Below are 57,671 nucleotides of genomic sequence, written 5' to 3'. Positions count from 1 at the left end.
GAACGGCGCCGCGTCGTTGAGCGCGGTGCGGATCTCGGCCTCCTCGCATTCCGAGCGCAGGAAGGCGTGGACCAGCAGGCGCAGCCGTTCCAGCGGCGGCTTCTGCGCGTCCTGCAGGATGTTGATCAGCATCGCGGTCGTTTCCCGCCACTCGTCCGCCTGCAGCCTGAACAGGATGGACGCCTTGTTCGGAAAGTACTGGTAGACCGATCCCACACTCACACCGGCACGCTCCGCCACCCGGGTGGTGGTGAAGCGGTGCACGCCCTCCTTCGCCAAAACCTGAATAGCCGCTTCCAGAATCGCCGAAACCAGGTCGGCCGAGCGCGCCTGTTTTGGCTTGCGGCGCGAGGAGATAGCGGCTTTTGCTGGGGCGGTCATGGGGATGGTTCCGAATGCGAATATGAAATGTGAAGGATTCTTCATATTATATCCATTCTTCATTCGAAAGGAATCACCATGACAACCCTGACCAATAACCCTGTAGCCTCCCTGCTCGACCGCCTGTTTGACGAAGCCGACGCTGTGCAGTTCGACGCGATTCCAGCCGTCGCCGAATTGTCCAAGGACGAGCGCGAACGCCTGTTGCGCAGCAAGACCGAATATCTCAACCTCTACCATCGGCTGAAGGATGTGCCGTTGCCGGTGTCGCGCCAGACCGGCGAGCTGCTGTACATGCTGGTGCGCAGTTCGCGCGCCCGCAATATCGTCGAGTTCGGCACGTCGTTCGGCATCTCGACCTTGTACCTGGCGGCCGCATTGCGCGACAACGGCGGCGGCCACCTGATCACCAGCGAGTTCGAGCCGACCAAGGTGGCGCGGGCACGCGGCCATCTGGAGCAAGGCGGCCTGCTCGATCTGGTGGACATCCGCACCGGCGACGCGCTGGAAACGCTCGCCCGCGACCTGCCGGAACAGGTCGACCTGCTGCTGCTCGACGGCGCCAAGGCGCTCTACCCTGATATCCTCGGCCTGGTGCGCAGCCGGCTGCGGCCGGGCGCGCTCGTCATCGCGGATAACGCCGACATGAATCCGGACTACGTGGCGATGGTGCGCTCGCCAGCGTCCGGGTTCATGTCCCTGCCGTTCGCTGAGGATGTCGAACTGTCCGTTTATACCGGCGTGACGGCCTCCTCGTCAGAATAAATCCATCTGCCCGGCATCGGCCGCCGCCTTGGCGCGCGCGCCCAATGGCGGCACCACCAGTGGACGTGTGAACTGCGATGCGTCCATGTTGTGAAAGCGGCTGCCGCGCCCGGTCAGGCCGAGGCGTTCGGTGGCGATCTTGAAGCGCTGGCGTATCAGCTCGGCCCACACGCCCTCGCCTTTCATGCGGGCGCCGAAGGTGCTGTCGTAGTCTTTGCCGCCGCGCATTTCACGCACGCGGTTCATCACGCGCTGGGCCCGCTCCGGGAAGTGCGCCTGCAGCCACTGGTGGAACAGCGGCGCCACTTCCCACGGCAGGCGCAACACCGTGTAGTGGGCGCTGACGGCGCCGGCCTCCTTCACCGCTTCCAAGATGCGTTCCAGATCGGGCTCGGTGACGAAGGGGATGATGGGCGCGACGCTGACCGCGACCGGAATGCCGGCGTCGGTCAGCGTGCGTATCGTGCGCAGGCGGCGGGCCGGCGCGGCGGCGCGCGGCTCCAGCGTGCGCGCGATGGCCGGGTCCAGCGTGGTCAACGTGATGGCGACGCCGGCCTGCTGCCTTGCCGCCATCGCCGACAGGATGTCGATGTCGCGTTCGATCAGCGAGGACTTGGTGATCAGGCCGACGGGGTGCTGGCATTCCTGCAGCACCTCCAGCACGCGGCGGGTGAGCTTGCGCTCGCGCTCGCAGGGCTGGTAGGCATCCGTGTTGACGCCGAGCGCGATCGACGACGGCTCGTAGCCGGCCTTGGCCAGCTCGCGCCGCAGCACTTCCGGCGCGTTGACCTTGGCGAAGATCTTGCTCTCGAAATCCATGCCGGGCGATAGGCCGAGATAGCTGTGCGTCGGCCGCGCGAAACAATAAATGCAGCCGTGCTCGCAACCCCGGTAGGGATTGAGCGAGACGCTGAAGGGCAAGTCCGGCGAGGCGTTGCGGCTGAGGATGGACTTGCAGAGCTCGTCCGTGACTTGGGTCTTCCACGGCGCGGCTTCCTCTTCTTCGCGCTCCCAGCCATCGTCATACGCCTCGCGCGCGTGCACCTCGAACCGGCCCTGCAGGTTCGACACCGCGCCACGGCCTTTTTGCGCCTTCAACGACGGCGGCGGCAGCATCACGTGCTCTTGATTGTTTTCATCGTGGTTTTGATCGTGAGTCATCGCGGCACCAAACTACTGTATACATATACAGTATTCTATGCGCTTGAAATGCCGATATCAAGCTAAATATCAAAGGTGCATGCTTGCCTCCTTGGGAACCAAGTGATCAAGCTGGTATCATGCAGGGCTTCCGGGGGACGGAATTTCCCCGCGCCACGCGCGCCCCCACCCACACCTCGCCAGGATGCCGCCGATGCGGCGACCAGGCTCACCCGATACGAGCAAACAACATGAACAATTCGAGTCAACCATTGCCGTCGTTTTTTAGCCGGATTTCCATCGCCATCGGCGCGTTTTTCCGCGCGCTGTCCGACGCCGAATACGCCGCCCGCCTGATGCGCATCGACGACGCGCCGCAGCCGGCCGCCGCGCCAGTCGCCGCACCTGCACCTGCCCCCGCGCCCGCGCCCGCGCCAACGCCACTGCGCGTCGCCACGCCGGATGCTGCCTTGCAGCTTCTGAGTCTGTTCCAGCGCGAGGCGCGCCTGATCGACTTCACCCAGGAAAACCTGAGCGCCTATTCCGACGCCGACATCGGCGCCGCCGCGCGCGTGGTGCATGAGGGATGCAGCAAGGTGCTGCGCGAGCACTTCACCATCGAAGCGGTGCGCAGCGAGGCCGAAGGCAGCCGCGTGGTGCTGGAAGAAGGCTTCGACGCCAGCGCCGTGCGCCTGACCGGCAACGTGGTCGGCAGCGCGCCGTTCCGCGGCGCCTTGAGCCATCGCGGCTGGCGCGCCGCCAACGTGCGTCTGCCGAAACTGGCCGAGGCACACGACGCCTCCATCCTGGCGCCGGCGGAGGTGGAATTATGAGCGATCCACGCTACGCCATCGGCATCGACCTTGGCACCACGCACAGCGCGCTGTCCTATGTGGACCTGAGCGCCAGCGATGGCGAGAAGACCCAGCACGGCGTGCTGGCCGTTCCGCAGCTGACCGCACCGGGCACGGTGGAAGAGCTGCCGCTGCTGCCCTCCTTCCTTTACCTGCCGCACGCCGACGAACTGGCGCCGGGCGAATTGAGCCTGCCGTGGCCGCAGTCGCCGGAAGAGCAAAGCGCCGTGGTCGGCGAGATGGCGCGCAGCCGTGGCGCCACCACGCCTATCCGCCTGGTCTCCAGCGCCAAGAGCTGGTTGAGCCATCCCGGCGTCGACCGCCGCTCCGCGCTGCTGCCGAACGACGCGCCGGAAGAAGTGGCGCGCGTCTCGCCGCTGGAAGCATCGACCCGCTATCTGACGCATCTGCGCAAGGCATGGGAGCAGGCCTACCCTGATGCGCCGTTCGGCGAGCAGGCGGTGACGGTGACGATCCCCGCATCGTTCGACCCGGGCGCGCGCGAACTGACGGCCGACGCGGCACGCGCCGCCGGCTACACCAACCTCACTTTGCTGGAAGAGCCGCAAGCGGCCCTGTACAGCTGGATCCAGGGCAGCGAAGGCCGCTGGCGCAAGGAAGTCAAACCGGGCGACATCATCCTGGTGGTGGACGTGGGCGGCGGCACCAGCGACTTTTCGCTGATCGCGGTGCTGGAACGCGACGGCGTGCTGGAACCGCACCGCATCGCGGTGGGCGACCACATTCTGCTCGGCGGCGACAATATGGACCTGGCGCTGGCGCACCTGGTGGCGCGCAAGCTGGCCGCCAACGGCACTCAGCTCGATGCCTGGCAAATGCGCGCGCTGACCTACGGCTGCCGCAGCGCCAAGGAAAAACTGCTGGCCGACGCCAGCGTCGATACCTGGCCTATCGTGGTGCCGAGCCGCGGCTCGAAGCTGATCGGCGGTTCGATCCGCACCGAACTGACGCGCGACGAAGTGACCACCTTCATCCTCGACGGCTTCTTCCCGCAGGTGGAAGCGTCGGCACGTCCGGCGGTACGCACGCGCGCAGGCCTGACGCAGCTTGGCCTGCCGTATGCACAGGACGCGGGCATCACGCGCCATCTGGCCGCCTTCCTGGCGCGCCAGCTGGGCGCGACCAGCGAACTGGAAGGCTACGCCGGCAAGCAAAGCGCCGACGCCACCTTCCTGCATCCGACGGCGGTGCTGTTCAACGGCGGCGTGTTCAAGTCGGACCTGCTGTCGCAGCGCATCATGGCCGCGATCAACGACTGGCTGTACCTGGAAGGCGCCGAGCCTGCGCGCATGCTGGGCGGCGCGGACCTGGACCTGGCGGTGGCGCGCGGCGCGGCCTACTACAGCTACGTGCGGCGCGGCAGCGGTGTGCGCATTCGCGGCGGCACGGCGCGCGCCTACTACGTGGCGATCGAGTCGTCGATGCCGGCCATCCCCGGCATGGAGCCGCCTATCCAGGCGCTGTGCGTGGCGCCGTTCGGCATGGAGGAAGGCAGCGAGATCGAATTGCCGAATCAGGAATTCGGCCTGGTGGTCGGCGAGCCGGTGCAGTTCCGCTTCTTCGGTTCGTCGGTGCGCCGCCAGGACCAGATCGGCGATCTACTGGACTTCTGGAGCGCCGATGAACTGATCGAGTTGAACGAGATTCAGGCGACGCTGTCGCCGGAAGGCCGCCAGACCAGCGATGTGGTGCAGGTGCGGCTGCATGCGATGGCAACCGAATCGGGCACGCTGGAACTGCAAGCGGTGGCCAATGACGGCCAGCGCTGGAAGGTGGAGTTCGACGTGCGCGCGGGTGCCCAAGCCTGAGCATGAGTCAATACGTCGTCAGCATCGATCTCGGCACCACCAACACGGTGCTGGCTTATTCCGAGCCGGGCAGCGCGCAAATTCGCCTGTTCGAGATCGAGCAGTTGGTGGCACCGGGTGAAGTCGGCGCGGCTGCGTTGCTGCCATCGCTGCGCTATCACCCGGCGCCGGGTGAGCTGGCGGACGGCGATCTGCAACTGCCTTGGTCTTCGGCCGATGTGGCGGGCCTGTCGCAAGTGGTGGTGGGCCGCCTGGCCCGCAAGCTGGGCGCGCAGGTGCCGGGGCGCTTGGTCTCCAGCGCCAAGAGCTGGCTGTCGCATCCCCAAGTGGACCGCATGGCGCCGATACTGCCGTGGGGCGCGGAGGCCGATGTGGCCAAGGTGTCGCCGGTGGCCGCCAGCGCCTCCTATCTGGCGCATGTGCGGGCGGCGTGGAATGCGCGCTTCCCTGCTCATCCTTTGGAACTTCAACAGCTGGTGCTGACAATACCCGCTTCGTTTGACGAAGGCGCGCGCGCGTTGACGCTGGAGGCGGCGCGCATGGCCGGCCTGCCTGGCCTGCGCTTGCTGGAGGAACCGCAGGCGGCGTTTTACGATTGGCTGTTCCGTCAGCGCGCGACGTTGGCCGCAGATCTGGCGGACACGCGTCTGGTGCTGGTGTGCGACGTCGGCGGCGGTACGACCGACTTCAGTCTGATCAAGGTCGAGATGATCGATGGCCAGCCGCAGATCAGCCGCATCGGCGTGGGCAACCATCTGATACTAGGCGGCGACAACATGGATCTGGCGCTGGCGCATCTGGTCGAGACGCGCATGGCATCGAATGCCGGCGGTGCGGCGACGCGTTTGTCCGCCAGCAGCCTGTCGCAACTGGCGGAGCGCTGCCGGGCGGCGAAGGAACTGCTGCTGGCGGCCGATGCGCCGGAACGCACCACCGTCACCCTGCTCGGCTCCGGCTCGCGCCTGATCGGCGGTTCGCGCTCGGCCGACCTGACGCGCGAGGAAGTGGCGGCGTTGGTGGTGGACGGCTTCTTCCCTTTGAACCAAGCGCAGGAACCCGCGCGACGCGGCCGTGGCGCCATCGTCGAATTCGGCCTGCCCTACGCCAGCGACGCGGCGATCACGCGACACCTTGCCAGCTTCCTGCGCCAGCACGCGGCGGCCGCGCGCGAAGCGCTGGGCATCGCGGCGGACGATAGCATCGCCATCCCGATCCCGGACACGCTGCTGCTCAACGGCGGCGTGTTCCGCGCCGACGCGCTGGCCCGCCGTCTGGAAGCTACGCTGTCCAACTGGCGCGGACAGCCGCTGCAAGTTCTGCACAACGACAATCCCGATGTGGCGGTAGCGCGTGGAGGCGTCGCCTACGCGCTGGGCCAAGCCGGGCAAGCGCCGGTGATCGGCGGCGGCTCGCCGCGCAGCTACTTCCTGCTGTTCGACGACGAAGCGCGCCACGACAAGCCGCGCCGCGCGATTTGCATTCTGCCGCGCGGCAGCGTGGAGAACCGCGAGATTCTGCTGGCCGACCGCACCTTCGCACTGCGCCTTGGCCGGCCGGTGCGCTTCCACCTGGCCTCGTCGATCTCCAAAGGCGCGCCACCGCAAGCCGGTGAGCTGGTCGAGCTGCAAGCCGACGACTACATCCAGCTGCCGCCGATCGCCACCGTACTGCGCGACAGCAGCAGCGCCGATGCCCGCAAGGAGATCCCGGTGCAGCTGGCCGCCACGCTGAGCGAAGTCGGGACGCTGGACGTGCACTGCGCCGCCATCGAAGGCGCGCAGCGCTGGTTGCTGGAGTTCCAGCTGCGCGGCGAAGCCGTTGACGACGACAGCGATACGGCTGCCCCGCAAGAGGCGCCGATGCAGGCCGGCTTCGACGCCGCCATCGACAAGATAGATCGCATTTTCGGCAGCCGTGCGCAGCAGGTCGACATCAAGGAAGTCAAGCAGCTGCGCGTGCAGCTCGAACACCTGCTGGGCAGCCGCGAGAGCTGGGCGACGCCGCTGCTGCGGCGCCTGTTCGACGCGCTGATGCAGCGCGCCAAAGGCCGCCGCCGTTCGTCCGAACACGAGCGCGCGTGGTTGAACCTGAGCGGCTATTGCCTGCGTCCCGGCTTCGGCTACACGCTCGACGAGTGGCGCATCGAGCAGCTGTGGGCCATGTTCGACACCGGCATCCAGCACCACAAGGACAGCCAGGTCTGCGCCGAATGGTGGACGCTGTGGCGCCGCGTGGCCGGCGGCCTGAGTGTGGAAGCGCAGTTGCGCGTGCTGGACGATTTCGCCTTCAACGTGCAGGCCGACGCGCAGGAACGCGGACGCCGCCCGCACACGCTGGTCAACGGCAGCGAGGAAGACATGCTGCGCCTGGGCGCATCGCTGGAGCGCATTCCCGGCAACTACAAGGCCGAAATCGGCGCGTGGATGTTGGGCCAGCTGGAAGCGGCGACCAAGGCCGCAGTTAAAGCCGCGGCCAACAAGACCCTTGGCGCAGCCACCGATGCAGGCAAGGCTGAAGCGGCACAGGCGCGCTTCCTGTGGGGCTTGAGCCGGGTCGGCGCGCGCCAGCCTTTCCATGGCAGCGCGCACGATGTGGTGGAAATGGCCGTCGTCGAGCAATGGCTGACGGTTATCCTGTCGCTGGATTGGAAGAAGGTGGAACCGGCCGGTTTCGCCGCCGCCCATCTGGCGCGCATGACGGGCGACCGTACCCGCGATATCGGCGAAACGCTGCGGACGGAAATCCTGCGGCGCCTTGCTGCCATTGGCGCGCCGGCCAACTGGAGTGCGATGGTGCGCGAGGTGGTGCAGCTCGATCAGGCCGACGAGAAACGCATGCTGGGCGAATCCTTGCCGCCGGGCTTAAAGCTGATCGCCTGAGCCTGACGGCGGCCGCGCAACGTAGCCCGCCTGCTGGGCGACGAAACCATCGAAGGCATCGATCAACGGATTGAATTTGTTTATATCGTTTTCAAGCTGGGCCAGCGCGTAGACCGTGGCCTCCAGCGTGGACAGCTGGTCCGGCAGATGCGCCTTGCGGATCAGGTAGTGCGACGGCGGCGTGTCGCGCAACGGCAGGCGCGGCAAGCCTTGCAGCGCGGGATTCAGGTACAGCATCTTGCGGCTTTTGCGCCAGGTCCCGTCCAGCACCACCAGGCGCAGAAGCTGCGGCTCGCGCAGCCAGGCCGCATCGAACGGCTGCGCTGCGGTCAGACCCAGCGATTGATCGGCCGCCGTGTCGGGATACAGCAGCACGCTGCGGCGCTCCGGCGACAACAACGCCTGCATGTGCTCCGGCGCGAATGTCTCCCCCACTTGCAGGCGGCTGTTGGCCAGGCTCAGATGCAGCAGGCGCGCGCTGCCCTTGGCGTTGTTCACTTCCATCGGATGTTGAAGGATCAGCACCTCCACCTGATTCGGCAGCGCCGCGACCCAGCGGCAGATGCAGGTCTGCTGCGGACGCAGGCAGACGGCGCACAGCGCGCGTTTGGAAGGTGGAGTGGATGGTGCGGCGGCGCCGCCGGTGCTGGTCGTCATAGACCGCCATTGTACCGAAGGCGCCGGCGTTGCTTAGAACTCTTCCCAGTCGGATTCGCTGGAAGCGACCGTTGCGCGCTTGGGTGCCGCCGCCAGCGCCTTCTTGGGCGCAGCCGCCACCGGACGCGGTGGTGGCGCCGCCACGCGCGGACGCGCAGGCGGCAAGGCACGCGCCTGCGCCGCCATCTGCGACCCATCGAGCTTGAACACGCTGACCACATCGGCCAGCCTGGCCGATTGCTCCTGCATCGATTCGGCCGCCGCTGCGGCCTGCTCCACCAGCGCCGCGTTCTGCTGCGTTACCTGATCCATTTGCGTGATCGCGTCGTTCACCTGCGCGATGCCGAGGCTCTGCTCTTCGCTGGCGTGGCTGATCTGGCTCATGATCTGCGTGACGCGGCTGATGCTGACGACGATTTCGCTCATGGTCTGGCCGGCCTTGTCGACCAGGTCCGAACCCTGCGCCACCTTCTGCACCGAGTCGTCGATCAAGCCTTTGATGTCCTTGGCGGCGGCGGCCGAGCGTTGCGCCAGAGTGCGCACCTCGGAAGCCACGACCGCGAAGCCGCGTCCCTGCTCGCCGGCACGCGCCGCCTCCACCGCCGCGTTCAAGGCCAGGATGTTGGTCTGGAAGGCGATGCTGTCGATGACCGAAATGATGTCGACGATCTTGCGCGACGAGTCGTTGATCGAGCCCATGGTGCTGACCACCTCACCCACCACGGCGCCGCCACGGCTGGCGATCTCGGACGCGGTGACGGCCAGCTTGTTGGCCTCGCGCGCGTTCTCGGCGTTGAAGCGCACGGTCGATGTCAGCTCCTCCATCGAGGATGCGGTTTCCTGCAAGGAGCTGGCTTGCTGCTCGGTGCGCGACGACAGGTCGTGGTTGCCGGAGGCGATCTCGGTTGAAGCGTTGGCCATCAGGTCGGTGCCGCTGCGTACCTGGCCCACGATGTTGACCAGGTTCGTGTTCATGGTTTTGAGAGCGCTCATCAACTGGCCGGTTTCATCGTTGCTGCTGATCTGGATATCGCTGGTCAGGTCGCCCGACGATACGGTCTCCGCCACCTTCACCGCTTCGTTGATCGGATGGGTGATGGTGCGCGTGATCCACCATGCGGCGCATACGCCCATGATGATCGCGGCCAGTCCCAGCGCCACCAGCACGGTGCGGCCGGTAGTGTACTGGCGCTGGATCTCGACTGCCGCCTGGTCCAGCAGGTCCGCCTGTTTATCGGAGAATTTTTTCAGCGCGTCCAGGTAGAGGATGCGGCTTTGCGCCATGTCGCCTTCGTAGAGGCTCTTGCCCTTTTCCAGATCGCCGGCGTTCTTGGCCGTGAAGACGGCTTTGCGGATGTCGGTGTAGGTCTTGCGCGTATCCAGCACCTTCTTGAACAAGGGTCTGAGCTCCTCGTCCTCGATGCTGGCGCCGATCTGGTCCTGGATCTTGGTGGCGCGGCCGGAGGATTCGGCCATCATGCCTTCGAGTTTTTTCTGGTCGGCGGGATCGGCCACCATCCACGCCCCGGTGGTGCGGGCGGCGTTGACCTCGATGATCTTGCCCCATTCGGCGATGAGCCGCTCGTCGCGGATTTTTTCGTTGATCATGCGGTCGGTCATGGCACTGGCGCTGCTGAGCCGGAGGATGCCGATGATGGTCATCGCCGTCAGCATCAACAGGATGAGCGAAAAGCCGAAACCGAGGCGGGTGCCGATTTTCAGGTTGTTCATAGCTGTCCTCCAAATGGGGATGGATAGGCCTTTCAACCCATGCTAGCACCATTTGAAGGAAAACTATAGCCACAAAGGAAATATTTCCAGCAGGCGCTTAGTCGCCGGAGGCCTGCGCCCCCAGCAGCTCCTCGACGCTGGAGATGGCGGCGGGGTCCTTGATCACCGCGCGCAGCCAGACGTGCAGCGGCATGTCGCCCCAACTGGCGGCCTTGTCGGCCAGGTAGGCGACGGGGCTGTGCGGTTCGGTGCGGCGGAAGAAATCGGCGACGCCCCGCAGCTGCGCCAGCGCCTGGCGGCGGTCCTGGGGCGCACCGGTGGCGACCACCACCTGGTCGCTCGCGGCGGTGCTGGTGGCCGCCAACGCCGTCACGCTGCCCGCCGGCGCGACGCTGCGGATTACGGTCTGCAAACAGTCCTTGGCGGCGCTGAAGCCTGGGCCGTCCGCGCCCAGGCGCTGGTCCACAATGCGTTCCAGGTCGGTCAGCATGGCGAAGCAGTATTCCGCATCCGGCAGCAGCACCGCGCCTTCCGTCAATGGCATCTCCTTGACCAGCACCGGCGTGCGGGCCAGGAGCCAGAACAGGTTGCCGATGCGCTGGTCGTAGTCGCCGTCGTCGGCAACTGGGTACATGCCGTCCCAATAGTGTTCGCACAATCCGCTCAGCACCGCGTAGCCGTCGCCCAGGCCGCGCAGGCCGCGTGTCTTGGCGAGCGCCTCGGCCAGCCACACGGCCAGGCGCATGTCCTTGCTGCGGCTGGCGATCATGGCGGCGCTGCGGCTGGCGACCAGCGGCCAGTCGGCCTCCTTCAGGGCCGCGATCCATTCGCCCTGGTCGAGCGTGGGGTCGTCGTGCACGCGCGCCAGCGCGATCTGGTCCACCTCCGCGCTGAAGGCGACGTCCTCGCCGCAGGGTTGGGCCGCGCTGATGGGCTGCAGCAGTTGAGCGATGCTGAACATGGTTCGCCTCCGCGCTATTTGATGGTGTATTTGAACTGGCCCTGTTTGCTGGCGCCGACCTTGATCTTGCCGACGGCGGCACCTTCCGACATCCGCTGCAGCACCGCCTCGGCGATCTCCGGCAGCAGGCTGCCGTTGAGGATATGGTCGACGTTGCGCGCGCCGGAATCGACCTCGGTGCAGCGCGCCAGCACCGCTTCGATCAGCGCCTGGTCGTAGCTGAATTCCGCGCGGTGATGATCGCGGATGCGCTGGCCGATGCGGTCCAGCTTGAGCGCAATGATCTGCGCCAGCACCGCGTCCGGTATCGGGTAGTACGGCACCACTTTCAGGCGGCCCAGGAAGGCCGGCTTGAAATGCTTGACCAGGTGGGGGCGCAGCAGCGCTTCCAGCGCGGTATCGGTCGGTGGTGTCTCCTGGTTCAGGCAGGCCTGCATGATGGCGGCCGAGCCGGCGTTGGAGGTGGCGATGATGATGGTGTTGCGGAAGTCGATCTCGCGGCCTTCGGCGTCGTCCATCACGCCCTTGTCGAAAACCTGGAAAAACAGTTCGGTCACGTCGGGATGGGCTTTTTCGATTTCATCCAGCAGTACCACGCTGTAGGGATTGCGGCGCACCGCTTCGGTCAGCACGCCGCCCTGCCCGTAACCGACGTAACCCGGCGGCGAACCTTTCAGGCCGGAGACGCTGTGCGCTTCCTGGTATTCGCTCATGTTGATGGTGAGGAGTTTGCGCTCGCCGCCGTACAGCAGGTCCGCCAGCGCCAGCGCCGTTTCGGTCTTGCCGACGCCGGACGGGCCGACGAACAGGAACACGCCCTTGGGTTTGTTGGGATCGTCCAGGTTGGCGCGCGCGGTGCGCACGCGCTGGGCCACGGCGGCGATGGCGTGGCTCTGGCCAAGGATGCGCGTCTGCAGCGCATCCTGGAGTTTGAGGACGGTGCGGATCTCGTCCTTGACCATTTTCCCCAGGGGGATGCCGGTCCAACCGGAGACGATGGCGGCGACGGTGGCGGCATCCACGTCGACCGGCACCATCGGCGTTTCGCCTTGCAGCGCTGCCAGTTCCGTCAGCAGCGCCTGGGTTTCCGCCACGCCGTTCGCGGCTGCGCGCCCGCGCGCGATGGCGGCGACGATCGCCTGCTCGCGTTGCCAGCGTTCGTTGTGCTGTGTGTGCTCCGTCTTGAACGCAGCATGCGCATCGTCCAACTGGCGCAGGCGCCGGGCGTGTACATGGCCGTCATCCTCACGCTTCAAGGCGGCGATTTCTACGCACAGCCGCTCCATGCTCCTGGCGGCGTTCTCCAACAGGGCCGGCGTGCCGCTCTGCGCCAGCGCGACACGGGCGCAGGCTGTATCCAACACGCTGACCGCCTTATCCGGCAGCTGGCGACCGCTGATGTAGCGGTGCGACAGCCGCACCGCCTCGGTCACGGCCTCATCGCGGATGCGGATGCCGAAGTGCCGCTCCATCAACGGCGTCATGGCGCGCAGCATGGCGCTGGCGATTTCCTCGCTCGGTTCATCGACTTTGACCACCTGGAAGCGCCGCGCCAGCGCGGCATCCTTCTCGAAATACTTTTTGTATTCGCTCCAGGTGGTGGCGGCGATGGTGCGCAGCTCGCCCCGCGCCAGCGCTGGCTTGAGCAGGTTGGCCGCGTCGTTCTGGCCCGCCTGACCACCCGCGCCTATCATCGTGTGGGCTTCGTCGATGAACAGGATGATCGCGTGCGGGCTTTGTTTGACTTCGTCGATGACGTTCTTCAGCCGGTTCTCGAACTCGCCCTTGACGCTGGCGCCGGCCTGCAACAGCCCCATGTCCAGCGTGCGGATCTCCACGCCTTTGAGCACGTCCGGCACGTCGTCGGCCGCGATGCGCAGCGCCAGGCCTTCCACCACGGCGGTCTTGCCGACGCCGGCCTCTCCGGTCAGGATGGGATTGTTCTGGCGGCGGCGCATCAGGATATCGATCGCCTGCCGTATTTCGGCCTCGCGGCCGATGACGGGATCGAGCTTGCCTTCGCGCGCCAATCGCGTCAGGCTGGTGGTGTATTGGTCGAGCGCCGGCGTGCGGGGACTGCCTTGCGGCGCCATGTCGACAAGCGGGGTGGCGGTGGCTGCGTCGGTTGCGGCCGTTTCTTCCTGCGAGCCATGAGTGTATTTCTCCAGCTTGTGCTTGACCTCATCGATAGGAATTTGCCCGAACAGCGGAGAGGCGCGCAGGGCCAGCTGCGACAGGTCCGGCTCCGTCAGCAGCGCGACCAACAGGTGCGCGCTGCGGATGAGGTCCGGCTGGGGCGTGGCCAGCGATGCGATCAGCCATGCATGCTCCAACAGCAGCGGCAGCTGGCGCGAGAACACCGGTGTGCGGGTGCTGCCGGTCTTGAACTGACTGACTTCGTGGTGCAAATCCGTCTCCAGCGCCTCGGTGCTGACGCCGCACTGGCGAGCGATCAGCGCCACATCGCAGCGTTCCTGCTCCAGCAAAGCGAGGAACAGGTGTTCGACCTCCACTTCATACTGCCCCAGCGCCACACAGATGCTGGCGGCGCGCGTGGCGGCCAGACGGGTGGTGTCATTGAGCTTGCCGATCAGGGTTTTCAGATTGAGATTCATGCTTACGCTCCGCGGATGCTGCGGTTGATTGAATAGTGCAGCGAGGATGGCTGCAGGACGGCGTCGAAGCTGACTGCTTCGCGCATGGGCAATCCCGCCAGCGTTGCGCTGATGGCAAAACTGACGCGGTTAATCGAACCGATCTGGCGCTCCAGGCTTGCCTGCACGTTGCGCAGCCTGGGCTCATGGCGTTCGATGGCGGCCTTGAGGCAGGCGCAGATGCGGGTCCGGTCCTCGCTGCTGCTCAGGCACATGCCGGCAAAGTCGATCAATCCGTAGTTGACGATGGAGCCGGTGCATTCGGGGTAGGCATGCAGCAGTTCCTCGGGTAGCGCGCAGCGCGTGTTAAGCAAATCCTCGAGGTCGCGCGCCACGACATCCTTCAGTTGCTCCAGCGACAGGCCCGTGCCGTTGCAGGCGTGGCCGCCCTGCGGGTCCAGCAAACGGTCGAACAGGCCGGGAGTAAAGCCATTCATCGCGTGCTTTCAAAAAAAGGCCAGGCCGGGCCGGCCTGGCCACAAAAGCGCACCGCGACGAATTACCGCATAGTTCGCAGCGGGCGCGGGGGGAACAAGGTTCAAACGATGCGGTTGCTGGCCAGGTCCCAGCCACCGGAGGTGTTACCGCCGGCGCCACCGCTGATTTTCTGTTGGGTGTATTTCCACTTGACCTTCGAGAATTTCAGGGCAACGTCTTCGGTCAGGATGTCGCCTTCCTCGACAGCCGGCGAGACGGCGCCGATCAGCACATTTTCAATCTCGATCTCGAAGTACTTCACGCGTTCGCCCTGGGCGTCGGCGCGCATGAACTCGAACTTGGCCTTGGGGATGGTGCGTCCCGCCGAACAGGTTTGCAGCAGGATGGGCGAGGACAAATCGGCCAGCTTGGAGAGCACGATGTCGCGATGCTCGCAGCGCTCCGCCGTATGCCCGCCGCCGGTGGAGGCAGTGGCCGATTTCGGCTGCTCCACACCGAAGCTGACCGATTTGCACTCGATCCAGTCCTTGTGCCGGTCGTCGTTGGACTCGCCCTTGATACCATCAATGTAAAGATAGACGTCGATTGCCATTGCATGCTCCTGTCTCAGGTTATAGTGGACATCAGTTGTTGGTCGACTGCGGCAGCTCCGCGACCAGACGGAGGGAAACGGACAATTCATCCAGCTGGAAATGCGGCCGCAGGAAGGACACCGCGCGGTACACGCCCGGCCGCCCCGCAACCTCGTGCACCTGCACCGACGCTTCGCGCAGCGGGAACTGGGCCTTCTGTTCCTGGCTGGCGTTATCGTCCAGCAGGACGTATTTCATCAGCCAGCGGTTGAGGAAATCTTCGACATTGGAGGCCGCCGCGAAGCTGCCGATTTTGTCGCGCATCATGGCCTTCATGTAGTGCGCGATGCGCGAGACGGCGAAGATGTATTGCAGCTGCGACGACAGGACCGCATTGGCGTTGGCCGCTTCCGAGTTGTACTTCCTGGCCTTCTGCGTCGACTGCGCGCCGAAGAAGGCGGCGTAGGCCGTGTTCTTGCAGTGGACCAGCGAGATGAAACCCAGGTCGCTCAGCTCCTTCTCGCGGCGGTCCGTGATGGCGACTTCGGTCGGACATTTGAGCGCGATCTCACCCTCGTCGGTCTTGAAGGTATGGGTGGGCAGGTCGTCCACCAGGCCGCCGCCTTCGACGCCGCGAATCGCCGCGCACCAGCCGAAATCGTCGAAGGCCTTGGTCAGCTTGGCGCCGAAGGCATAGGCGGCGTTACACCACAGGTATTTCTGATGATCGGTGCCATCCACCTCCTCGACGAAGTTGAAGCCTTCGACCGTGGTGCCGTCGACCGGATTGAATGGCAACCGGCCCAGGAAGCGCGGCAGCGCCAGGCCGACGTAGCGCGAGTCCTCCGATTCGCGGAAGGCCTTCCACTTGGCGTATTCCACGGTGTCGAACACCTTGGACAAGTCGCGCGGCTTGGCCAGGTCGCCGTAACTCTCCAGACCAAACAACTCAGGCGCGGCCGAAGCGATGAACGGCGCATGCGAGGCGGCGGCGACGTGCGACATCTGCTCGATGAAATACATGTCTTCCGGCTGGCGCGAGATTTCGAAGTCTCCCAGCAGCGCCGCGTAGGGCGCGCCGCCGAAGGTGCCGAATTCTTCCTCGTAGACCTTCTTGAACATCGAGCTCTGGTCGAACTCCAGCGCCGATTGGAAGTCCTTCACCAGCTCGCGCTTGGTGGCGTTGAGCATACGGATCTTCAGCCCCTGACCGGTGGCCGAGTTCTTGACCAGATAATGCAGCCCGGTCCAGCTTTGCTCCAGCTTCTGAAAAGCCGGCGCGTGCATGATGGCACTCAGCTGGCTGGAGATCAGCCGATCCAGCTCCGCCAGGCGCGCATCCAGCGTGGCCGACAGATTGTTCGATACGACCACCGTTCCATCCAATACCTGGCTGACCAGTTCCGAGATGATGTCCTTGGCACGCTCATGTTCCACATTGGACTTGGCGACCTTGCTTTGCTCGACGATCTGGTCCAGCAGGCTGGCGCCTTCCACCACAGGCGCGGCTTCCTGCATCTGGTTCGCTTGTACGGACATATCAGCCTCCCTTTGTGGACTTTAAGCTGGCCAGCTTGTCGGTATTCTTCAGCACCTCGCTGAGGATGTCCTCCAGCTTGTCGTTGCCGGCCAGCTTGTTGCGCAGGTCGGCGAGCTTGCTGCGCGCTTCCAGCAGCTTGCTGAGCGGCTCGACCTGCCGCACCACCGCCTCCGGACGAAAATCCGACATCGCCTTGAACCGCAACTCCACATTGAAGCTGGTGTCACCGCCGCTGAGTTGATTCGGCACCTGGAAGCGCGCCACGGGTTCAACGCCGCTCAGCACCTCGTCGAAATTGCCACTATCGATGCTGACGAATTTGCGGTCCTTCAGGCGCTTCTTTTCAATTTCCGAATTGCCACCGAAGTCGCCAACCACGCCGACAACAAACGGCAGCTCCTTGTTTTCCATCGCGTCGCCGATCTCCACGTCATACGTCATCTGAACCCGTGGCGGCCGCACCTTGGTCAGGCGCTTTTGTACACTGTCTCCGTTAGCCATACACACTCCATCGAAAAGGAAAACGCGGGCGGCGGACTTACTTCAATCCGCCGAAAGGGTCGCTGCTGTTGGATTGGTTGCTCGCCTTAGGATGCGGCGCCGCCGGCGCGAGGAGAGCCTTCCTGCTGATGGCTGCCGCGGGAGCCGTCTTGTGCGCGGCGTTGTTTGAGGTGGGCACCAGCACATCCTCTCCCAGGCTGCTGCGCAGCAGCTTGGCCAGGTCCTGCGCTTCGGACCGCAGCGAGCCACTGAGATTGTTTTGCTGGCTCAGGTCCGCCAGCGCCTTGGTCGACAAACGCAGGCCGCTAACGGCGACGATGCTGTTACCGAGTTTGTCGTTGGGATCTCGCTGCAATGCCTCCAACGCATTCGTGATCGCTTCGCCATAGCTGGCGCGGTCGAACTTGATCTGCGCCATATGCAGCCAGGGCGTCTTGTCGGCCGGGTAGCTGGTTGCGGCGCTTTTCAGGATAGTCTGCGCCTTGTCGCTCTGGCCGGATGCCAGCGCGGTATCGGCTTCGGCTAGCGCATGTTCCAGCGTCGACGCTTGCAGCTTGTCGCTGCGGACCGGGTCGCCGTCAGTCGCACAAGCCGACAGCAGCAACAAGCTCGCCATGCAGGGCAACCAGGTTCTTGGAGTGATCATCAAATTCTCCTTTTGCGTATGCGGTCATGAGGGAACCCATTATTCATGAATGCCCGCGCCCGCCATTGCGCTGACTCAACTACTGTTTCGTTGCCGCTTTACTTGCGCCGAATCAATTTTCGATCTGCAACCTTTCGTTCTAATGACTGCATCGTCTGGAGAAAATATGAACGCGCAGAAGACTATCGTTATCGCGGGGCTGCTGGCGTTACAGGGATGCGCTGAACTCCCGGATGCGCAAAAGCCGCCTCGCAATGTGGCGATCCGTTTGCACGCAAGTCAGAACCTCAATGCCGGCGCAGGTTCCCAGCCATTGGCGCTGGCGGCGCGGATCTATAAGCTGCGGCAGTCGGCAGCGTTTCAGCAGATACCATTCGACGGCTTCCTCAGCGCACGCGGAGAACGTGAATTGCTCGGCAACGATCTGCTGGAGGTCAAGGAAGTGATGCTGATCCCAGGGCAGCGCTACGAGATCATCGAGCAGGTCACGCGCGAGGCTTACTACATCGGCGTGGTTGCGCTGTTCCGCTCACCTGCGGAGCAGCGCTGGCGGCTGGCGTTCGCCGCCGGCGATGCGGAAAAATCCGGCATCACTGTCGGCCTGCACGCTTGCGCGATGAGCGTCGGCGCAGGCGCTGGCGCGGCAGCTTCCAGCGAGGCCGGCAAGCCGCTGGCCTCGGTCCGTTGTCAATAAAATCGGAGGCAGTATGAGTATTCCGTCCAAAGTTCTTTGGGGCGAGGGTTTGTTCCTGCGTCCGCAGCATTTCCAGCAGCAGGACCAGTACCACGAAGCGCGATTGCAGCAGACTGCCCAGGCGCTGCATCCTTATCTGTGGGGTGTACGCAAAATCGAGTGGGACCTGGACGCGCTGAAGACCGACCGCTTGCGCTTGCAGTCGCTGTCGGCGATTTTCCGCGACGGCGAAATCGTCGACGCACCAGCCAGCGATCCTCTTCCTGCGGCCATCGATCTGTCCATGCTGCCAGCGACCTTGCAGGACCTGACCTTCTACGTCGCCTTGCCCACACTGTCACCCGGCGGTGGCAACGCCGCGACCGGGGAACAGCCGAACAACGCCCGCTACCGCCAAACCACGCGCGACACGGCGGACCTGTACACGCAGGCCGTCGGCACGGAGGTCAGCTATCTGAAGAAATCCGCGCGACTGGTGTCGGACCAGGAGCCGCTGGGCGCCTTCGACTGCATCCCGGTGATTCGCTTGCGGCGCATGGTCACCGGCGGTTTCGAGCCGGATCCTCAATTCATCCCGCCGGCGGTATCGATCGCCAGCGCAGCGGGCCTGAAGGCGCTGCTGGACCGGCTCATGGACGCCTTGCAGGCCAAGGTGCAATCGCTGCAAGGCCATATGCGTGAACCTAGCCGCAATGTGATCGAGTTCCGCTCGGGCGACGTCTCGTCATTCTGGCTGCTGCACACGGTCAGCACGTCCGCTGCGGCGCTGATGCACTACGTCCGCAATCCCGAGCTGCATCCCGAGCGCCTGTTCGAAGCGCTGCTTGCGCTGGCTGGCGCCATGATGACCTACTCCAAGCAGTATTCGTTGATGCACCTGCCGGGCTACCGGCATGAGGACCTGGCGCAGTGTTTCTCCGGCCTCGATCACATCATCCGCGACCTGCTGGATACGGTCATCTCGACCAAGTACTTCTCGATTGCCCTGTCGGAGGACAAACCCAGCTACCACCTGGGCAAGCTCGATTCCGGCAAGATCGATCAGCGCACCACGCTGTACCTCGCGGTCAGCGCGTCGCTGTCGGCGCTTGAACTGGTGGAGATCGCGCCGCTGCGCGTCAAGGTCGGCGCACCGGACGATGTCGAGAAATGCGTGCTGTCCGCCATGCCCGGCGTGAAGATCACCCACGCGCCGCAAGTACCGGCGGCGATCCCCATCCAGCCAGACACCTACTACTTCGCCTTGGAGGGCAAAGGCATGCTATACGAGCAGATGTTGAAAGCACAGTCGATTTCGATCTACGTCCCGGCAGGCATACGCGACCTGCGCCTCGGCCTGATCGCGGTGACAGCATGACGCCCCCCGTCGAGCGCCGCGCCATTCCGACGCTGATGGGTGGCCAGCGCCGCCAGCAGCAGCCCGGCTACGGCCACGTACAGACGCTGGTGGACCTGCTGCAGGAAGGCTTCTACCTGCTGTTCATGCTGAAGAACGGCAGCGTGCCGCCGGAAGAGACCCACTTCCTCGACACCATCACCGCCTACCTGGCGGAATTCGACCGCGAGGCACGCAAGCTGCGCGCACAAGGCGATGACATCGACGCCGCCAAATATGCCTTCTGCGCGGCGCTGGACGAGATCATCTTGTCGTCGTCCTTTCCGATACGCTACGCCTGGGAACGACGCCCGCTGCAGCTGGTGATCTTCGGCGATCAACTGGCCGGCGAACACTTCTTCGATCGCCTCGAAGCCTTGCGCAGCGGCGGCGGCGCACGCCTGCCGGCGCTGCAGGTGTTCCATATGTGCCTGCTGATCGGCTTTCGCGGCAAGTACGCGCTGGATTCCGGCGACAAGCTGGCCTACATGACCGCGCGGGTCGGCGACGAAATCGCCCATATCCAGGGCAAGAGCAAAGGCTTCGCGCCGCAAGCCGAGCGGCCGGACCAGATCGTCCACAAGCTGCGCAGCAATACGCCGCTTTGGGCCATGTCCGCAGTGTTCGCGCTGATAGGCTTGAGTGCCTACATCGGGCTGTCGTCGTCGCTGTCGCATTCGACAGAGAACACGCTGGCCGGCTACAGCGACCTGGTGAAGCTGGCGCCGCGCCCGGCCTTCGTGACTATCACCCTGCCCTGAACCTTACTGGGCAACGCGGAATTCGATGCGGCGATTGCGTGCGCGTCCTTCCGCGTTGCTGTTCTCGGCCACCGGCCGGTCCGGCCCCTGCCCCGACACCATGACCATCTCCGCCGGAATCCCCTTGCCGGCGAGGTAGGTGCGCACGGCTTCCGCACGCGCCTGGCTCAGCGCCAGGTTACTCTCCCGCAGTCCGACGTTGTCGGTGTGGCCAATCACCTCCACCTTCTTGCCCTTGACCTTCTGCAGCGCGGCCGCCATCTCGTCCAGGATGCCCTTACCGGACGCGGTCAAGGTCGCCTTGCCACTCTCGAATTCGATGATGCGCCTGGCCAGCGTTTCGTCCAGCAGGTTCTGCTCCGCCGCGCTGACGCGCAAGCCGTTGTTGACGGTGTAGCTGGGATTGAGGCTGGTGGCGATATCGCTGGCGATCTGCTGGCGCTGCGCCTCGTTGGCCACCTCGCCGCGCACCGTGACGTTGGTGCCGTCGATTTTCAGCTCGCCTTTGCTGATCAGTTTCAGATTGGCCTGGATCAGCTTTTGCACATAGGCGTTCCAGTTGGGCGGCAGCGATACCGGCGAGATCGCGATCTGATCGACGACGCGGTCGGCGCCGTACAAATCGCGCAGGCGCTGAAGCATGGCGACTTTGCTGGCCTCGTCGGGCACTGCGCCGCTGACCAGTATCTGTCCTGGCTTGGGCGTCGCCAGCGGCGGCATCTGCGCGGCACAATAGAGCGAGGTAAATAGCAAGGCCGGCATTACCGCCGGCCAGAGGGTCCGCTGGCGCATCGCATAGCTCCTTATCAGGCAAAGGTTTCGTGAAACAGCGCATGGGCCGAGCGCAGCGACAACTGGCCCTGCTCCAGGTATGCCGACAGCTTCTGCACATTGGCGTCGCCGGCGATCAGTTCATCGACCCAGCCCGCGTAGTCGAAGGTGATCTGCTGCCCGGCCGCGCAAAGCGGATCGATCACCGCTTGCAGGGTCTCCGGCGCGGCGCCGCCGAAGCCGACCACCAGCACCGATTGCTCACGCTGTTCGCCAAAGAACAGGCTCAGTTCGAAATCGGCCTGCTGCAAAAAAGGGATGATCAAATCGAGCCAGAACGCCGCCACCAGATAGCGCTGGCGCGGCGCCGGCGGCAACGGCAGCACCAGGCTCTTATCGAGGCGCGCGGCGCCGCTGCGGCGCACCGGCTGCAGCAGCAGGCCGATCGCCAGTATCATCTGCCGCACCGCCGGCCGGCCCAGCATCGCCTCCAGTCCGGCGACGTTGTGACGATCAAGGAAATCCATGAACAGCTGCTGGTGGTCCGCAGCGCCGGGATCGATATCGACGGTGGTGGCGGCCATCTCCTGCAAGCAGCCTTCCGGCTCCGCCGCGTCGAACACCTGGCTTGCCAGCGGCTCCAGGATATTCCACAACGGCGCCAGCACCAGCGGACTGCGCGCGACAAAGCCGCGCGGATCATCGATCTCGATGGCGCTCATGCCGAGGAAGGGATAACGCCGCTGCGACAGGTCACTGCTGGCCCGCAGATGGCCGGCGATGGCACGCTTGCTGCGCGTGCCGACAAAGGCGAAATCCAACGGCAGCAAGGCGTCGTAATTGAGCTTCCAGCGCGGATCGACGCTGAGCAGGTTCATGACATCGGCCAACCAGCCATCCAGCAGATGGGCCAGCGCCGGGTTGTCGGCGGCCTTGATAAAGTCGGCGCGCGTGGGCAGCTTGCCGAAGTAGCCGATGCGCGCGGTTTGCGACGGCCGCTTCATGGCGCCGCTCCGACGAGCGTTTCCGGCAGCTTCATCCCGCGGAAGCCCTGGTCCTGCGGCGCCGCCCCGCTGCTGTCAGGACTGCTGATGATCTTCAGTCCCATCGCCACCGTGATCGCGCCGCTGGTCCAGCGCAGTTCAAACACGCCGCCGTCGCGCTTTTGCTTGGCCGCCGCGTCGATCATGCGTTTCAGGCCGAACTGGCCAGGTTCATTAAACACCTCCACGCTGCGGCCATCGAAAGCCACCGCCGTGATGCGCGCACCGGGCGCTCCCTGCGGACTCGGATGAACCATATTGGTCCACTGCGCCGGCGTGTTGCGATAGCGTAGCTGCTGGCCGTCGATATCGACCGTGTACTCCAGCGTGCCGGGCGCCGGCATAGGCTGGATCTGGAAGACGGTCTGCGCGGCGGCCGGCGACGAGGCGACGCCGCCGGCGCCTATCGGCGCGATCCAGCCGGGGAAACGCGCCACGGTCTGCGGCGATAGCGTGATGCCCATGTCGGCCCAGGTGCGCGCCGCCAGCACGTCGCCGCGCCGCAGCACCAGCGGCCCCATTGCGCCGGTGGCGAACTTGGCGATCAAGCCGTCCGGCCCGAAGAACTGGGCGATTTCGGCATTGCCGGCTTCGATATGGGCGTTCGGCGAGAACGGATACTTGTTGGCCAGCGACTGCTGGAACGGCTCGTAGACCTGCGCCAGCCAGGTCTTGTTGATCTCCGCTTCGGCCGGGCCGACCAGCACGGCGAAGGTCTGCATCAATGGCCGCACCAGGATGGGACGGATGGATTGCTTCTGCGCGTCGCTCATCCCGGTCAGCATTTGCTCGTCGACGTAGCGTAACGCGTCGGCGAGTTCGGAGCCGCTGCCTTCCAGCGTCTGTTGCATGAACTGGCGCGCGCCCGGGCCGGGGTCGCCCTGGTTCTTCAATTGATTCAGGCGGCTGCGCAGTTTGGACAGTGCCTCCATGTAGGACCGCATCAGCGATGCGTCCCTATCCCTGGCCGCCACCAGCTTGCCGACGCCGGCGAACTCGCGGCCGATGGGCCCCATCGGCCTGTCGGTACGCGCGGGCTCCATCTGCAGGTTGACGCTGACTTGCGAAGGCCCGCGCCGCAGCACGCTGGTCTTGACCCAGTTGACAAAGCCGGTCTGCGCCTCCTTCAACTCGGCGCTCACGATGGCCGGGTTGTCCCACGATGTCTGCTGGTGGATGGTGATCAGCAGCTTGGCAATGGGCGAGGACTGCGGGTCGCCCAGGCGGTTCATCGCAGTGACCGCGGCGTCGAAGCCATTCAGGTTGGCGACGGTGACGCCCTGGACGAACTTCTGCCACTCGCGCGCGTAGTCGGCCTTGTACAAATCGGTCAGTCCCTTCTGGATTTGTTCGGGACTGCCTTCCAGCGTCAGGTCGTCGCGGGCGGCGGTTTTCAGGACCCAGTCCGCGCTTTGCAGTTCGTGCGTGGCGGCTTCACGGAAGGCGTCCTGCACGAACTTCTCCCATGCCTCGCGGGTGTAGGCGCCGGCGATGGCGTAGCTGCCGGTGACCAGCGCCTGATCTGGCTCGTCCACGATGCGCGCCACCGTCATCGCCGGGAAGCGCGTGTTGGCGCGGGCGCGGATGTCGGCGTAGACGCGCTCCCGGGCCGGCATGCCGCGCACCACGCGGCGCAGGTTCTCGCGCGCCTGATCGACCAGCGCCAGCTTCTGCTCGATGCGCGGCCAGGAGGGATCGGCGATCTGCGCGAGGTAGAAGGTCATCAGCCGTTCAGCGCTGTGTATCATCTGCTCGCGCGGCATGGCGCCGCGGTTGTTTTCCAGCCAGCCGCGCCAGTGACGGGTCAGCTGGTCGTTCAGGTGTCCAGGTTCGGCGCGCGCGGTATCGGCCAGCATCAGATAGCTCTTCAAGGCGTTGTAGGCGTCTTCGACGTTGACGGCGGAGGCTTCCTGATACTGGCGGCCCGGCGCGGCGGCAGGCGCCGATGGCGCGGCAGCCGGTGCGCCGGGCGCCTGCAACTGGTCGGCATGAGCGTTCATCTCCGACAGCAGCGTCTCCAGGTTGGCGACCACCGGCTTGAGCATCACCTCCCGCACGCCGGCGAAGTATTCCTCGCGCAGCTTGCGCTGCAACAGCTCGCCCTGATACAGCCCCATACGCAGCGACCATGGCCGGTCCTCGCGGTATTTGTCCAGCTGCTCGATGCGGTCCTGCAGGACCTCCAGCGCCTCCAGCCGCGATTGCAGGTCCAGCCGCTTCGCCTGCAGCTTGATCACCTTGTCCAGGTCCGCCTGGACGTTGTTGACCAGTTGCCGGTTGCCGAGATACGACCAGCTCCAGCCGCCCAGCGATACGCCCAGCAAAACCGCCGCCGCAAAGAACGCCGCATAGGTTAGCTTGACCTTATGCTTGCTGGCGTATTGCGACACCAGATCCTTGTCCGCGAAGATCACGTTGCGGAATAAATTCAGCAGAAAGAATCCGGACTGCCCGCTGCCGGCGGCGGGCGGTGCGTCCGGCAGGGACAGGTCGAAGCGCTTGGCCAGCCGCTGCGACTGTTCGCTGACCGCCGCGCCCTCCTGCAAGGCGCTGGTGAAGTAATAGCCGCGGAACACGGGCTTGAACTGGAACGGGTTCTCTTCGAACAGCGTGACGAGGAAGCTGCGCAGCGGCGCGCGTATCGTCGAGAACTCCAGCGGAAAGGTGAACACGCCCGGCTCCATGCGGTCGTGCCGCTGCTGGCTCATATTGGCCAGGCTCAGTTCCTTCAGGCCGGCGCACAATTCATCGAAACTGTGGTCGAAGAAGGTCATCATCTGCTGGCTGCCGGCGTTGCGCTTGTAGGGCATGGTCGCGCCCCACACGCGTTCGCGCTCGGTGCGCTCGGCGCGCGCGAAGAACTCGCCGAAGCCCGCGATCAGATCGGCCTTGGTGAACACCACGTACACCGGTGCGAACACCTCCAGCCGCTCGATCAGGTCCTGTACGCGCTTGCGCAGGCTGCGCGCCAGCTTGATGCCGGCCTCCGGATCGTCGCCGCGCAGTTCGGCGATGCTGACCGCGATCAGGATGCCGTTGATGGGCGCGCGGCGGCGGTACTTCTTCAGCAAGTCCAGGAAGCCGAACCATTCGGCGCGGTGCTCCTCCTGCACCGAGTAGCGGCCCGCCGTGTCGAGCAGGATGCCGTCGGTGGTGAAGAACCAGTCGCAGTTGCGCGTACCGCCCACGCCCTGCACGATCTTGCCGTCGGCGAAAGGGAACTGCAGGCCGGAGTTGGTGATGGCCGTACTCTTGCCGGCCGCGGGATTACCGATGATCATGTACCACGGCAGCTCGTACAAGGCGCGCGTGCCGGACACGATGCCCATCTTCGAACCGCGGATGGTGTCGATCGCCTTCAGCATGCCATCGCGGATGGCCTTGACCTCGGCGCCGGACTGGTCGCGCGCCTGCGCCTCGGTGGCTGCCTGGGCGCCGATGGCCGCGCCCAGCTGCTCGGATTCGCGGCGGGCGCGCCGGCGTCGCCACAGCCAGGCCAGGCCGGCCAGCAGCAGCATCAGCACCGTGGCCGCCAGCGCCCAGATCAGGGCCAGCTCCAGCACTTGCGCGCCGAGGTAGAACAGGGCCGCCATCGCAGTCAGTCCGATGATGGTCAAGAGGCGGGTATCGGTGAGAACGTGCCAAATTCTTCGCATTATGGTCTAGGCTGGCTTGAACGATAGCGCCTGAGCAGCAAGCGGACCGAGCAATGTTGCCACCAACCAAGCAGGGATTTCTTGATGCGGCGCAACTATCGCCGCGTGCCGTGCTATTTCCGCACGGTACCGGCCACCCGTAATTCAGCGTGGCCGAAGTCCATCATGGCCCAGCGTCCGCCCCAGCGCAGGCCGACCGATTCGGCCACCTCGCCGTACAGGCGGTAGCCGCGCATGGCCCATGGATCTTTTTCGGAGATCAGCAATTTGCCGTCGCGCAGGAAGGCGCAGTCGGCCGCCAGACCAAACTGGTGATAGCTCTGGAAGGCCTTGGCGTTCGTCACACCGGGACCGGCGGCAGCCAGCGCGTTCTGCCGCTCCGGGCTGCGATAGCCCTCCAGGATGGCCATGTCGTAGCCGTGCGTGTCTTTCATGATCCTGAACACCAGCAGCAGGCGCTGCGCGAAATCCGGGTCGAGCAGCTGCCAGTTGCGATTGGCGCCATCGAGCAGCGGCCGCACCAGCGTCACCTCGGCCGTCGTGAAGACCGGCGGCGGCAGCGGCGCCGGTACCGCCAGCTGCTCGCCCTTCAGCAGTTCGGCGACCTGATCGTTGATGGCGTGGCTGTCGCTGTCGTAGCCGTCCAGCATGCTGCGTCCGCTGAGCACCAGCGCCAGCATCGGCGGCACGGTCAGCAGCACCAGGGCCGACAGAATTAATAGATAACGATGCTGCAAGAACCGCAGCACGCGCAGCACGCCGCCGCCGGCCCCGCGTCCGGCCTGCGCCGCCTGCCGCGCGCCCTGCCGGTAGCCGCCGCGCAGCCGCTGTTCGATGCGCCTGCCCATGGTCGACATCGACTGCGCCACCACGTCCCGACCGGCGGGAAACAACGCCAGCCAGGCGCCCACGCAGGCCAGAATGAAAAACAGCAAGACCGAAAAGAGAAACATGGTGCGCTCCATCAAAGCAAGATTGCCCTACAGAACGGACACTGAGGGACTGGAACGCCTCATCCTAGGCGCTCCGGCAAGCGGCGTGAAAGACCAGATCAAATTGGGAGGAAATACCGTGGATACGTCGAAGCAAAAACCCGAGCTGATGAGTTCCAACCGTGTCGCGGCGGACGATGGCAAGCGCATACTGGCGCATCTGGAACACGGTCCCAAGCCTGCGGTCAAGCCGCCGCGTGCCAGCGGCTGGACCATCGATGGCTGGACCATCGGCCTGGGACTGATGCTGGCCTCCATGTGCACGGTCGCGTGGCTGGTGCACGACCATACCCTTACCCCTGACTCATTCGCGCACGGCCGCAGCAGGAGCACGAGTACACGCATCGCCCCGCAACCGTCCGGGGCGGTCGAACGCCAAGCTGCTGCCGCCCCGCCGCCTGAACAGCCGGCGGCTATCGTGAACGAACCGATAGTCAGGCTCTCGCCCGCGCCGGAGACTCGCCCGTCATCAGCTCCGTCATCCGCGGCCGCGCCCGCTCCGGCCAGGCCCGCGCTGGCGAAATCCGAAGCGCCGCACACACCCGGCACAATGCACCGGCAGGCAGCAGCAAGCACCGCAGCCGCGGTCAGCACCGCGCGCTTACCGGTGGCTCGTTCCGCCGCTGTCGCGCCACCGGCGGCGGCCGGCGATACCGATGTCGCCCTGCTCACCGCGCTGGTCGCGCACGCAGGCAAGCCGGCAGCCGTCCTGCCCGAACGCAACCGCGATGTGGTCGAGCGCCAGGACGGCGACAGCACGGCACAACTGCTGGCCCGCTGCAAACAGCTGGGGCTGATCGAAGGCATGCTGTGCCGCTCGCGCATCTGCTCCGGTCGCTGGGACGCCGACCCGGCCTGCAACGCCCCCTCGCACTGATTATTGGATGGACAGCTGCTTGCCGCCGGTGCCGACCTTTTTCGGCAGCGTCAGGTGCAGCACGCCGTTTTCGTAGCGTGCCTCGGCCTGGTCATCATCCACCTCCTGCGGCAGCGTGAAGTTGCGCTGCACCTGTCCGTAGTAGCGCTCGGTGCGCAGGGTGCCGGTTTTGCCGGCGCTGGCCGGCTGTTCTTCCTTGACTTCCGCGCTCAGCGACACCTGATTGCCGTTCACGGCGACCTTGATGTCCTCCTTCTGCACGCCGGGAATTTCGGCCTTGACCAGATACTCCTTTTCGGTCTCGCTCACATCCATCCGCATGCGCGGCGCCACATCGGCGCCGCGCCACGCCGACGGTGCAAAGTCACGGAACATCTCGTCCATGTCGCGGAAAGGATCGAAACGGGCCAGGTCGCGGAACGGATCGATACGCATCAAACTGTTAGCCATGGCAGCCTCCTTCAAGTGTGTGGACTACCATGATAAGAAGCGCCCCGCCCCCTCCTTTGACGCACGTCAAGGCGCGGGCTTGCCCGCGCGCGCAGCAAGCGAGGTGATCATCGCCTCGCTGTAGATTTCGCCCTTGCTGTCGGCGGCCGCGATCATGTCGCGCCACAGGGGCACGATGTCGACCTTCAGCTTGCTGTAGCGCTCGAAGCCGCAGGCGTAAATGCCGCGATAGCTGTCGAAGCGGTGCTCCAGCTTCTCGCATTCGCTCAGCGTGGCATCGGTGAAGGCCTGGCCCTGTTCGGCGCTCCAGATACCGCTGCGCAGCAAGCCATCCAGCGCCATCGCCTCGGCACCGCCCTCGTGCACCCACGGCGGCGACCGCTCGCTGATGCCGCCACGGCGCACATTGTTCTGCCACAGATGCGCCATTTCATGCGCCACCACCTTGGCGATAAGCTCCCGTTTCCTGGGGCTGTCGGCGGTCAGCAAGGCCGTGCCGCCAAGACGGTAGGCGATCTGCGCACCGACCACGCCGCCCTTGATCGACAAGCCCGACGACGCGGTATCGCTGACGGCCACCAGCAGCAGCAAGGGCTGCCGCAACTTCTGCCGATAGGCCGTCGTGTAGTAGGTGGACATTTTGGCGGTAGTGTCGAGCAGGGTTTCCTTGGCCCAGGCGGAGAGCATCGGGTCGAGCAGCACCTGCGCCTCGCCGGCGGGTACCGGCGACTGCGGGCCGAAGTAGGCATAGGGTGTCGCGCTGTTGGACGGCGCGGCCGGCGTGGCGGGCACCAGCACGGTTTCGTTGCCGAGTCCCTCCAGCGTGAAGTTGGCAGCGATATTACGCACCTGCTTGCCAAGCCGGGCTTTACCCTGGAGGAAGCCCAGATAGATCAGGCGCCCGCCGTCGGAGAAGCGGTCCATGGCGACGTATTGCTTCTCGACGAGTTGATCGAAGGTGGAGATTTCCACGCTGAGCTGCCGCAGCGGTTTGCCATCGGCGGCGACCAGCGCGTCCAGCTCGCCGCCGGTGGTCAGCGTCACGCCAGGCGTCAACACCTTCCATGCGGATTTGCGGAACTCGCCGACCGGCGCGAACTGCATCGCCGTCACCGGCTGCGAGAACTGATAATCGGCGCGCCAGGTATCGGGCGCCACATGCGTCAGCCGCACCTGCACCGGCAGCGGTTGCGCGCACCATCCGGCCGCCATGGGCAAGGCCAGCACAACCACACCAAACAATTTCTTCAACATTTCGCGCCATCCCGTCAAAGTGGTAAGGCGCAAATATAGCATGGAAGACATGACTATTTAACAATCGCGGAACCCGCTCGTATACGCACTGGGCTCGGCCATCAGATAAGAGAAGCATTACTGCCGTGATCGATCCACCAGAAAGTTGACGTGGGTTAACGACTTAATACGCCAACCGCCGAAGGTGAAGGCTTGGCTCTTCACATGATCTCCGGAGGACCAAATGTATCGCGGAGGGTCCCACCTGGACTCAACTTGAGTTATTATTTTGGAAATATATTATGAGCGATATTTGGAGAGGCTTGATGAAAAACAAAGTTATCAGCCAAGTCAGCACTGCGGTTCAGGAAACGACCGAACTGCTCAAGCAGAGCGGGCCACTGCCCCAAGGATTGGGACTGGCCAGCGGCGTGCTGGCGCTAACGCTGGCGATATTGTCTTTGCTAGGCGTGGCTGCGTTCCACTACCCGCAATATTTGACCACGCCCGAACTGAGGCATGCCTACTCGCCCGACGTGATACGCCATATCCTATTTGCCGCGCTGGTGCTGTCCGGTTCAATCAGCCTGCTTAACGTGCTGTTCAGGCGCAAACGCCGCCTTAACGCAGTCGCAGGTGTGCTCGTATTGATCTGCGTAGCCGCTGGCGGTTCGCACATACCTGTCACGGATTTTCCCGACCATACGCCATACATTGGTCTGGATTGGTTCATCCTCGACCTACTTGGCTCCACCACTATTTTCGCCGTGCTGGAAAAACTCTTTCCACTCTATAAAGGCCAACTACTGTTCCGTAAAGAATGGCAGACCGACATGGTGCACTTCGCGGTCAACCATTTCATTGTCGGCCTGGCGCTGCTGACGGTGAACTTCGCCATCCACCGCCTGTTCGGCTGGATGTTGAACGACGGCGTGCACGATGCGGTACAGGCTATTCCATTCCTGCCGCAACTCCTGCTGTGCATACTGGCGGCCGACTTGATGCAATACTGGCTCCATCGCAGCTATCACGAAGTGCCGTTCCTATGGCGGTTTCATGCGGTACATCATTCGGCTAAAACCATGGATTGGCTGGCCGGTTCGCGCCAGCACATGCTAGAGCTGATCTGTACCCGTGTTGGCGTGCTGGGAGCGTTGTACGTACTCGGCTTTGATAAAGATGTGATGGATGCCTATATCATCATCGTCGGCTTCCAGGCGGTGTTTAATCACGCGAATGTACACCTGCGGTGGGGACCATTGAGATATCTAATCGTCACGCCGGATTTCCATCACTGGCATCACTCCTCCGACGACGTCGCGATTGACCGAAACTACGCGGCGCACTACGCCTTCCTGGATCACCTGTTCGGCACTGCTATCAAGGGTCAACAGGGCTTTCCCGAAAAATATGGCGTGCAGGGCGACTATATGCCGGATGGTTTCTTGAAGCAGTTAAGGTTTCCGTTCCGCTCGCAAAAATAGCGGTTGCTGGCCTCTTGACTCAAAAAGCAAAAAGCAAAAAGCCCAGCCGGTTAAGGCTGGGCTTTTTTTGTGTTCTGGCTCCCCGACCTGGACTCGAACCAGGGACCTGCGGATTAACAGTCCGTCGCTCTACCAACTGAGCTATCAGGGAAAAGAGGCCGCATTATATACGGCCAATTCCTAGCTGTCTAGGCTAGCGGGCAAATTTCCAAAAAATCAGAAGCTGCCCTTGAACTGCACACCGAACTGACGCGGTTCGTTGACGAAGCCGGTCAGGTTGTTGAAGTCGATCGCGCCGACGATGCGCTCGGTGTTGGTGATGTTGCGAGCGAAGCCTGCCACTTCATACTTGCCGCCCTGCCAGTTGTAACCCACGCGCAGGCCGCCTTCGACCATGGCCTTGCCGGTGAATTCCTTGGCTTCGTACAGGAAGAAGTTGATCTTGCTGCGGTAGGCCCAGTCGGTCAGCACGAACAGGTTGCCGTCGGCCAGCGCCCAGTTGTAGCGCGCGGTCGCGTTCAGGATGACCTTGGGCGCCTGCGGCAGCGGGTTGCCGTCGATGATGACGCGGCCGGCCGCGTTCAGCGGATCGGTCACGGTGCACGAACCGCACTTGGCGACCGACAGCGATGGATCTTCGATCTTGGTGAAGTTGTACGAACCGCCGGCGGTGACCTTGAAGTCAGGCGTCACGAAGGCTTCGAAGTCCGCTTCCAGGCCGCGGCCGGCGGTCTTGGCTGCGTTGATCAGCTTGGTCACATTGGAGGTGCCGCCCACCACGGTCAGCTGCTGGTTCTTCACGTCGTAGTTGTAGATGCTGACCGACGCGCGGGCGCGGCGGTTGAACAGGTCGGCCTTGATACCGGCTTCGTACGACACGATGGTTTCCGCATCGGCCACTGTGATCGGCACCGATGCCGACGCGGCAGCGATACTCGGCGCGCGGAAGCCGGTCGCCACGCGGGCGTAGGCGTTGACGTCCTGGTTGATCTTGTAGGTCGCGCTCATGTCCCAGTTGGCTTTGTTCTTGCTCTCGGCGACCGAATCTGGACCGGTCTGCGTCACGTTGACGCGCGAGGTGGTGGCAAAGTCTTTCTGGTCGTGGGTGTAGCGCAGGCCGCCGCGCAGCACCAGCTGGTCCGACACGTCATAGGTCAACGAGCCGAACACTGCCGAAGCGGTGTTGTTCTGGTGGCTGGCCAGGTGCGAGGTCTGAGCCTGGGTGTTGCTGTCGAAGTTGTCGCTGTAACCGCTGGCGCTTTCCTTGAAGTAGTAGACGCCGCTCTGCCAGTTCAGCGGACCCGGGTTCTTCGACTCGACACGGAATTCCTGGGTGTACTGGTGCAGGCCGCTCAGGCCCCCACCGGTCTGCACCTGGAACGGAATGAAGCCAGGACCGGCCGGGCTGCCGCCGTCGATGTCGCCGCGGCTGTAGTAGTTGTCCACGGCTTCGTAGCCGGTGATCGAGAACAGCTTGACCGCGCCCAGGTCCCAGCTCAGGCGCGCGTTGGCGCCATTGGTGCTCAGGCTCTGCATGTTCTGGCCGTTGGTGGCGATCTTGGTGAAGTCGTAACCGTCGGCGAAGTCGTTGCTGCCCTTCTTGATCAGGTTGGCGCGGAACAGACGGGCGCTGCCGTCGGTGGTGCGCGAGTGCACATTGAACAAGGCGCTGAAGGTGGTGCCAGGGGTGTACAGGAACTGCACGCGCTCGGCGTGTTCGTTGTAACCTTCCAGCACATCGTTCTGCTTGGTGAAGGTGTTGTCGACGAAGTTGTCGCGGTGCTGGCGCAGGGTCGACACGCGCATTGCCCATTCGCTCGACAGCGGCACGTTGACGGCGCCTTCGGCGTTGATGGTGTTGTGGGTCGCCCACGACAGGTTGTAATAGCCTTCCACCTTCTTGGTGTTCGGTTTTTCGGATTCAAACTTGACCACGCCGGCCGGGGTGTTGCGGCCGAACAGCGTGCCCTGCGGGCCGCGCAGCACTTCCACACCAGCCACGTCGAAGATCGGGAAACCTTTCAGGATGCCGTTTTCCTGCACCACGTCGTCGTACACCAGCGAGACCGGCTGCGAGGCGAAGGTGCTGAAGTCGGTGTTGCCGTAGCCGCGGATGTAGAAGCGCGGGAAGGTGCGGCCGTTCGACGATTCCACGTTCAGCGACGGCACTTTGCCGGCCAGCAGGCGGATGTCCTGGCCACCGGACAGCAGCACGTCCAGCTTCTCGTCCTTCAGCAGGGTGACCGAGACCGGCACGTCCTTGATGTTTTCGGCACGGCGCTGGGCGGTGACGGTGACGGTTTCCAGTTGCGGTTCAGCGGCGGTTTGCGCCAGGGCGCTACCGATAGGCATCACGGCGCTCAGCGCCAGCAGGCGCTTGTGCATCTTCGACAGTTTGATCATTCAATTTCCCGATTTAAGGTAAGGCAAAGAGTTAAAAACAGTGTCTCCTGTTCTCTCTTTCTTTTTGATACCACCCGGTCATCTATCGTGACCGTGGCGGCGCAAGCGGAGGTGAGGCCGTTTTTCGATGACTAGAATGCACCGTCTTGCAGAAAGGCGGTATTTTCTTTCATTGATAGCAGGTATTGCAAGAGCAATATAAGCAAATGGGAATTTACTGTTAGAAATTTGGTGCCTCAGGAGGGCGGACTGAATAATAAAAGGCTATCCAGCCCGCCGTGCAGGCAGGAATGACGCATCGATCAAGCTTGTTATTCAGCCATGCCGGATTGCCAAACGTTGTTGTTGCACAACAGGCCTGGCCGCCGGGCGCGGCGTGGCGGCGCCGCCGGCAGCACGCTCGTTGCCCAGCACAAAGCGGCTCATCGAGCCGACCAGGGCCTGGGTCTGCTCTTCCAGGCTGGCGGAGGCCGCCGCCGTCTGTTCGACCAGGGCGGCGTTTTGCTGGGTCATGTCGTCCATCTGCGTGACGGCGTGGTTGACCTGCTCGATGCCGGCGCCCTGCTCGGCCGAGGCGGTGGCGATGTCCGACATGATGACGGTGATGCGCTGCACGCTGGTGACGATCTCCCCCATCGCATCGCCGGCCTGGTCGGCCAGCCGGTTGCCGACCTCGACCTTCTCGACGCTGCGGCCGATCAGCTCCTTGATTTCCTTGGCGGCGGCGGCCGAGCGCTGCGCCAGGTTGCGCACCTCGGACGCCACCACGGCGAAGCCGCGGCCCTGCTCGCCCGCGCGCGCCGCCTCCACGGCCGCGTTCAGCGCCAGGATGTTGGTCTGGAAAGCGATACCGTCGATGACGCTGATGATGTCGACAATCTTGTGCGAACTCTCGTTGATCTCGCCCATGGTCTGCACCACCTGCGACACCACCTCGCCGCCGCGGCTGGCGACGTCGGCGGCGCTGATCACCAGCTGGTTGGCCTGGCGCGCGTTGTCGGCGTTCTGCCTGACAGTGGAGGTCAGCTGCTCCATCGACGATGCGGTCTCTTCCAGGTTGGTGGCTTGCGACTCCAGCCGTGACGACACATCGGCGTTGCCGCTGGCGATGTCGCGCGTGGCGGCGCTGATATGGTCGATGCTGCCCCGCACATCGCCGACGATCTCGCGCAGGCTGTCGTTCATGTCCTTGAGCGCGCGCAGCATCTGCCCCACCTCGTTGGGCGCGCCGACGTCGAAGTCGCTCACCAGGTTGCCGCGCGCAACGCTTTGCGCGACCGCGATGGCATTGCTCAGTGGCCGCGTCACCGAACGCGAAATCAGCAGCGCCACATAGCCGGCCAGCGCCAGCAACCCGAACATGGCGCCCAGCATCAGCCAGCGGGTGATGTAGAAGGCGTGGATCTTTTCGTCCAGCAGGGTGTCCAACTGCTTGCTGGCGGCCGCGTTGAGGGCGAACTGCAGGTCGATGGCCTGGGTCGACAGCGCCACATAATTCTCCGCCGAATAGGTCAGCGTCTCCGGCTGCACGATCTCATGCAGGGCCAGGTCGGTGATCTTGCCGGCGGCCTGGGCGGCAGCGCGCATGGCCGGCGCCAGCGCGGTCTCGAATTCCGGGTTGTAGCGGGCGGCCTTGTCGAACGCGGTCAGCGTCTGGTCCAGGCGGTCCGTCACGCGGGCAACGATGGACGATAACAGCAGGCGGTCGGCCTGGCTGGCCTCCTTCCTCGCCAGCAGGCCGGCGCCCTTGGCGCGGGTCTTGCCCAGCTCCTCGGACAGGTAGGGCAGCTGATAGAACATGGCCTGGATCAGCTGGTAGGAGTCGCGGTCGGGATCAAGGCTGAGGCCGTAGTAATCGCCGATCAGGTCGTTCACCTTGAGCAGCTTGGGCACCAGCGCGGTATGGGCGAGGTAGCTTTGCGGCGCCGTCAGGCTTTTGGAGGCCACCTGGGAACGCAGCGTCTGCCAATCGCCGCGCGCCTGCGCCCAGGCGGCGTCCAGCACCGGGTCGTGCAGACGTTTGACCACCGCATCGGTGGCGTCATAGGCGCTGTCGGCTTCCTGCTGCTTGGCCGCGCGCTTCTCGTCCGAGGTCGCGCCCCCCAGCACCAGCGCCGCCAGGCCGCGATGCTGCTGGGTCAGCTGCACCATGCGCAGCCCCCCCACCACGGCCGGCATGCCGGCGCGCTCGTCCAGATAGGCGTCCAGGGCCTTGCCCGCTTCGCGCATGTACAGCCAGGTGGGAATGCTCGCCAGGATCACGGCGATCAGGCTCAGGATCAGGAATTTGTGCCCCAACCGCAGGCCGCCAAGAAGGTTGTTCTTGTCCATGTCGCGCCTCCATGAGTGTAAGTCGCCGGGCCGTATCCAGCTGAACCTTATGACCCGTTGCTTTCGATCATAGTCTTATACCGAGCGGCCGTGGTGGCTTTAATAGCACAAGTCGCGAATCCGCTACATGCCAAGCGACTTCAGCAATTCGTCGTTGGCTTCGTCCTCTGCCGAGGCGGAGGGCGCCGTGGATCCGCCCCCCTGATTGCCGCGCTCCAGGTCCAGCAACGCGTCCGGGTCGGCCACCTCGCTGGAGTCGAAATCGTGCAAACGGATGAACTCGGTGCGGTCGATCGCCAACTCCAGATAAAAGATATTACTCTTTTCCGTGTAAAACGTGACGCGCCGCATCTCCGGCCGATCCAACGGCGTGTCCACGCTCAGCATAACCTGTTTGGTCAGCACCAGCATTTTCGGTTGGTTCTGCGTGATGTTGGTCTGCAGTTCGCGCCGCACCTTGCCGGTGAAGTCGCCGACGATCTGGTTCATCAGCTCGCCCATGATGTTGGACACCTCGTCCGAGGTGTGCGAACTGGCCAGTTCGGACTTCGGCATGCCCATGTGCAGCATGTAGCGCTCGTAGATTTCCATGGCCGTGTCGGCTGCGAAGTTCAGCACCACCAGGCCGGTGAAGCCGCCGTCGAACAGCACGAAGCAGCCGATATCGGGCTTCAGGCCGGTCTTGGTGATCCGCTGCACCATGCCGGAATAATTGACCTTGCTCTGGGTGGCGACGTTCAGGACGCGGGTCACCGAGTTGCACAAACTCATCAACAAGTCTTCAGTGCCGTACACAACTTCCTTGTTTTCCTCGCTCATGATCGACCTCTAGTTATTTTTAAAAGATGAAAGCACAGTTTCCTGGTCCAGCGAGAGACGGAACAAGACCACTTCGCTCAGCAAGCGGACGACCTCATCTTTCCATTCCTGGTCCCTGCCGGCCGCCGGCAGCGCAGCCAGCGTGCGGCGCAACAGCGCCACTTCGCGCGCCAGCTCACGCACCCGCTGCACCTGATCGACCGCCTCGGCTGAGATGACCATCGCTTTCCCTTCCGGCCAGAAATAAGATTCAGAATACCGAGGTGCAAGATTTCCGTCCACCGGAATCGCGTATTTCCGTGAGATTCGCGTGCCAAAATGCAAAAGCCTGGGTAAACGAAAAAAGCCCGTGATTGCTCACGGGCTTTTCTGTATTCTGGCTCCCCGACCTGGACTCGAACCAGGGACCTGCGGATTAACAGTCCGTCGCTCTACCAACTGAGCTATCAGGGAATTGAGGCCCGAATTATATCCGCTCAAATCGGATTTGGCGACCCCGCCGTGAATTTTTTTTATGCTGCCCGATGCGGCGGCGACAGACCGGGGCGGTCACTATCCCGCATCAACCGGCGCCACGCGCGGCACCCGCAGCGTAAAGCAGGCTCCACAGCCTGGCTCGCTCTCCACCCGCACGCTGCCGCACAGGGCGGTCGTCACCTGGTTGTAAACCACATGCAGCCCCAGACCACTGCCTCCCTGCCCCAGCCTGGTGGTAAAGAAGGGCTCGAACACACGCGCCAGGTTCGCTTGCGGGATGCCGACACCGTCATCGGCGACGCTCAGCTCCACCCAATCGTCGCCATCCGCGCAGGCCGAAATACGTATCTGGCCTTGCTCGCCATCGGGAAAAGCATGCACCAGGGCATTGTTAATCAAATTGAGCAAGGCCTGCTCCAGCGCACCGGGGTAGCTGTCCATGACGATGTCGCCGCTCACCTCGCAATGCACCTGATGGCCGCTACGGCGTATCACCGTTCCCAGCGTCGAGAGGATCTCGCCGCAGGTCTTTTTCAGGTCGAACTGCCGCCGGCGCCTGCTGGACTGGTCCACGGCGACCTGCTTGAAACTGTCCACCAGCTCAGCCGCCCGTCCCAGGCAGTGCAGCAGGATGTCGGCGCCCTGGTCGATGCCGCCGATGAACTCCTGCATGTGCTTGCGCGTCACCCCCGTCTCAAGCTCCCTGGTCATGCTGCCGGCGCTGCTTTTGAGCGTGCTGGCGACCATCAGGCCGTTGCCGATCGGCGTATTGAGTTCATGGGCGACGCCCGCCACCAGATTGCCCAGGGCCGACATTTTTTCCGCACGCAGCAATTGGCCCTGCATCGCCCCTATCCGCTCCAGCGCCACCTTTAACTCATCGTTGCTGCGCGACAGCGCGCGGTTGGCGTCGACCAGATCGGCATTACTTGTGATTAATTTCTGCTGCTGTTCCATGAGCTTGAAATCCGCCTCGATCGCCTTCTTGATTTCCCACAGCAGATCGACGTAGCGCTGTTGATACGAGCGCTTCTTGCTGTCGAGCACACAGATCGTGCCGAATATCTCATCGTCGGGCCACAGCAACGGCACGCCCAGGTAGGAAATCATGTTCAACGCGACATCGGGGTTGCTTTTCCAATGCTCGTCCTCCAGCGCGTGAGGCACATGCAGCAACGCCCGCGTGGCCATCACCGTTTCGCAGTACAGCCCGGTGTTCAGGTTGGCCTTCTCGTGCGCTTCGTAGGGATTGCCCGGCGTGTGGCTGGACACCAGCACCTCGATCTGCTGCGGCCCGACACGCATGATCAAGCCGGCCGGCACGTCGAAGATGCCCGCCATCACATTCGTGGTCTGCTGCCACTTCCCCAGGAAATCGTCAGAAACGACACGTTGTTGATACATAAGGGCTGGCTCCTTGATCGGTCGGTACAAGGGACGCAAATTGCGTATTGATTTGCATGGTAGGCCCATTCGCAGGAAATCTGTGAAATATTATGCGTCCGCATGGATTCCGGCGTTGTTGCCGGCTGCCCCCCATAGTTGAAGATCCGCAACAGGATTTCTGGCGAATAATCTGACTATAATGAAGATAGGAAACTAGACCGATGGGGGCGCCGATGTGGTTAACCGCCGTAGTTTTTGCCACGACTGCCGCCGCGAGCATTGCCGCTGAGCAAGCACCAGTCAGTCCCAGCTCCTCGCCCGCCTCCGTCAAGATAGGGTTGCAAAGCGTGATCGCACCGTTCGTGCTGCCGGACCGCGCCTCCGGCTTGTTGGCCGACGTGCTGCGCGCCGCGTTCGCCTCGCAACAGATCAACGTCGAATTTCTCTATTTGCCCAACGTGCGTTTCGAAGAGCAATTTCGCCAAGGCGTGTTCGACATCACGACGGCCTCTGCTTTGCAACCAGGGCAGGACGGTTATCTGAGCCGGTGGCCGGTTTCGTATTTCCACAACGTGGCGATTACCTTGCGCAGCCGGATTCCGGCCCTGTCCAGCCTGAATGACTTGAAAAACTACCGGGTGACCGCGTTCCACAACGCGCAAAAGCTGCTGGGGCCGGCCTACGCCGCGGCGACGGCGGCTCATCCGAATTACAGGGAGGCATCGACCATGCCCTCCGGCGCCCTATTCCTCGACCGTACGGACGTTATTATTTCGCAGCCCGACGTCTTTCGGTATTACCTCAGGCAGCAGTTGCCGCAGAAGCGCAATTTCGAGGCGGAGCTGGCGTTCCACGACGTGCTGGGGCCGGGAAAATTCTACTGGATGCGGTTCCGCACGCCGGCGCAGCGGGATGCGTTTGAACGGGGCATCGGGCAACTATACGCCACGGGGGAGATCGACCGCATCCTGGACCGCTACCAGCGCGACTACAGCGTGACGCGCGACTTCTTCATCGCCCTGGATTGCCATTTCCGGCCGGAGCTGGCCCCGCAGAAATGCAGGAATCTCGGTATGTCGAAATAAATAGCGCGCCGCAATGCAAAAAGCCCAACCGGTTAAGGCTGGGCTTTTCTGTATCCTGGCTCCCCGACCTGGACTCGAACCAGGGACCTGCGGATTAACAGTCCGTCGCTCTACCAACTGAGCTATCAGGGAAAAGAGGCAATATTATAGCTGCTTACAGTCAATTTGGCTTCCCCTTGGGGAAATATTTTCCTCAGGCGCGGTAGCGCGGCCCGCCCGCCACGATGAAGAGATTGAGGCTGCCGAACTTGTTCGGCACATCCTCTTCGGAAGTTGCCGCACGGCGCCAACCATAATCCGCCTTTACGGGCTGATCGACTGCCTTATCCGGGACATTGGCAAGCAAACCTACAAGCAGGTCAACAAATTTGACGAGGGCAATAAGGCAAAAAAACGCCCCCGCGATTTCTCGCGGGGGCGCTTCTTGTATTCTGGCTCCCCGACCTGGACTCGAACCAGGGACCTGCGGATTAACAGTCCGTCGCTCTACCAACTGAGCTATCAGGGATTAGCACTGCATTCAGGTTAAGCTTAGCCGCTCAACCCGAAGAAGCAAGATTTTAAAGGACTTTGGCGATCGCGTCAATAACGATGTCAATGTTACGGGAATTGAGCGCCGCGACACAAATCCGGCCGGTATCGACCGCATAGATCGACTGGGCACGCAGCTGCTCGACCTGCGCCTTGGTCAAACCCGAGTACGAGAACATGCCGACCTGGTCGCGCACGAAGGCGAAATCATGGGCCGGCGCCTTGGCCTTCAGCTTGGCCACGAAGGCTTCGCGCATTTCCTTGATGCGCACGCGCATGCCGGCCAGCTCGTCTTCCCACATCTGGCGCAGCTCGGGCGTGGTCAGCACGGTGGCCACCACCTTGCCGCCGTGGACCGGCGGGTTCGAGTAATTGGTGCGCACCACGCGCTTGAGCTGCGACATCAGGCGGCTGGCCTCTTCGCCGCTGGCGGCGACCACGCTCAGCGCGCCCACGCGCTCGCCGTACAGCGAGAACGACTTCGAGAACGAGTTCGACACCAGCAGCGGACCGCCGGCGGCAGCGAAGCGGCGCACCACGGCGCCGTCTTCGGCGATGCCGGCGCCGAAGCCCTGGTAAGCCATGTCCAGGAACGGCACCAGGCCGCCATTGGTCACCACGGCGATGATCTCATCCCACTGGGCCGAGGTCAGGTCGGCGCCGGTCGGGTTGTGGCAGCAGGCGTGCAGCAGCACGATGGAACCGCGCGGCATGGCCTTCAGGGCGGCCAGCATGCCGGCGAAGTTCACGCCGTGGGTGGCCGCATCGTAGTAAGCGTAGTTGTTGACGACGAAACCGGCGCTCTCGAACAGCGCGCGGTGGTTCTCCCAGCTCGGATCGCTGATGTAGACCTGCGAATCGGGCGAGAAGCGCTTCAGGAAGTCGGCGCCGATCTTCAGCGCGCCGGTGCCGCCGATGGCCTGCACGGTCACGGCACGCTTCTCTTGAATGACGGCGCTGTCGGCGCCAAATACCAGCTCCTGCACCGCCTTGTCGTAGGCAGCCAGGCCTTCGATAGGCAGGTAGGTGCGCGGAGCCGGCGCGGCGATCAGCAGCTCTTCCGCCTTCTGCACGCACGACAGCAGCGGCACTTTGCCATTGTCGTCATAATAGACGCCCACGCCCAGATTGATTTTGGCCGGGTTCTGGTCGGCGTTGAAGGCTTCGGTAATGCCCAGGATAGGGTCGCGTGGTGCCATGTCGATGGCGCTGAACAAGCTAGGATTCGTCATGATAAGATTGGATTCGATTGGAAGCGGTACGCAGCGGTTGAAGGTAGACAGCGCCCATTGAAAAACTGCTTCAGGCCGCTGGCAGGCCATTATTTTAACAAAGGTCGGACAAGATGGCTGATTTACCAGTAGTAGACACCCCAAACGCAACGGTAGTTACCTTTCCGGACTCGCCGTTCAAGCTGCACCAGCCCTTCCCGCCCGCCGGCGACCAGCCCGCCGCGATCGACCAACTGTGCGAAGGCATCGACGACGGCCTGTTCTTCCAGACCCTGCTCGGCGTGACCGGCTCCGGCAAGACCTACACGATGGCCAACGTGATCGCCCGCAAGGGCCGTCCCGCCATCGTCTTCGCGCCGAACAAGACGCTGGCCGCGCAGCTGTACTCCGAGTTCCGCGAGTTCTTCCCGGAGAACGCGGTCGAGTACTTCGTCTCCTACTACGACTACTACCAGCCGGAAGCCTACGTGCCGCAGCGCGACCTGTTCATCGAAAAGGATTCGTCCATCAATGAGCACATCGAGCAGATGCGCCTGTCGTGCACCAAGTCGCTGATGGAGCGGCGCGACGTCATCATCGTCGCCACCGTGTCGGCGATCTACGGTATCGGTAACCCGACCGAATACCACCAGATGATTCTGACGCTGCGCGCCAAGGACCGCGTCTCGCAGCGCGACATCATCGCCCGCCTGATCCAGATGCAGTACACCCGCAACGAGGTGGACTTCGGCCGCGGCACCTTCCGCGTGCGCGGCGACACGCTCGACATCTTCCCGGCGGAGAATGCGGAACTGGCGGTGCGCCTGGACCTGTTCGACGACGAGCTGGAATCGATCCAGCTGTTCGATCCGCTCACCGGCCGCGTCAAGCAGAAGATCCCGCGCTTCACCGTCTACCCCGGCTCGCACTACGTCACGCCGCGTTCGACCGTGCTGCGCGCGATCGAGACCATCAAGCTGGAACTGCGCGAGCGGCTGGAGTTCTTCCGCAAGGAGAACAAGCTGATCGAAGAGCAGCGCCTGGAACAGCGCACCCGCTTCGACCTGGAGATGATGACCGAGATCGGCTTCACCAAGGGCATCGAGAACTACTCGCGCCACCTGAGCGGCGCCCAGGCCGGCGAACCGCCGCCGACGCTGGTCGACTACCTGCCCAAGGACGCGCTGATGTTCCTCGACGAGTCGCATGTGCTGATCGGCCAGCTGAGCGCCATGTACAACGGCGACCGCTCGCGCAAGACCAACCTGGTGGACTACGGCTTCCGCCTGCCGTCCGCGCTGGACAACCGGCCGCTGAAGTTCGAGGAGTTCGAGCAGAAGATGCGGCAGACGGTGTTCGTCTCCGCCACGCCGGCCGACTACGAAAAGACCCACGCCGACCAGGTGGTCGAGCAGGTGGTGCGCCCCACCGGCCTGGTCGACCCGCAGATCATCGTGCGCCCGGCCAGCTCGCAGGTGGACGACCTGATGTCCGAGATCACGCTGCGCGTGGCCAAGAACGAGCGCGTGCTGGTGACCACGCTGACCAAGCGCATGTCCGAGCAGCTGACCGAATACCTGAGCGATCACGGCATCAAAGTGCGCTACCTGCACAGCGATATCGAGACGGTGGAACGGGTCGAGCTGCTCCGCGACCTGCGCATCGGCACCTTCGACGTGCTGGTGGGGATCAACCTGCTGCGCGAGGGCCTTGACTTGCCGGAGGTGTCGCTGGTGGCCATCCTGGACGCCGACAAGGAAGGCTTCCTGCGCTCCGAGCGCTCGCTGATCCAGACCATCGGCCGCGCCGCGCGTAACCTGAACGGCGTGGCGCTGCTGTACGCCGACCGCATGACCGATTCGATGGAGCGTGCCATCGGCGAGACGGAACGCCGCCGCGCCAAGCAGATCGCCTTCAACGCCGCCAACGGCATCGTGCCGCGCGGCGTGCACAAGGTCATCAAGGACATGATCGACGGCGTCTACAGCCCGCAGGACGCGCGCGAAGAGCTGCAGGTGGCGCAGGAGACGGCCAAGTACGAATCCATGAGCGAGAAGCAGATCAGCAAGGAGATCAAGCGCCTGGAGAAGGCGATGCTCGATCACGCCAAGAACCTGGAGTTCGAAAAAGCCGCGCAGGTGCGCGACCAGCTGCATCACCTCAAGCAGCAGCTGTTCGGCGCACCGGGCGCGGACAATATCGCCTGATAACTCAGGGGGTCTTGACGAAGCTGCTCAAGGCATCGACCAACTGCGGCGCCACCGGAAACTCGGGGCTGCCGTAGGATTTCTTCTGCTTGGCCTCATCGTCGCCGACCATCTTCAGCAGGTGGTTCATGCCTTCCACCACCACCAGCGTGGCGCGCGGCGCGGCCGCCGCCAGCGTCTTCGCTTCCGACGGCTGCACCTGGATGTCGGACGTGCCTTGCAGGATCAGCACCGGCATCGCCAGCGCGGCAATCGCCGTGCGCGGATCATGCTTCAGCGACGAGATCAGATACGGCTGCACCGATGGGTGGTACAGCATCATCAAAGCCGGCGGCACATCGTCGACCGCCTTACCCTGCTTGAGCGCGACCAGTATGCGTTCGTTTTGCGCCTCCAGCTCCGGCGGCAGCTTGGACTTGAGCTGCTCGCGCAGGATGTCGTCGAGCGGATGGCCGGCGCCGGCGATCAGCACACAGGCGTCGGCCGGCGCCTGCTTGCAGGCCTCGGCGGCGATCTGCGCGCCTTCGCTATGCCCGGCCATCACCACGCGCGAGAAGCGCGGATCGGCACGCAGCTTGCGCAGCCATGCGGTGGCGTCGTCGATGTAGTCGTCCAGGCGCAGGTCCTGCTCCTTCCACACCGGCAGCGCGCTGGCGCCGATGGCGCGCTTATCGTAGCGCACCGAGGCGATGCCGCGCTGGGCCAGGGCCTCGGCCACCATGCGCAGCGAATCGTTGGGGCCCGGCAGCAGCCTGTTGTTACCGTCGCGGTCAGTGGGGCCGGAACCGGCGTGCAGCAGCACCACCGGCACCTTGCCGCCGCCATCCGGCACCAGCTCCGTTCCATACAGGGTGCCGCCGCCCACATCCAGCGACACCAGACGCTGGGCGGCATGGACGTGGGCCGACACCGACAATATCAACAACGACAGCAAGAGCTTGAAGCGCATACCAATTCTCCGATCAGTGAGGAAGACGTTTGTAGAGCAGCAGCGAGTAGCCGGCCGCCAGCGGGGCCCAGGCCAGCATCAGCGCCAGCGAAAGCCAATGCGGAGCATTCAGCCAAAGAGCAATCAGGCCAAGCACGCCGCTGGCCACCATCAAGCGCGCCGCCAGCCGGTGCGTGGCGTACCAAACGCGCTCGCTGGCCAGCGTCCACGGCGTGCGGATGCCCATGAAGAAGTTGCGGCGTACCTTGCCCATCGGGTTACCGATCAGGATCAGCAGCACGAAGACGCCGGCCGGCACCGCGCGCTCCATCGGCACGCCACCGTGCAGCGTGGCGGCCAGCACCAGCGCATAGACATAGGCGAGCATGCAGACGATGACGCCGAACAGGTAGTAATAAGTCGACTCGAAGCCCGTCATGTCGAAGCTCCGTGGCGAAATGGCCGGCAGCACCACGCCGGTCAACGCGATCAGCGCCATCAGCACAGGCCCCAGCCACAAGGCCGCGCGCCCGCCTTGGCCGTCCACCAAGCCGTTGATATTCCAGTGCGTCGGCACGTTCCCTGGCAATTGCGGCCAGAAGTACGCGGTGGCCGCGCAGGCCGCGGCGATCAGCACGAAACAAAACAGCAGATAACGCGCTCTCATTTCTTCCTCCCTTTGGTGTCGGCGCCGGCCAGGTCCATCATCCATGACAGCACATCCTGCAGCACCGTGGTGTTCAAGCCGTACCAGATGGTCTGCCCTTCGCGGCGGCGGGTAATCAGGTCGGCTTCGGCCAGCACCGCGAAGTGATGCGACATGGTCGGCTTGCTCATGTCGAAATGCGCCGCCAGTTCGCCAGCCGTCATCTCGCCCGGACGCAGCAGGCGCAGTATCTCGCGCCGCGCCGGATCGGCAATGGCCTTGAAGGCGTTGTTGGAAGCGTTCATATTGAGATAAACATCTAATTAGACAGTTATCTAAATATAGATCGTTTAAAAACGGCGGTCAAGCAATATCCGCTGCCGCCGTCTTGCCTAGATCGCCAGGCCGTCCCGGTCGAACACGTGCCAGCGCGCCGGTTCCACGCGTATCACGGCCGCCTGTCCGTTCTGCCAGCGCACCTCCGGGTCGATGCGGGCGATGAACTGCGTGTTGCCGCCGTCCGGCGTCAGGTAGACGTAGCTCGTATCGCCCAACAGCTCCGCCGCCAGCACCGTGACTGCGATGCCCTCCGCGCCGGCACTCTCCAGCGCCATGTGTTCGGCACGCGCGCCCAGCGTGACGCTGTCGCCCACGGCCAGGCCGGCACGCGGGGCGACCTGCGCCAGCGCGCCGCCGGCCAGGCGCACGCCCATCGCGTGCGGCGCCAACTGCTCCACCCTGCCGCCGATGAAGTTCATGGCCGGAGAGCCGAGAAAGCCGGCCACAAACAGATTCGCGGGACGCTGGTACAAGTCCAGCGGCGCTCCCACCTGCTCCACCACGCCGCCGCGCAGCACCACGATGCGGTCGGCCAGCGTCATCGCCTCCACCTGGTCGTGCGTCACATAGATCATCGTGCTGCGCAGCGTGCGGTGCAGGTTCTTCAACTCGATGCGCATCTGCACCCGCAGCGCCGCGTCCAGGTTCGACAAGGGCTCGTCGAACAGGAACACCTGCGGCTGGCGGACGATGGCGCGGCCGATCGCCACCCGCTGCCGCTGCCCGCCGGAGAGCTCCTTCGGCTTGCGCTGCAATAGCGGTTCGATGCGCAGGATGGCCGCCGCCTGCTCCACCTTGCCGCGAATGTCATCTTGCGGCAGGGCCGCCAGCTTCAGCGCGAAAGCCATGTTGTCGTACACCGTCATGTGCGGGTACAGCGCATAACTCTGGAACACCATCGCCATGCCGCGCGCTGCCGGTGCCACCTTGGTCATGTCCTTACCGCCGATCAGCACCGCGCCTTCGTCGCTGTCTTCCAGTCCGCAGATAGTGCGCAACAGCGTCGATTTGCCGCAGCCGGATGGGCCGACGAACACCACGAACTCGCCGTCGGCAATGCTCAGGTCAATACCGCGCAGGATCTGCTGCTGGCCAAACCCTTTCTTGATGCCTTGTATTTCCAGTCCAGCCATTCCGCCTCCCTGTTAACCTCTGTTAGCCCAGCACCACTTCGACGCGATGCGCCGCACCGTCGCGCCGCATCGGTATGCGCGCCACGCCGTCGTGCACCGCCAGCGACACGCCATCCAGCGCGGCGCTCAGCACGGAACCGGCGTGGCGCTGCGGATTGCGCACGACGATCTCGTAGCTGCCGCCAGCATCCGGCAGTTGATGGCGGATGGTGAACTCCGGCCAGTCGTCCGGAATGCGGGGGGCCAGCACGATGGTGTCGCCGCCTTCGATGCGGAAACCAAGCACCGATTCCAGTCCCACGCGATACATCCATCCCGACGAGCCGGTGTACCACGTCCAGCCGCCGCGTCCGACGTGCGGCGCTTCGCCGTAGATATCGGCGGCGATCACATAGGGCTCGACCTGATACACGGCCACCGCCGCGGGGTCCAGCGCGTGGCTGACGGGGCTAAGCATCTCCAGCAGCGTCGCGGCGCGGCCGCGGCGCCCCGCCTCCGCCATCGCCCGCACGGCCCAGCAGGCGGCGTGCGTGTACTGGCCGCCGTTCTCGCGCACGCCGGCCACGTAACCCTTGATGTAACCGGGATCGTTGGGCGTATTGACGAAGGCTGGGGTCAGCAGGCGTATCAGCTTGTCCGGCTCGGACACCAGGCGCCGCTCCATCGCATCAAGCGCCTGCCTGGCGCGCTGCGGCGGCGCCACTTCCGAGATGACGGCCCAGGCCTGGGCCAGCGCATCGATCTGGCATTCGTCGCTGTCCCTGGAACCGATCACCGCGCCGTTGTCGTAGAAGGCGCGGCGGTACCATTCGCCATCCCAGCCGTCGGCATTCAATGCGTGGTCGAGATGGTCGTGATAGGCGCTATAAACCATCACACGCGTGTTGTCGCCGCGCTTCTCGCAGATCGGCAGGAAGTCCTTGATGATGCGGGACAGGAAAAAACCCATCCACACGCTCTCGCCGCGCCCTTCGCGGCCAACGCGGTTCATGCCATCGTTCCAGTCGCCTGTGCCCATCAGCGGCAGGCCGTGCGCGCCTTGCGTCAGCGAGCGGTCCAGCGCACGGCAGCAATGCTCGTAGACGTCGCCGCTGACGCCGGACAGTTCCGGCTTCAGGTACACCTCGTCCTCGCCCTCCGCCAGCAGCGGCGCGGTCAGGAATGGCTCCATCTCATCGAGCACGCTCCAGTCGCCGGTGGTGCTGATGTAAAAAGCCGTTATGTACGGCAGCCATAACAGATCGTCCGAGAAGCGCGTACGCAGGCCCTGCTCCATCGGCTCCGTGTGCCACCAGTGCAGCACGTCGCCTTCCACAAACTGGTGCGCCGCGTGAATGCGGATCTGCTGGCGGGTCAGGTCCGGACGGGCATAGATCATCGCGCTGGAGTCCTGCAGCTGGTCGCGGTAGCCCAGCGCTCCACCAGACTGGTAGAAGGCCGAACGGCCCCAGATGCGGCAGCTCAGGTTTTGATAGGCCAGCCAGCCGTTCTGCATCAGATCCACGGCGGGCACCGGGGTACTCACCTGCACCGTGCCGACGGTGTGGCGCCAGAATGCCGTGATCTCATCGAACGCCATTTGCACCGCGCCCGGCTCACGGTAGCGCCGCACCAGGTCCAGCGCGGCCTTGCGCTCCACCGTTTCTCCCAGCAGGAATACGCATTCCAGCGTGGCGCCGGGCGCCAGCACATGCACCACCTGGAGCGCCGCGCACGGATCAAGACTGGCGCCGGTGACGCCGTCGAGCCGCGGCACCGTCAGCGCCGCCGGATTGGCCGGGCTGCCGTGGCGGCCGATAAAGGAGGCACGGTCGGCACTGTGGTGAACGGCCGTTCCGGCGCCGGCCAGGGCGGCGGCGAAGGTCACGCCGTCGGCGAACTGACCGGCCAGCGGATTATGGGCCAGCAGCACGCCGCTGGCGTCATGTTCGGTGACGACGAAGGGGCTGCTGTCGGCCGGCGTGCCGCCCAACACCAGCCGCTGATACGAGAACAGCGACAGGCTGCGCGCTGCGGCGCCGCGATTGGCCACGCGCACGCGCACGATCTTCACCGGGTCATGGCGCGGGACGAACATGACGGTTTCCTGTTCAAGCTCGTGACTGACGTGACGGAAGCGCGAGTAGCCGAATCCATGCGCCGCCTCGTAACCAGCGCCAGCGGGCACCGGGCCCGGAAGCGGCGACCAGAATGCTCCGCTGTCCTCGTCGCGCACATAAAGCGCTTCGCCGTGCGGGTCGCGGATCGGATCGTTGTACCACGGGGTCAGGCGGTGCACGCGGCTGTTGCGGCTCCATGTATAGCCTGCGCCGCTCTCGCTGACCAGGAAACCGAAACCTTCATTGGAGATGGCGTTGGTCCACGCCAGCGGTGGCCGGTGCAGACCGCGTTCCGCATCCCAGTTCATGCGGATCACATATTCGTCGCCCGCCTCGGAGAAGCCGCCGTTGCCATTGAAGAAACGCAGCAACGGCCGGCCCGGCAGCGCGAAGGGGCCGTCGGCCCGCGGCGCTGGCAGCGCAGGCGGCGCGTGGGCCGCGCCGTCGATAGCCCCCAACGAGGGCAAGCCTCCGCGTACGATCAGCAAGGCATTCAGTTCGATGCGCGCCATCTCGGCCGGCGCGATATCGTCCGGCCTGCGCCGATAGACGCCTTCCTGCCGCGGCCCGTCGCCATCGGCCACCAGCAGCATGTTCAGCGGCACGCCCAACGCAGCCCAGTAGCGGCGCGCGCGCAGCATCAGATCGACGCTGGCATCGACGCGGCCCACGCTGCGCAACAGTATCATCGGGCCGGCCGGCAAACCGGAGCTCCGCGCGTTCACCGGCACGGCGGCGCCGGCAGACGCGCTGAGCACCGCGCTGGCGATGGCCGCCGTTGACGCGGACACCCGCACAGCCGACTGGCCGTACAACATGGCGCCCGCCAGGCGCTGGCAATACTCGGCCTGTGTATCGGTAAGCCCGATCCGCTGCCGCAACGCCATGCCTGCGGCGCGTGCGGCATCGAACAGCGGTTGGCCTCCGGCGTCCATCGCCGACGTCAGTGCCAACGCCTGATCGCGGCTCGGCGCCGCGCCCAGCATGAAGACCAGCCGCATCTGCTCGCCCGGACGAAGCACGATGCGGCGGCGCAGGCTGAAGGCGGGATCAAGCACGTTACCGGCGCTGGCGGACAATTCGCCATCCAGGCCCGCCGGCGCCCGCAGGTCGCGCCCGCGGCCGACGAAGCGGGTGCGGTCCGTCTCGTATCCTGCGGAGGTACCGCCGGCTGCGGCATGCACCATCCACAAGCCGGCTTCCCCTTCGCCACGAGGGCGGCGGCGCGCCAGCAGGGCGCCGGTGGCGGCATCGAACTCGGTCTGCACAAACAGTTTGGAGAACGCCGGATGCGAAGCCTCGTCGGACTGGCGGTTCAGTACGACCTCCAGATAGCTGGTCAATTCAATGGCGCGATCGATGTCCGACAAATTATTCAGCAAAACGCTGCGCAGCTCCACGTCGCGCTGCGGATCGACGGCGATTCCCATGCGCGCCTCGATGCCATGAGCAACCACGCCGATCCAGCAGCTGCCGGCATCGCCGCCCGCCCAACGCCGCATCCCGGCAGCATCGGCCGCGCCGGGCTGCGCGGCCAGCGACCAAAGCTGGCCGCTCGTGGCGTCGCGCAGATAGAAGAAATAGCCTTCCGCGTCCTCGATGCGGTCGCCGTTCCAGCGCGACAGCATGGAATCGCCAACGCGACTGAAGCCGGTGCCGGCGCCGGTGATCAGGGTGGTAAAGCTGCCGTTGGACAGCAGCTGCGCGTGACGCGACAGTTCAGGATTAGCCATGTTTATACCGGTTGGTTCAGGCAGGTGCCGTTGGTGGCGACGATATCGGCGTACAGCAGCGCGCTGTCCTTCAAGGTACGCTGCTGGGTTTCAAAGTTGACGTGGATGATGCCGAAGCGTTTGGAAAAACCCAGCGACCATTCAAGATTGTCCAGCAGCGACCACACCATGTAGCCGCGCAGGTCCACGCCCAGCTCCAGCGCCGCGTGCAGCGCGCCCATGTTCTTGCGCAGGCAGCTCACGCGCAGGGGATCGTGCACCCGCCCCTCTTCCGCCTGCGGCGGGTCGTAGAAGGCGGAGCCGTTCTCCATCACATACAGCGGGGTGTCGCCGTAGCGCTGCTTGAAGTTGACCAGCGTATCGGTCAGCCCTTGCGGGAACACTTCCCAGCCTGTTTCCGTATAGGTGGCCTGCGTCTGGCGAACCGGCGCAACGCGCAGCGGCCAGTGCGCGGGCTCGTGGCGCACCACACTGCGGGTGTAGTAGTTGATGCCGACGAAGTCCAGCTTCTGGCCGATCAGCTCGAAATCGGCGGCGGGCCAATCGGGCCAGGCCTCGCCGAAGATCTCCTTCAACTCCGGCGGATAGCAGCCGAGGAAAATCGGGTCCAGGTACTGGCGGTTCATGTAGGCGTCGGCGCGGCGGGTCGCATCGAGATCAGCCTGCGACTGGCTGGCCGGATATTTGGGTTCGATGTTGACGACGATGCCGATCTGGTACTTGCCCTCTTCGCGGTAGGCCTTGACGGCGCTGCCGTGCGCGCGCATCAGGTTATGGCTGGCCAGCGCCGCCTCGTGCAGGCTGCGATGGCCGGGAGCCAGCGTGCCGTGCAGGTAGCCGGCGTCCGTCACCACCCACGGCTCGTTCAGCGTGGCCCAGAATTTGACGCGGCCGTCGAAGGCGCGGAACAACACGCGCGCGTAGTCTGTGAACCAGTCGGCGATGTCGGGATTGAGCCAGCCGCCGCGGTCATCCAGCGCCGCCGGCAAATCCCAGTGGTACAACGTCACCATCGGCTCGATGCCATTGGCCAGCAGTTCGTCAATCAGCCGGCTGTAGAAATCCAGGCCGGCCTGATTCACCGCACCGCGACCTTGAGGCAGGATGCGGCTCCACGATACGCTGAAGCGATAGGCTTTCAATCCCAGTTTGACCATCAGCGCCACGTCTTCCTTGTAGCGGTTGTAGTGGTCGCAGGCGATGTCGCCATGGTCGCCGTCGCGCACATTGCCCGGCACCGCGCAGAACCGCTGCCAGATGCTGGCTCCCGCGCCGTCGGCCAGCGGCGATCCTTCGATCTGATAAGCGGAAGTGGCGCTCCCCCACAGGAAGTTGGCTGGAAATTGAATTGCTTTGTTCATGTAAAAGTCCCTTGGAGGCGGAAGTTAAAACGGAGCGGCGTCGATCTGCAAAACCGCGGGAAGACTGGTGATCGTGATCTGTTTTCCCTGCAAGGCCGCCGACTGTCCATTCAGGCGTACGGCACCCGGCGCGCCGGTCCAGGGCCAGCTGTAGATCACGCCGCCGGGCGGCAGGCGCGGCATGGCGTCTATGCGCAGCGTGAGGCGTCCGCCCTGCGCCGCCAGCGTGTAGCTGAGCGGGCCGTATGGCGTGCGCAGGCCGTGCAGACCGATGCCGGCGCCTTGCAGCCACGCGTTCGGTATGCCCTCGCCCAGCAGCAGCGCATGGTCGGATTCGCGTTCGTAGGCGAAGGAGTCGAGTGCGGCGCGGATGTAGTCGGAAGAGATCCACCCGTGCGGCATATCGCCGAGGAAGCGCGGCTGGCGCGCATCGCGGCCGACTACCTCGGCCCACTGATTCCATGCGGCCGGGCGCTGGTCGGCATGGAAGTAGTCCAGCAGCTCGGCGGCGCGCTCGCGCCAACCCAGGCGGATGAAGGCGCTGACGTTGCGCAGTTCATAGGGCGTGTAGTCCTCCCATGCTTTACTGCCGTCGCGGCGGGCGCGGAAAAAGTCCCAGTATTTTTCGTAGGTCGCCTGCAGCATCGCCGGCGGTAGATGCTGCTGTTCGCCGCCGGGCGTCAACGCGATGGTGGACGAGGTGGGATCGAAGTCACCCAGTTCCGCCGCGCCGGGCATGTAGTTCACCTTGTGCGCGGCGGTGCTGGTGGCCAGCGATGCGTAAAGATCGTGGCGGAACTCGTCGCGCTGGGCCGAGAGCCGTTGCGCGGCGGCGCCATCGCCCAATATCGCCGCCATGTCGGCCGCGTCCTTGTAGCCGCGCAGTGCCCAGAAGTCGTCCCAGTAGGAGTGCATCGGCTTGTCGGAATAGCCTTCGTGGCTGATCGATGCCGGCATCAAACCAAAGAGCGAACGGCGTTCCGCTGTCCGGTTGGCGTCGGTGCGTTCGGACTGGCGCAAGGATTCCATGTAGCGCGCGGCGGCCTCCACGCGCGGCCAGGCTGCGGACAGCGCGGCCTTGTCTTGCGTATAGCGATACAGTTCGGCGGCGAGGAAGATCAGCTGGCCGTGACTGTCGTTCTCCGGCACCGGGTCGGCACCGCGGCGGTCCACGCAGCACGGCACCTTGCCGTTGTCGAACTGGTACGGCGCGTACCAGCGCAGGTAGTCGGCGGCGATGGCGGGCTGGCCGAGACGCAGCAGCGCTTCCGACATCATGGCGCCGTCGCGTATCCAGGAGCGGCGGTAGGAGCGCGTGCCTGGCTGTAGCGCGGCGCCCTCGCGGGTCATCAGGATGTGGGCCAGCGATGAACGCAGTGTGTCGGCCATGTGCTGGCCGGCCGGCGGCATGCGCAGGGTGACCTGATTCAGCCTGTCACGCCAGGCGTCCGACACTTTGCCCTGCTCCCGCGTTAGCCAGGCGGCGCGCGCGCCGTCCGGTACGGTAGCGTCAACGCCGCCGGCCATCGGCAGGACGGCTCCCAGCACCACGCTGCCGTGCGGCGGCAACGTGATCTTGTAGGTCAGCGCGGCCGACGCCATGCCGATATCGTCGTGCGCGGTTCGAGCAGCGGCGGAAGATGCGCGCGACGTCGCCGCCCCTGCGCCACCCGGCAACAAGCCGGCATCGAACGACGCCAGCGCCACACTGGCCGGACGCTCCAGCGGATAGACCTTGGCGTCGCCGTTGATGGTCAGCGCCCTGCCATCCCATGCCAGGTCGTTGATCGCGCTGAAGCCGCCCGGCGTGTTGAGGAACTGGCGCGGCGCGTTCACCTGAAAGGGCCGCACGGCCAGCACCAGTTTCAGCTTCCTGCTTGTGCCGGTCAGGTTTTTCAGCGCGTAGCGGGCCAGCAGTTGCGACGACGTGGGCGTGCCCGCTGCCGCCGCGGTCACATCCAGCGTCCACGATGGATGCCGCCACTGCACCGTGGGCACGGGCAGATAGCCGTCGCGCAGGCTCTGGCTGACTTTGACGTCGGTCCAGCTGACCAGCTTTCCGCCGTCCTCGACGAAAGGCTCGACCGAGAAGCCGCCCTGCCGCGACTCGAGGGCGCCGTCCTCGGAAATCAGCGCGCTGTGGTCGCCGCCACCGTCCACGCCCACCAGCGTCCAGTATGGCTGCTGGCCGGAGAAGCCGCGCGGATACAGGCCCCGTTGCGCGCCTTGCGCCACTGCGGAGATGAAATCGTTGGGAGTGGCGCCGTAGGCCAGGTCCTTCAGCTCCACTTCAGCCAGCGCATAGCTTCCCGCCGGGCCATCGTGCAAGGCAAGGCGGATGTAGCGCGCCTCCGATTCCGCCAGTCGCAACGGATCTTCGCCGCCATTGCCGTCGACGACGCGGCGCACCGTGCGCCAGTTGCCGCCGTCGCTGGACAGTTCGATATCGTAGCGGCGCGCATAGCGGCGGCCCTGCCAGTGCAGTACCAGGCCACCGAATTCACGCTCCGCGCCGAGGTCAATCACGAGTTGCTGGCGTTTTCCACCGGTGCTGATCCACGCTGTCGCCGGATCGCCGTCCAATGCCTGGGCCGCCCCGCCCCGTGCGGCCGCCGACGATGCTTGCGCTGTGGCTCGCGGCCATGCCTTGGGCGTGGGCGGAAGCTCGCGGATCGCCAATTGACGAATATAGACCGAACCGCTGCCGCCGCCGCTGCCCGCGCTGACCACGAACTCGATGCGGTCGGCGTGAGTCAACGCATGGTCCTTGGCGGGCCCCCAGGCGAACAGGATCTGGCGCTTCTTGACCCGCACCAGTTGCCACTGTCTCGGGAAAGCGTAGTTCTGCTGCTGGAACCACCAGACGTTGTCGCCGCTGGCGTCGGTCAGCTTGAACTCGAAGTGATTGACCGGCGCATCGGCGCGGATGTAGAACGATATCTCGTAGTTCTCCGGCAGGTCGAGCGGCAGGCTGCGGCGCGCGAAGGCATAGCCGCCACGGCCAGCGAAATCGAAGTCCAGCCGCAGGCCGCCGTCGGCGGCGCCGGCCCTGGACAGCACACCATCCGAAGCCTGCGCCTGCCACTGGGCGATATTCGAAAAGTCGTCGAGCACCGCGGCGTGCGCCGCCACCGTGATCCAAAACGCGGCCAATAATGTGAAGAGACGCTTCATCCCTTGACGCTCCCCACCAGCAAGCCCTGTATGTAGTAGCGCTGCAGGCCGAGGAACAGCAGCAGCACCGGCAGGATGGTCAGCACCGAACCGGCCATCATCAGCTCATTGTCCTGCACGTGCTCACGCGACAGCGACGCCAGCGCCACCGGCAGCGTGTACAGGTCCTTGTCGGTCAAGACAATCAACGGCCACATGAAATCGTTCCACGTGCCGAGGAAGGTGAAAATCCCCAGCGTGACCAGGATAGGCGTCAACAGCGGCAGCACGATGATGCGGAAGATCTGGAACTCGCTGGCGCCGTCCATGCGTGCCGCCTCCAGCAAGGCGTCCGGTATCGTCAACGCATACTGCCGCACCAGGAAGATACCGAAGATGCCCGCCATCGCCGGAACCAGCACGGCGCCGTAGCTGTTCACCAACCCCATATACTTCAACAGCAGGAACAGCGGCAGCATCGCCACCTGGCTCGGTATCACCAGCGCGCCGAGCATGGCCTTGAAGATGCGGTCGCGGCCCTGGAAGCGCAGCTTGGCGAACGCATAGCCGGCGCTGACGTTGAACAGCAACGACAGCAGCGTCGCCGCGCACGACAGCAACACGCTGTTGAGCAGGTACTGGCCTATGCCCGCGTGGCTGAACAGCTCACGATAGTTATGTAATGTGGCGGAGCGCGGCAGCATCGGCAACGGGAAATTGCTCGATTCGCCCGGCGCCATCAACGATGTCGACACCATCCACCACAGCGGGAACAGCGTCAGCGCGCCCGCGCCCAGCATCAGGACATTGAGCAGCAGCGCGCGTGGTTTGTTAGGCAGGGCGCTCATGCATCCACTCCCTTGGCGACGCGCAGCTGCAACAGCGTGACGCAGAACATGATCGCGAACAGGATGAAGGCGACGGCGGACGCCGCGCCCAGGTTCCACCACTTGAAGCCCTGCTCATACATGAAGTACAGCACACTGACCGTGCTTTGCACCGGCCCGCCCTGCGTCATCACGTACGGCTCGGCGAACAGCTGGAAGTAGGCGGACATGCTCAGGATGCTGACCATCAGCAGCGTTGGCCCCAGCATCGGCCAGGTGATGTAGCGGAACTGCTGCCACACGCCCGCGCCGTCCAGGCCCGCCGCCTCGTACAGATCGTCCGGGATGCTTTGCAGCCCGGCCAGGAAGATGATCATGTTGTAGCCGAAGTTCTTCCACAGCGCGAACAGGATAATCGCGGGCATCGCCCAGTGCGGATCGTTGAGCCAGTCCACCGGCGAGATACCCAGCAGTTCCAGGCCGTGGTTGACCATGCCGTAGCGCGTGTGCAGCAGGTAGCGCCAGATCATCGCCACCGCCACCAGCGACGTCACCACCGGCGCAAAGAAGGCGGTGCGGAACAGCCCCTTGAAGCGCGTCAGCCGCGAATGCAGCAACAGCGCGGCCCCCAGCGAGGCGGCGATCGACAGCGGCACGCCCGCCACGACGAAGTACAGCGTATTGCCCAGCGCCTGCCAGAACAGCGGCGTTTGCAACAGCTCGGCGTAATTGCGCAGGCCGACGAAACGCAGGTTGCGCAGGTCGGCCAGCGCGTAGATGTCGAAGTCGGTCAGGCTCATGACCAGCGCCGCCAGCACCGGCAGGAAGAAGAACACGCAGATGACCAGCAGCGCCGGCCCGACAAAACACCAGGCGGCACGCTGCGAGTTCATTTCCCCTCCTTCCGCGCCAGCATCCAGCGGCGCTTTTCGAGGATATGGTCGGCCTTCGCATCCAGTTCGGCGGCGGCCTGCTCGGCCGTCAGCTCGCCGTGCGTTACGCGCTCCGCCACCAGGCGCATCTCGGTCGCGATCTGCTCCCACTCCGGCACCTTGGGCGCCGGCTTGACGCGCTCCAGCTGCTCGCCGAAGGCTTGGGCGTACTTGTCGTTCGCTAGGCGCGGATGCGACCAGTTGCTGCGACGAGGAGGCAGGTCGCCGGTCAGCTCATGGAAGCGCGCCATGGTGTCGGTGCGCGACAGGTATTCGATCAGCTGCCAGCCTGCGCGCTGGTGTTTCGACGATGCGGCCAGCACCAGGCTGGAGCCGCCTGCCACGGACGCCGCCGGCCCTGACGGACCTGGCAGGATGGCCGTCATCCAGCTGTCTTGCTGGTCCGCAGGCAGGCGGCGTTTGAACTCGCCCAAATTCCACGGACCGGAAATATAGAAGGACACATAGCCCATGCCGAATTCGTGGTACACATTGGTGATGCGGTTCAGCGGCGCCAGCTTCTGCGCATACATGTCCGCATACAGCTGCAGGCTGCGGCGGAACCCCGGCGTGCGGAAATTGCCATACCGGCCGCCGTCGCGCAGCAGCGGCTCGTCCTGCTGCAGGGCCAGTGCCAGCAGTGGCTCGAATTCTTCACTGGGCAGCAGGATGGCGTAGTTGTCCGGCCCGACGATGCGCTTGATCGCGGTCATCGCCTTCATCCAGTCCGCCCAGTTTTGTGGCGGCTTTGCGTAGCCGGCGCGGGCCAGCATGTCGCGGCGGTAGAACATCACGCGCGTGTCGACATACCAGGGCACGCCCCACAGCTTGCCGTCGACGATGTTGGTGTCCCAAATGCCGGGGAAGTAGTCGGCCGGCGTGACTAGCTGCGACGTCGCCACCTCGCCGTCCAGCGCCCGCAAGGCGCCGATGGCCTTGAATTCGGGGACCCATGTATTCCCGAGCTGGAAAATGTCCGGCATGACGTCGCCGGCGAACGCGGTCAGCAGCTTTTCATGCGCCGCGGTCCACGGCAGTTGCTGTACTTCGACGCGCACGCCGGGATGGGTGCGTTCGAACTCCGGCATCAGGGCGGTGACGACTTCGCCCTCGCGGCCCATGGCCCAGAACTTCAATACCACCCCCTCCTCCCGGCGCGGCACGCAGGAGGACAGCAGCGCGGCGA

Annotated in this window: 44 protein-coding genes and 4 tRNA genes (2 of these 48 running past the window's edge); 11 read left to right on the top strand and 37 right to left on the bottom strand. The window is 64.4% G+C overall.

Going from position 1 to position 57,671, the window contains the following annotated elements; translation table 11 throughout:
• Window positions 1-426: the 5' portion of a TetR/AcrR family transcriptional regulator gene (locus tag ACEN9O_RS17855; RefSeq protein ID WP_495613190.1), read on the bottom strand. 246 nt of this gene lie to the left of the window's left edge; only the first 426 of its 672 coding nucleotides appear in the window; the start codon lies at window positions 424-426; its stop codon lies beyond the left edge, outside the window.
• A gap of 33 nt (window positions 427-459) precedes the next feature.
• Here ACEN9O_RS17855 and ACEN9O_RS17850 point away from each other — a divergent pair, with 33 nt between their 5' ends.
• On the top strand, window positions 460-1,146 hold the full coding sequence (locus ACEN9O_RS17850; RefSeq protein ID WP_495613189.1) for an O-methyltransferase: 687 nt from the start codon (window positions 460-462) through the stop codon (window positions 1,144-1,146).
• On the opposite strand, the gene ACEN9O_RS17845 is transcribed toward ACEN9O_RS17850, so the two are convergent.
• On the bottom strand, window positions 1,138-2,262 hold the full coding sequence (locus tag ACEN9O_RS17845; protein ID WP_495618501.1) for a PA0069 family radical SAM protein: 1,125 nt from the start codon (window positions 2,260-2,262) through the stop codon (window positions 1,138-1,140). The two genes, ACEN9O_RS17850 and ACEN9O_RS17845, sit on opposite strands and share 9 nt — an antisense overlap.
• 275 nt (window positions 2,263-2,537) lie before the next feature.
• On the opposite strand from ACEN9O_RS17845, the gene ACEN9O_RS17840 reads away from it, so the two are divergent.
• Genes ACEN9O_RS17840 through ACEN9O_RS17830 form a run of 3 tightly spaced genes read left to right on the top strand, consistent with a single transcriptional unit; the run spans window position 2,538 to window position 7,848 of the window.
• Entirely contained in the window at window positions 2,538-3,119 is a 582-nt protein-coding gene (locus ACEN9O_RS17840) for a DUF2760 domain-containing protein (protein ID WP_495613188.1), read from the top strand.
• Window positions 3,116-4,969, top strand: a complete 1,854-nt coding sequence (locus ACEN9O_RS17835; RefSeq protein WP_495613187.1) for an Hsp70 family protein — start codon at window positions 3,116-3,118, stop codon at window positions 4,967-4,969. The genes ACEN9O_RS17840 and ACEN9O_RS17835 overlap by 4 nt, the downstream gene beginning before the upstream one ends.
• 2 nt (window positions 4,970-4,971) lie before the next feature.
• The gene (locus tag ACEN9O_RS17830) at window positions 4,972-7,848 is read left to right on the top strand and encodes an Hsp70 family protein (RefSeq protein WP_495613186.1); all 2,877 of its coding nucleotides are present in this window, start codon (window positions 4,972-4,974) and stop codon (window positions 7,846-7,848) included.
• On the opposite strand, the gene ACEN9O_RS17825 is transcribed toward ACEN9O_RS17830, so the two are convergent.
• From ACEN9O_RS17825 to ACEN9O_RS17785, 9 genes are all read right to left on the bottom strand, one after another.
• On the bottom strand, window positions 7,831-8,505 hold the full coding sequence (locus ACEN9O_RS17825) for a tRNA-uridine aminocarboxypropyltransferase (protein WP_495613185.1): 675 nt from the start codon (window positions 8,503-8,505) through the stop codon (window positions 7,831-7,833). The two genes, ACEN9O_RS17830 and ACEN9O_RS17825, sit on opposite strands and share 18 nt — an antisense overlap.
• 33 nt (window positions 8,506-8,538) lie before the next feature.
• Window positions 8,539-10,236 (bottom strand): methyl-accepting chemotaxis protein, encoded by a 1,698-nt coding sequence (locus tag ACEN9O_RS17820; RefSeq protein WP_495613184.1) that lies wholly within the window; start codon window positions 10,234-10,236, stop codon window positions 8,539-8,541.
• Between the two features lie 97 nt (window positions 10,237-10,333).
• Entirely contained in the window at window positions 10,334-11,197 is an 864-nt protein-coding gene (gene tssA / locus ACEN9O_RS17815; protein WP_495613183.1) for a type VI secretion system protein TssA, read from the bottom strand.
• Between the two features lie 14 nt (window positions 11,198-11,211).
• On the bottom strand, window positions 11,212-13,812 hold the full coding sequence (gene tssH / locus ACEN9O_RS17810) for a type VI secretion system ATPase TssH (protein WP_495613182.1): 2,601 nt from the start codon (window positions 13,810-13,812) through the stop codon (window positions 11,212-11,214).
• 2 nt (window positions 13,813-13,814) lie between these two features.
• Window positions 13,815-14,288, bottom strand: coding sequence for a type VI secretion system baseplate subunit TssE (gene tssE, locus ACEN9O_RS17805; RefSeq protein ID WP_495613181.1), 474 nt, complete (start codon window positions 14,286-14,288; stop codon window positions 13,815-13,817).
• Between the two features lie 101 nt (window positions 14,289-14,389).
• Complete coding sequence (locus ACEN9O_RS17800) at window positions 14,390-14,881, bottom strand: Hcp family type VI secretion system effector (protein ID WP_217944229.1); 492 nt, start codon at window positions 14,879-14,881, stop codon at window positions 14,390-14,392.
• A gap of 31 nt (window positions 14,882-14,912) precedes the next feature.
• Complete coding sequence (gene tssC, locus ACEN9O_RS17795; RefSeq protein ID WP_495613180.1) at window positions 14,913-16,400, bottom strand: type VI secretion system contractile sheath large subunit; 1,488 nt, start codon at window positions 16,398-16,400, stop codon at window positions 14,913-14,915.
• 1 nt (window position 16,401) lies between these two features.
• Window positions 16,402-16,902, bottom strand: a complete 501-nt coding sequence (gene tssB / locus ACEN9O_RS17790) for a type VI secretion system contractile sheath small subunit (protein WP_495613179.1) — start codon at window positions 16,900-16,902, stop codon at window positions 16,402-16,404.
• A gap of 37 nt (window positions 16,903-16,939) precedes the next feature.
• Window positions 16,940-17,548 (bottom strand): hypothetical protein, encoded by a 609-nt coding sequence (locus tag ACEN9O_RS17785; RefSeq protein ID WP_495613178.1) that lies wholly within the window; start codon window positions 17,546-17,548, stop codon window positions 16,940-16,942.
• Between the two features lie 166 nt (window positions 17,549-17,714).
• On the opposite strand from ACEN9O_RS17785, the gene tssJ reads away from it, so the two are divergent.
• The 3 genes from tssJ to ACEN9O_RS17770 are packed head-to-tail and all read left to right on the top strand — an operon-like array spanning window position 17,715 to window position 20,378.
• Entirely contained in the window at window positions 17,715-18,242 is a 528-nt protein-coding gene (gene tssJ, locus ACEN9O_RS17780; RefSeq protein ID WP_495613177.1) for a type VI secretion system lipoprotein TssJ, read from the top strand.
• Window positions 18,243-18,255: 13 nt separating this feature from the next.
• Entirely contained in the window at window positions 18,256-19,599 is a 1,344-nt protein-coding gene (gene tssK, locus ACEN9O_RS17775) for a type VI secretion system baseplate subunit TssK (protein WP_495613176.1), read from the top strand.
• Window positions 19,596-20,378 (top strand): DotU family type IV/VI secretion system protein, encoded by a 783-nt coding sequence (locus ACEN9O_RS17770; RefSeq protein ID WP_495613175.1) that lies wholly within the window; start codon window positions 19,596-19,598, stop codon window positions 20,376-20,378. Before tssK ends, ACEN9O_RS17770 begins: the two co-directional genes overlap by 4 nt.
• Window positions 20,379-20,381: 3 nt before the next feature.
• Here the strand turns inward: ACEN9O_RS17770 and ACEN9O_RS17765 are convergent, their stop codons facing one another.
• The 4 genes from ACEN9O_RS17765 to ACEN9O_RS17750 form a co-directional block, all read right to left on the bottom strand.
• Window positions 20,382-21,170: an OmpA family protein gene (locus ACEN9O_RS17765; RefSeq protein ID WP_495613174.1), complete on the bottom strand. Its 789-nt coding sequence runs from the start codon at window positions 21,168-21,170 to the stop codon at window positions 20,382-20,384.
• Between the two features lie 14 nt (window positions 21,171-21,184).
• Window positions 21,185-22,153, bottom strand: coding sequence for a type VI secretion system-associated protein TagF (gene tagF / locus ACEN9O_RS17760; protein WP_495613173.1), 969 nt, complete (start codon window positions 22,151-22,153; stop codon window positions 21,185-21,187).
• Complete coding sequence (gene tssM / locus ACEN9O_RS17755) at window positions 22,150-25,848, bottom strand: type VI secretion system membrane subunit TssM (RefSeq protein ID WP_495613172.1); 3,699 nt, start codon at window positions 25,846-25,848, stop codon at window positions 22,150-22,152. Before tssM ends, tagF begins: the two co-directional genes overlap by 4 nt.
• Before the next feature lie 113 nt (window positions 25,849-25,961).
• On the bottom strand, window positions 25,962-26,801 hold the full coding sequence (locus ACEN9O_RS17750) for a M15 family metallopeptidase (RefSeq protein ID WP_495613171.1): 840 nt from the start codon (window positions 26,799-26,801) through the stop codon (window positions 25,962-25,964).
• Here ACEN9O_RS17750 and ACEN9O_RS17745 point away from each other — a divergent pair.
• Window positions 26,770-27,717: a hypothetical protein gene (locus ACEN9O_RS17745; RefSeq protein WP_495613170.1), complete on the top strand. Its 948-nt coding sequence runs from the start codon at window positions 26,770-26,772 to the stop codon at window positions 27,715-27,717. The genes ACEN9O_RS17750 and ACEN9O_RS17745 overlap by 32 nt on opposite strands.
• Here ACEN9O_RS17745 and ACEN9O_RS17740 read toward each other — a convergent pair whose 3' ends face one another.
• Window positions 27,718-28,167, bottom strand: a complete 450-nt coding sequence (locus tag ACEN9O_RS17740; RefSeq protein ID WP_495613169.1) for an Hsp20/alpha crystallin family protein — start codon at window positions 28,165-28,167, stop codon at window positions 27,718-27,720. It abuts the gene before it with no gap.
• 66 nt (window positions 28,168-28,233) lie between these two features.
• Window positions 28,234-29,421: a basic secretory protein-like protein gene (locus ACEN9O_RS17735; protein WP_495613168.1), complete on the bottom strand. Its 1,188-nt coding sequence runs from the start codon at window positions 29,419-29,421 to the stop codon at window positions 28,234-28,236.
• A 305-nt stretch (window positions 29,422-29,726) separates the two neighbouring features.
• On the opposite strand from ACEN9O_RS17735, the gene ACEN9O_RS17730 reads away from it, so the two are divergent.
• Window positions 29,727-30,884, top strand: a complete 1,158-nt coding sequence (locus tag ACEN9O_RS17730; RefSeq protein WP_495613167.1) for a sterol desaturase family protein — start codon at window positions 29,727-29,729, stop codon at window positions 30,882-30,884.
• Window positions 30,885-30,959: 75 nt separating this feature from the next.
• Here ACEN9O_RS17730 and ACEN9O_RS17725 read toward each other — a convergent pair.
• The 7 genes from ACEN9O_RS17725 to ACEN9O_RS17695 all read right to left on the bottom strand — a co-directional run bounded on the left by ACEN9O_RS17725 (window position 30,960) and on the right by ACEN9O_RS17695 (window position 38,318).
• A tRNA-Asn gene (locus ACEN9O_RS17725) sits at window positions 30,960-31,035 on the bottom strand.
• Between the two features lie 65 nt (window positions 31,036-31,100).
• Window positions 31,101-33,287 (bottom strand): TonB-dependent receptor, encoded by a 2,187-nt coding sequence (locus ACEN9O_RS17720; RefSeq protein ID WP_495613166.1) that lies wholly within the window; start codon window positions 33,285-33,287, stop codon window positions 31,101-31,103.
• Between the two features lie 315 nt (window positions 33,288-33,602).
• Complete coding sequence (locus tag ACEN9O_RS17715; protein ID WP_495613165.1) at window positions 33,603-35,618, bottom strand: methyl-accepting chemotaxis protein; 2,016 nt, start codon at window positions 35,616-35,618, stop codon at window positions 33,603-33,605.
• Window positions 35,619-35,741: 123 nt separating this feature from the next.
• Entirely contained in the window at window positions 35,742-36,437 is a 696-nt protein-coding gene (locus ACEN9O_RS17710; protein WP_495613164.1) for a DUF3334 family protein, read from the bottom strand.
• A 9-nt stretch (window positions 36,438-36,446) separates the two neighbouring features.
• Window positions 36,447-36,659, bottom strand: coding sequence for a hypothetical protein (locus ACEN9O_RS17705; RefSeq protein ID WP_495613163.1), 213 nt, complete (start codon window positions 36,657-36,659; stop codon window positions 36,447-36,449).
• Window positions 36,660-36,814: 155 nt separating this feature from the next.
• Window positions 36,815-36,890: transfer RNA gene (locus ACEN9O_RS17700), tRNA-Asn, on the bottom strand.
• A gap of 99 nt (window positions 36,891-36,989) precedes the next feature.
• Window positions 36,990-38,318, bottom strand: coding sequence for an ATP-binding protein (locus tag ACEN9O_RS17695; protein ID WP_495613162.1), 1,329 nt, complete (start codon window positions 38,316-38,318; stop codon window positions 36,990-36,992).
• A 215-nt stretch (window positions 38,319-38,533) separates the two neighbouring features.
• Here ACEN9O_RS17695 and ACEN9O_RS17690 point away from each other — a divergent pair, with 215 nt between their 5' ends.
• On the top strand, window positions 38,534-39,385 hold the full coding sequence (locus ACEN9O_RS17690; protein WP_495613161.1) for a substrate-binding periplasmic protein: 852 nt from the start codon (window positions 38,534-38,536) through the stop codon (window positions 39,383-39,385).
• Between the two features lie 56 nt (window positions 39,386-39,441).
• Here ACEN9O_RS17690 and ACEN9O_RS17685 read toward each other — a convergent pair.
• The 3 genes from ACEN9O_RS17685 to ACEN9O_RS17675 form a co-directional block, all read right to left on the bottom strand.
• Window positions 39,442-39,517: transfer RNA gene (locus tag ACEN9O_RS17685), tRNA-Asn, on the bottom strand.
• A 300-nt stretch (window positions 39,518-39,817) separates the two neighbouring features.
• Window positions 39,818-39,893: transfer RNA gene (locus ACEN9O_RS17680), tRNA-Asn, on the bottom strand.
• Window positions 39,894-39,945: 52 nt separating this feature from the next.
• Complete coding sequence (locus tag ACEN9O_RS17675; RefSeq protein ID WP_495613160.1) at window positions 39,946-41,148, bottom strand: amino acid aminotransferase; 1,203 nt, start codon at window positions 41,146-41,148, stop codon at window positions 39,946-39,948.
• A 113-nt stretch (window positions 41,149-41,261) separates the two neighbouring features.
• Between ACEN9O_RS17675 and uvrB the strand changes: the two genes are divergently transcribed.
• Window positions 41,262-43,334: an excinuclease ABC subunit UvrB gene (gene uvrB / locus ACEN9O_RS17670; protein WP_495613159.1), complete on the top strand. Its 2,073-nt coding sequence runs from the start codon at window positions 41,262-41,264 to the stop codon at window positions 43,332-43,334.
• Window positions 43,335-43,338: 4 nt separating this feature from the next.
• On the opposite strand, the gene ACEN9O_RS17665 is transcribed toward uvrB, so the two are convergent.
• From ACEN9O_RS17665 to ACEN9O_RS17620, 10 genes are all read right to left on the bottom strand, one after another.
• Complete coding sequence (locus tag ACEN9O_RS17665; protein WP_495613158.1) at window positions 43,339-44,283, bottom strand: alpha/beta hydrolase; 945 nt, start codon at window positions 44,281-44,283, stop codon at window positions 43,339-43,341.
• Window positions 44,284-44,296: 13 nt separating this feature from the next.
• Window positions 44,297-44,929, bottom strand: coding sequence for an SdpI family protein (locus tag ACEN9O_RS17660; RefSeq protein ID WP_495613157.1), 633 nt, complete (start codon window positions 44,927-44,929; stop codon window positions 44,297-44,299).
• Entirely contained in the window at window positions 44,926-45,213 is a 288-nt protein-coding gene (locus ACEN9O_RS17655) for an autorepressor SdpR family transcription factor (protein ID WP_495613156.1), read from the bottom strand. Before ACEN9O_RS17655 ends, ACEN9O_RS17660 begins: the two co-directional genes overlap by 4 nt.
• 87 nt (window positions 45,214-45,300) lie before the next feature.
• Window positions 45,301-46,380: an ABC transporter ATP-binding protein gene (locus tag ACEN9O_RS17650; RefSeq protein WP_495613155.1), complete on the bottom strand. Its 1,080-nt coding sequence runs from the start codon at window positions 46,378-46,380 to the stop codon at window positions 45,301-45,303.
• Between the two features lie 22 nt (window positions 46,381-46,402).
• Entirely contained in the window at window positions 46,403-50,212 is a 3,810-nt protein-coding gene (locus tag ACEN9O_RS17645; RefSeq protein ID WP_495613154.1) for a GH36-type glycosyl hydrolase domain-containing protein, read from the bottom strand.
• Window positions 50,213-50,214: 2 nt separating this feature from the next.
• On the bottom strand, window positions 50,215-51,573 hold the full coding sequence (locus ACEN9O_RS17640) for a GH1 family beta-glucosidase (protein ID WP_495613153.1): 1,359 nt from the start codon (window positions 51,571-51,573) through the stop codon (window positions 50,215-50,217).
• Window positions 51,574-51,597: 24 nt separating this feature from the next.
• On the bottom strand, window positions 51,598-54,747 hold the full coding sequence (locus ACEN9O_RS17635) for a discoidin domain-containing protein (protein WP_495613152.1): 3,150 nt from the start codon (window positions 54,745-54,747) through the stop codon (window positions 51,598-51,600).
• The gene (locus tag ACEN9O_RS17630) at window positions 54,744-55,574 is read right to left on the bottom strand and encodes a carbohydrate ABC transporter permease (RefSeq protein ID WP_495613151.1); all 831 of its coding nucleotides are present in this window, start codon (window positions 55,572-55,574) and stop codon (window positions 54,744-54,746) included. The genes ACEN9O_RS17635 and ACEN9O_RS17630 overlap by 4 nt, the downstream gene beginning before the upstream one ends.
• Window positions 55,571-56,446: a carbohydrate ABC transporter permease gene (locus ACEN9O_RS17625; RefSeq protein WP_495613150.1), complete on the bottom strand. Its 876-nt coding sequence runs from the start codon at window positions 56,444-56,446 to the stop codon at window positions 55,571-55,573. Before ACEN9O_RS17625 ends, ACEN9O_RS17630 begins: the two co-directional genes overlap by 4 nt.
• On the bottom strand, window positions 56,443-57,671 hold the 3' portion of the coding sequence (locus ACEN9O_RS17620) for a sugar ABC transporter substrate-binding protein (protein ID WP_495613149.1). Its footprint extends 34 nt past the window's final position; the window shows 1,229 of its 1,263 coding nt (coding positions 35-1,263); its start codon lies beyond the right edge, outside the window; the stop codon is at window positions 56,443-56,445. The genes ACEN9O_RS17625 and ACEN9O_RS17620 overlap by 4 nt, the downstream gene beginning before the upstream one ends.

Source organism: Duganella sp. Dugasp78 (assembly GCF_059491455.1).
The sequence above is the reverse complement of the archived record's forward strand: the minus strand, read 5'-3'. Positions and strand labels throughout refer to the sequence as shown.

Excerpts from the sequence above, each read along its gene's own strand:
- ACEN9O_RS17850 (WP_495613189.1), top strand. The coding sequence starts at position 460 with ATGACAACCCTGACCAATAACCCTGTAGCCTCCCTGCTCGACCGCCTG.
- ACEN9O_RS17845 (WP_495618501.1), bottom strand. The coding sequence starts at position 2,262 with ATGCTGCCGCCGCCGTCGTTGAAGGCGCAAAAAGGCCGTGGCGCGGTG.
- ACEN9O_RS17840 (WP_495613188.1), top strand. The coding sequence starts at position 2,538 with ATGAACAATTCGAGTCAACCATTGCCGTCGTTTTTTAGCCGGATTTCC.
- ACEN9O_RS17835 (WP_495613187.1), top strand. The coding sequence starts at position 3,116 with ATGAGCGATCCACGCTACGCCATCGGCATCGACCTTGGCACCACGCAC.
- ACEN9O_RS17830 (WP_495613186.1), top strand. The coding sequence starts at position 4,972 with ATGAGTCAATACGTCGTCAGCATCGATCTCGGCACCACCAACACGGTG.
- ACEN9O_RS17825 (WP_495613185.1), bottom strand. The coding sequence starts at position 8,505 with ATGACGACCAGCACCGGCGGCGCCGCCGCACCATCCACTCCACCTTCC.
- ACEN9O_RS17820 (WP_495613184.1), bottom strand. The coding sequence starts at position 10,236 with ATGAACAACCTGAAAATCGGCACCCGCCTCGGTTTCGGCTTTTCGCTC.
- tssA (WP_495613183.1), bottom strand. The coding sequence starts at position 11,197 with ATGTTCAGCATCGCTCAACTGCTGCAGCCCATCAGCGCGGCCCAACCC.
- tssH (WP_495613182.1), bottom strand. The coding sequence starts at position 13,812 with ATGAATCTCAATCTGAAAACCCTGATCGGCAAGCTCAATGACACCACC.
- tssE (WP_495613181.1), bottom strand. The coding sequence starts at position 14,288 with ATGAATGGCTTTACTCCCGGCCTGTTCGACCGTTTGCTGGACCCGCAG.
- ACEN9O_RS17800 (WP_217944229.1), bottom strand. The coding sequence starts at position 14,881 with ATGGCAATCGACGTCTATCTTTACATTGATGGTATCAAGGGCGAGTCC.
- tssC (WP_495613180.1), bottom strand. The coding sequence starts at position 16,400 with ATGTCCGTACAAGCGAACCAGATGCAGGAAGCCGCGCCTGTGGTGGAA.
- tssB (WP_495613179.1), bottom strand. The coding sequence starts at position 16,902 with ATGGCTAACGGAGACAGTGTACAAAAGCGCCTGACCAAGGTGCGGCCG.
- ACEN9O_RS17785 (WP_495613178.1), bottom strand. The coding sequence starts at position 17,548 with ATGATCACTCCAAGAACCTGGTTGCCCTGCATGGCGAGCTTGTTGCTG.
- tssJ (WP_495613177.1), top strand. The coding sequence starts at position 17,715 with ATGAACGCGCAGAAGACTATCGTTATCGCGGGGCTGCTGGCGTTACAG.
- tssK (WP_495613176.1), top strand. The coding sequence starts at position 18,256 with ATGAGTATTCCGTCCAAAGTTCTTTGGGGCGAGGGTTTGTTCCTGCGT.
- ACEN9O_RS17770 (WP_495613175.1), top strand. The coding sequence starts at position 19,596 with ATGACGCCCCCCGTCGAGCGCCGCGCCATTCCGACGCTGATGGGTGGC.
- ACEN9O_RS17765 (WP_495613174.1), bottom strand. The coding sequence starts at position 21,170 with ATGCGCCAGCGGACCCTCTGGCCGGCGGTAATGCCGGCCTTGCTATTT.
- tagF (WP_495613173.1), bottom strand. The coding sequence starts at position 22,153 with ATGAAGCGGCCGTCGCAAACCGCGCGCATCGGCTACTTCGGCAAGCTG.
- tssM (WP_495613172.1), bottom strand. The coding sequence starts at position 25,848 with ATGCGAAGAATTTGGCACGTTCTCACCGATACCCGCCTCTTGACCATC.
- ACEN9O_RS17745 (WP_495613170.1), top strand. The coding sequence starts at position 26,770 with ATGAAAAACAGCAAGACCGAAAAGAGAAACATGGTGCGCTCCATCAAA.
- ACEN9O_RS17750 (WP_495613171.1), bottom strand. The coding sequence starts at position 26,801 with ATGTTTCTCTTTTCGGTCTTGCTGTTTTTCATTCTGGCCTGCGTGGGC.
- ACEN9O_RS17740 (WP_495613169.1), bottom strand. The coding sequence starts at position 28,167 with ATGGCTAACAGTTTGATGCGTATCGATCCGTTCCGCGACCTGGCCCGT.
- ACEN9O_RS17735 (WP_495613168.1), bottom strand. The coding sequence starts at position 29,421 with ATGTTGAAGAAATTGTTTGGTGTGGTTGTGCTGGCCTTGCCCATGGCG.
- ACEN9O_RS17730 (WP_495613167.1), top strand. The coding sequence starts at position 29,727 with ATGAAAAACAAAGTTATCAGCCAAGTCAGCACTGCGGTTCAGGAAACG.
- ACEN9O_RS17720 (WP_495613166.1), bottom strand. The coding sequence starts at position 33,287 with ATGATCAAACTGTCGAAGATGCACAAGCGCCTGCTGGCGCTGAGCGCC.
- ACEN9O_RS17715 (WP_495613165.1), bottom strand. The coding sequence starts at position 35,618 with ATGGACAAGAACAACCTTCTTGGCGGCCTGCGGTTGGGGCACAAATTC.
- ACEN9O_RS17710 (WP_495613164.1), bottom strand. The coding sequence starts at position 36,437 with ATGAGCGAGGAAAACAAGGAAGTTGTGTACGGCACTGAAGACTTGTTG.
- ACEN9O_RS17705 (WP_495613163.1), bottom strand. The coding sequence starts at position 36,659 with ATGGTCATCTCAGCCGAGGCGGTCGATCAGGTGCAGCGGGTGCGTGAG.
- ACEN9O_RS17695 (WP_495613162.1), bottom strand. The coding sequence starts at position 38,318 with ATGTATCAACAACGTGTCGTTTCTGACGATTTCCTGGGGAAGTGGCAG.
- ACEN9O_RS17690 (WP_495613161.1), top strand. The coding sequence starts at position 38,534 with ATGTGGTTAACCGCCGTAGTTTTTGCCACGACTGCCGCCGCGAGCATT.
- ACEN9O_RS17675 (WP_495613160.1), bottom strand. The coding sequence starts at position 41,148 with ATGACGAATCCTAGCTTGTTCAGCGCCATCGACATGGCACCACGCGAC.
- uvrB (WP_495613159.1), top strand. The coding sequence starts at position 41,262 with ATGGCTGATTTACCAGTAGTAGACACCCCAAACGCAACGGTAGTTACC.
- ACEN9O_RS17665 (WP_495613158.1), bottom strand. The coding sequence starts at position 44,283 with ATGCGCTTCAAGCTCTTGCTGTCGTTGTTGATATTGTCGGTGTCGGCC.
- ACEN9O_RS17660 (WP_495613157.1), bottom strand. The coding sequence starts at position 44,929 with ATGAGAGCGCGTTATCTGCTGTTTTGTTTCGTGCTGATCGCCGCGGCC.
- ACEN9O_RS17655 (WP_495613156.1), bottom strand. The coding sequence starts at position 45,213 with ATGAACGCTTCCAACAACGCCTTCAAGGCCATTGCCGATCCGGCGCGG.
- ACEN9O_RS17650 (WP_495613155.1), bottom strand. The coding sequence starts at position 46,380 with ATGGCTGGACTGGAAATACAAGGCATCAAGAAAGGGTTTGGCCAGCAG.
- ACEN9O_RS17645 (WP_495613154.1), bottom strand. The coding sequence starts at position 50,212 with ATGGCTAATCCTGAACTGTCGCGTCACGCGCAGCTGCTGTCCAACGGC.
- ACEN9O_RS17640 (WP_495613153.1), bottom strand. The coding sequence starts at position 51,573 with ATGAACAAAGCAATTCAATTTCCAGCCAACTTCCTGTGGGGGAGCGCC.
- ACEN9O_RS17635 (WP_495613152.1), bottom strand. The coding sequence starts at position 54,747 with ATGAAGCGTCTCTTCACATTATTGGCCGCGTTTTGGATCACGGTGGCG.
- ACEN9O_RS17630 (WP_495613151.1), bottom strand. The coding sequence starts at position 55,574 with ATGAGCGCCCTGCCTAACAAACCACGCGCGCTGCTGCTCAATGTCCTG.
- ACEN9O_RS17625 (WP_495613150.1), bottom strand. The coding sequence starts at position 56,446 with ATGAACTCGCAGCGTGCCGCCTGGTGTTTTGTCGGGCCGGCGCTGCTG.